General features: G+C 69.2%; 59 protein-coding genes and 1 pseudogene (1 of these 60 running past the window's edge). 38 read left to right on the top strand and 22 right to left on the bottom strand.

The genetic code is table 11. The annotated features are described in order from the left end of the window. From tuf to KXR53_RS20220, 24 genes and pseudogenes are all read left to right on the top strand, one after another. A pseudogene (tuf, locus tag KXR53_RS20335) lies at positions 1-151 on the top strand (elongation factor Tu); the annotation flags it as partial. 340 nt (positions 152-491) lie between these two features. Further along, positions 492-800, top strand: a complete 309-nt coding sequence (gene rpsJ / locus KXR53_RS20330; protein WP_026873858.1) for a 30S ribosomal protein S10 — start codon at positions 492-494, stop codon at positions 798-800. Between the two features lie 10 nt (positions 801-810). Next, entirely contained in the window at positions 811-1554 is a 744-nt protein-coding gene (gene rplC / locus KXR53_RS20325) for a 50S ribosomal protein L3 (protein ID WP_437377083.1), read from the top strand. 3 nt (positions 1555-1557) lie between these two features. Further along, on the top strand, positions 1558-2178 hold the full coding sequence (gene rplD / locus KXR53_RS20320; RefSeq protein WP_437377082.1) for a 50S ribosomal protein L4: 621 nt from the start codon (positions 1558-1560) through the stop codon (positions 2176-2178). Then, entirely contained in the window at positions 2175-2501 is a 327-nt protein-coding gene (locus KXR53_RS20315) for a 50S ribosomal protein L23 (protein ID WP_051249479.1), read from the top strand. Before rplD ends, KXR53_RS20315 begins: the two co-directional genes overlap by 4 nt. A gap of 4 nt (positions 2502-2505) precedes the next feature. Further along, a complete protein-coding gene (rplB, locus tag KXR53_RS20310; protein ID WP_437377080.1) occupies positions 2506-3330 on the top strand; it encodes a 50S ribosomal protein L2 in 825 nt (274 codons plus the stop codon). A 12-nt stretch (positions 3331-3342) separates the two neighbouring features. Further along, positions 3343-3621 (top strand): 30S ribosomal protein S19, encoded by a 279-nt coding sequence (gene rpsS / locus KXR53_RS20305; protein ID WP_026873853.1) that lies wholly within the window; start codon positions 3343-3345, stop codon positions 3619-3621. A gap of 3 nt (positions 3622-3624) precedes the next feature. After that, the gene (gene rplV / locus KXR53_RS20300) at positions 3625-4002 is read left to right on the top strand and encodes a 50S ribosomal protein L22 (protein ID WP_437377079.1); all 378 of its coding nucleotides are present in this window, start codon (positions 3625-3627) and stop codon (positions 4000-4002) included. Beyond that, the gene (gene rpsC / locus KXR53_RS20295; RefSeq protein ID WP_026873851.1) at positions 4002-4760 is read left to right on the top strand and encodes a 30S ribosomal protein S3; all 759 of its coding nucleotides are present in this window, start codon (positions 4002-4004) and stop codon (positions 4758-4760) included. The genes rplV and rpsC overlap by 1 nt, the downstream gene beginning before the upstream one ends. Positions 4761-4765: 5 nt before the next feature. Then, complete coding sequence (rplP, locus tag KXR53_RS20290; RefSeq protein WP_026873850.1) at positions 4766-5185, top strand: 50S ribosomal protein L16; 420 nt, start codon at positions 4766-4768, stop codon at positions 5183-5185. A 2-nt stretch (positions 5186-5187) separates the two neighbouring features. After that, positions 5188-5394 (top strand): 50S ribosomal protein L29, encoded by a 207-nt coding sequence (gene rpmC, locus KXR53_RS20285; protein ID WP_026873849.1) that lies wholly within the window; start codon positions 5188-5190, stop codon positions 5392-5394. A gap of 14 nt (positions 5395-5408) precedes the next feature. After that, positions 5409-5690: a 30S ribosomal protein S17 gene (rpsQ, locus tag KXR53_RS20280; protein WP_026873848.1), complete on the top strand. Its 282-nt coding sequence runs from the start codon at positions 5409-5411 to the stop codon at positions 5688-5690. Positions 5691-5693: 3 nt separating this feature from the next. After that, positions 5694-6062 (top strand): 50S ribosomal protein L14, encoded by a 369-nt coding sequence (gene rplN / locus KXR53_RS20275; protein WP_026873847.1) that lies wholly within the window; start codon positions 5694-5696, stop codon positions 6060-6062. Next, positions 6059-6379 carry a 50S ribosomal protein L24 gene (gene rplX, locus KXR53_RS20270; RefSeq protein ID WP_211230614.1) on the top strand — a complete coding sequence of 107 codons (321 nt, stop codon included), beginning with the start codon at positions 6059-6061 and terminating at the stop codon, positions 6377-6379. Before rplN ends, rplX begins: the two co-directional genes overlap by 4 nt. A gap of 8 nt (positions 6380-6387) precedes the next feature. Further along, the gene (rplE, locus tag KXR53_RS20265) at positions 6388-6927 is read left to right on the top strand and encodes a 50S ribosomal protein L5 (protein ID WP_437377078.1); all 540 of its coding nucleotides are present in this window, start codon (positions 6388-6390) and stop codon (positions 6925-6927) included. A gap of 18 nt (positions 6928-6945) precedes the next feature. Continuing rightward, positions 6946-7251 (top strand): 30S ribosomal protein S14, encoded by a 306-nt coding sequence (rpsN, locus tag KXR53_RS20260; RefSeq protein WP_437377077.1) that lies wholly within the window; start codon positions 6946-6948, stop codon positions 7249-7251. Positions 7252-7263: 12 nt separating this feature from the next. After that, positions 7264-7662: a 30S ribosomal protein S8 gene (gene rpsH / locus KXR53_RS20255; RefSeq protein ID WP_437377076.1), complete on the top strand. Its 399-nt coding sequence runs from the start codon at positions 7264-7266 to the stop codon at positions 7660-7662. An 11-nt stretch (positions 7663-7673) separates the two neighbouring features. Beyond that, complete coding sequence (rplF, locus tag KXR53_RS20250) at positions 7674-8207, top strand: 50S ribosomal protein L6 (protein WP_437377075.1); 534 nt, start codon at positions 7674-7676, stop codon at positions 8205-8207. A gap of 11 nt (positions 8208-8218) precedes the next feature. Next, positions 8219-8584, top strand: a complete 366-nt coding sequence (rplR, locus tag KXR53_RS20245) for a 50S ribosomal protein L18 (RefSeq protein WP_026873841.1) — start codon at positions 8219-8221, stop codon at positions 8582-8584. A gap of 11 nt (positions 8585-8595) precedes the next feature. Then, positions 8596-9201 (top strand): 30S ribosomal protein S5, encoded by a 606-nt coding sequence (gene rpsE / locus KXR53_RS20240; RefSeq protein WP_437377074.1) that lies wholly within the window; start codon positions 8596-8598, stop codon positions 9199-9201. Next, positions 9194-9385 carry a 50S ribosomal protein L30 gene (rpmD, locus tag KXR53_RS20235; protein ID WP_437377073.1) on the top strand — a complete coding sequence of 64 codons (192 nt, stop codon included), beginning with the start codon at positions 9194-9196 and terminating at the stop codon, positions 9383-9385. The genes rpsE and rpmD overlap by 8 nt, the downstream gene beginning before the upstream one ends. 77 nt (positions 9386-9462) lie before the next feature. Further along, complete coding sequence (gene rplO / locus KXR53_RS20230; protein ID WP_437377072.1) at positions 9463-9978, top strand: 50S ribosomal protein L15; 516 nt, start codon at positions 9463-9465, stop codon at positions 9976-9978. Between the two features lie 82 nt (positions 9979-10060). Then, complete coding sequence (secY, locus tag KXR53_RS20225; protein WP_437377071.1) at positions 10061-11413, top strand: preprotein translocase subunit SecY; 1353 nt, start codon at positions 10061-10063, stop codon at positions 11411-11413. Next, complete coding sequence (locus KXR53_RS20220; RefSeq protein WP_437377070.1) at positions 11410-12003, top strand: adenylate kinase; 594 nt, start codon at positions 11410-11412, stop codon at positions 12001-12003. The genes secY and KXR53_RS20220 overlap by 4 nt, the downstream gene beginning before the upstream one ends. A gap of 49 nt (positions 12004-12052) precedes the next feature. On the opposite strand, the gene KXR53_RS20215 is transcribed toward KXR53_RS20220, so the two are convergent. Further along, complete coding sequence (locus KXR53_RS20215; protein WP_437377069.1) at positions 12053-12946, bottom strand: LysR substrate-binding domain-containing protein; 894 nt, start codon at positions 12944-12946, stop codon at positions 12053-12055. Positions 12947-13049: 103 nt separating this feature from the next. Between KXR53_RS20215 and KXR53_RS20210 the strand changes: the two genes are divergently transcribed. Beyond that, positions 13050-13457: a RidA family protein gene (locus KXR53_RS20210; protein ID WP_437377068.1), complete on the top strand. Its 408-nt coding sequence runs from the start codon at positions 13050-13052 to the stop codon at positions 13455-13457. Between the two features lie 214 nt (positions 13458-13671). Here KXR53_RS20210 and KXR53_RS20205 read toward each other — a convergent pair whose 3' ends face one another. Beyond that, the gene (locus KXR53_RS20205) at positions 13672-14688 is read right to left on the bottom strand and encodes a zinc-dependent alcohol dehydrogenase family protein (protein WP_437377067.1); all 1017 of its coding nucleotides are present in this window, start codon (positions 14686-14688) and stop codon (positions 13672-13674) included. Positions 14689-14823: 135 nt separating this feature from the next. Between KXR53_RS20205 and KXR53_RS20200 the strand changes: the two genes are divergently transcribed. After that, positions 14824-15177 carry a winged helix-turn-helix transcriptional regulator gene (locus KXR53_RS20200; protein WP_437377066.1) on the top strand — a complete coding sequence of 118 codons (354 nt, stop codon included), beginning with the start codon at positions 14824-14826 and terminating at the stop codon, positions 15175-15177. 7 nt (positions 15178-15184) lie between these two features. Here the strand turns inward: KXR53_RS20200 and KXR53_RS20195 are convergent, their stop codons facing one another. From KXR53_RS20195 to KXR53_RS20185, 3 genes are all read right to left on the bottom strand, one after another. Further along, complete coding sequence (locus KXR53_RS20195; protein WP_437377064.1) at positions 15185-16201, bottom strand: FkbM family methyltransferase; 1017 nt, start codon at positions 16199-16201, stop codon at positions 15185-15187. 124 nt (positions 16202-16325) lie between these two features. Continuing rightward, entirely contained in the window at positions 16326-17048 is a 723-nt protein-coding gene (gene phbB / locus KXR53_RS20190; protein ID WP_437377063.1) for an acetoacetyl-CoA reductase, read from the bottom strand. A gap of 81 nt (positions 17049-17129) precedes the next feature. Further along, entirely contained in the window at positions 17130-18302 is a 1173-nt protein-coding gene (locus KXR53_RS20185; RefSeq protein ID WP_437377062.1) for an acetyl-CoA C-acetyltransferase, read from the bottom strand. Positions 18303-18428: 126 nt separating this feature from the next. On the opposite strand from KXR53_RS20185, the gene KXR53_RS20180 reads away from it, so the two are divergent. After that, a complete protein-coding gene (locus tag KXR53_RS20180; RefSeq protein ID WP_437377061.1) occupies positions 18429-19286 on the top strand; it encodes a 2-keto-4-pentenoate hydratase in 858 nt (285 codons plus the stop codon). Here the strand turns inward: KXR53_RS20180 and KXR53_RS20175 are convergent. Further along, positions 19174-20484: an alpha/beta fold hydrolase gene (locus tag KXR53_RS20175; RefSeq protein WP_437377060.1), complete on the bottom strand. Its 1311-nt coding sequence runs from the start codon at positions 20482-20484 to the stop codon at positions 19174-19176. The two genes, KXR53_RS20180 and KXR53_RS20175, sit on opposite strands and share 113 nt — an antisense overlap. A 372-nt stretch (positions 20485-20856) precedes the next feature. On the opposite strand from KXR53_RS20175, the gene phaR reads away from it, so the two are divergent. Further along, positions 20857-21498, top strand: coding sequence for a polyhydroxyalkanoate synthesis repressor PhaR (phaR, locus tag KXR53_RS20170; protein ID WP_437377059.1), 642 nt, complete (start codon positions 20857-20859; stop codon positions 21496-21498). 5 nt (positions 21499-21503) lie between these two features. On the opposite strand, the gene KXR53_RS20165 is transcribed toward phaR, so the two are convergent. The 4 genes from KXR53_RS20165 to KXR53_RS20150 form a co-directional block, all read right to left on the bottom strand. Next, complete coding sequence (locus tag KXR53_RS20165) at positions 21504-22007, bottom strand: DUF6644 family protein (RefSeq protein WP_437377058.1); 504 nt, start codon at positions 22005-22007, stop codon at positions 21504-21506. 4 nt (positions 22008-22011) lie between these two features. After that, complete coding sequence (locus tag KXR53_RS20160; RefSeq protein WP_437377057.1) at positions 22012-22362, bottom strand: DUF6152 family protein; 351 nt, start codon at positions 22360-22362, stop codon at positions 22012-22014. Positions 22363-22515: 153 nt separating this feature from the next. Next, a complete protein-coding gene (locus KXR53_RS20155) occupies positions 22516-23076 on the bottom strand; it encodes a hypothetical protein (RefSeq protein WP_437377056.1) in 561 nt (186 codons plus the stop codon). A gap of 148 nt (positions 23077-23224) precedes the next feature. Further along, on the bottom strand, positions 23225-24115 hold the full coding sequence (locus KXR53_RS20150; protein ID WP_437377055.1) for a YihY/virulence factor BrkB family protein: 891 nt from the start codon (positions 24113-24115) through the stop codon (positions 23225-23227). A 165-nt stretch (positions 24116-24280) separates the two neighbouring features. Between KXR53_RS20150 and KXR53_RS20145 the strand changes: the two genes are divergently transcribed. Both KXR53_RS20145 and KXR53_RS20140 read left to right on the top strand, forming a co-directional pair. Continuing rightward, on the top strand, positions 24281-26608 hold the full coding sequence (locus KXR53_RS20145; RefSeq protein ID WP_437377054.1) for a molybdopterin guanine dinucleotide-containing S/N-oxide reductase: 2328 nt from the start codon (positions 24281-24283) through the stop codon (positions 26606-26608). Continuing rightward, the gene (locus KXR53_RS20140; RefSeq protein WP_437377053.1) at positions 26605-27999 is read left to right on the top strand and encodes a M20 family metallopeptidase; all 1395 of its coding nucleotides are present in this window, start codon (positions 26605-26607) and stop codon (positions 27997-27999) included. Before KXR53_RS20145 ends, KXR53_RS20140 begins: the two co-directional genes overlap by 4 nt. A gap of 150 nt (positions 28000-28149) precedes the next feature. Here KXR53_RS20140 and KXR53_RS20135 read toward each other — a convergent pair whose 3' ends face one another. Genes KXR53_RS20135 through gnd form a run of 3 tightly spaced genes read right to left on the bottom strand, consistent with a single transcriptional unit; the run spans position 28150 to position 31574 of the window. After that, positions 28150-29019, bottom strand: a complete 870-nt coding sequence (locus KXR53_RS20135; protein WP_437377052.1) for a Cof-type HAD-IIB family hydrolase — start codon at positions 29017-29019, stop codon at positions 28150-28152. Beyond that, the gene (gene zwf, locus KXR53_RS20130) at positions 29001-30536 is read right to left on the bottom strand and encodes a glucose-6-phosphate dehydrogenase (RefSeq protein ID WP_437377051.1); all 1536 of its coding nucleotides are present in this window, start codon (positions 30534-30536) and stop codon (positions 29001-29003) included. The genes KXR53_RS20135 and zwf overlap by 19 nt, the downstream gene beginning before the upstream one ends. Before the next feature lie 3 nt (positions 30537-30539). Next, positions 30540-31574, bottom strand: coding sequence for a phosphogluconate dehydrogenase (NAD(+)-dependent, decarboxylating) (gene gnd / locus KXR53_RS20125; RefSeq protein ID WP_437377050.1), 1035 nt, complete (start codon positions 31572-31574; stop codon positions 30540-30542). 92 nt (positions 31575-31666) lie between these two features. Between gnd and KXR53_RS20120 the strand changes: the two genes are divergently transcribed. Further along, positions 31667-34126, top strand: coding sequence for a glucan 1,4-alpha-glucosidase (locus KXR53_RS20120; protein ID WP_437377049.1), 2460 nt, complete (start codon positions 31667-31669; stop codon positions 34124-34126). 53 nt (positions 34127-34179) lie between these two features. After that, positions 34180-34908, top strand: a complete 729-nt coding sequence (locus KXR53_RS20115) for an ROK family protein (protein ID WP_437377048.1) — start codon at positions 34180-34182, stop codon at positions 34906-34908. 206 nt (positions 34909-35114) lie between these two features. On the opposite strand, the gene KXR53_RS20110 is transcribed toward KXR53_RS20115, so the two are convergent. From KXR53_RS20110 to KXR53_RS20095, 4 genes are all read right to left on the bottom strand, one after another. Continuing rightward, complete coding sequence (locus KXR53_RS20110) at positions 35115-36197, bottom strand: ABC transporter ATP-binding protein (protein WP_437377047.1); 1083 nt, start codon at positions 36195-36197, stop codon at positions 35115-35117. A 53-nt stretch (positions 36198-36250) separates the two neighbouring features. Next, positions 36251-37138 carry a carbohydrate ABC transporter permease gene (locus KXR53_RS20105; RefSeq protein WP_437377046.1) on the bottom strand — a complete coding sequence of 296 codons (888 nt, stop codon included), beginning with the start codon at positions 37136-37138 and terminating at the stop codon, positions 36251-36253. A gap of 1 nt (position 37139) precedes the next feature. Then, the gene (locus tag KXR53_RS20100; protein ID WP_437377045.1) at positions 37140-38018 is read right to left on the bottom strand and encodes a carbohydrate ABC transporter permease; all 879 of its coding nucleotides are present in this window, start codon (positions 38016-38018) and stop codon (positions 37140-37142) included. Between the two features lie 65 nt (positions 38019-38083). Then, the gene (locus tag KXR53_RS20095) at positions 38084-39364 is read right to left on the bottom strand and encodes an ABC transporter substrate-binding protein (RefSeq protein ID WP_437377044.1); all 1281 of its coding nucleotides are present in this window, start codon (positions 39362-39364) and stop codon (positions 38084-38086) included. A 288-nt stretch (positions 39365-39652) separates the two neighbouring features. On the opposite strand from KXR53_RS20095, the gene KXR53_RS20090 reads away from it, so the two are divergent. From KXR53_RS20090 to KXR53_RS20080, 3 genes are all read left to right on the top strand, one after another. Continuing rightward, positions 39653-40372, top strand: a complete 720-nt coding sequence (locus tag KXR53_RS20090) for a hypothetical protein (RefSeq protein WP_437377043.1) — start codon at positions 39653-39655, stop codon at positions 40370-40372. A 284-nt stretch (positions 40373-40656) separates the two neighbouring features. Further along, complete coding sequence (locus KXR53_RS20085) at positions 40657-41505, top strand: hypothetical protein (protein ID WP_437377042.1); 849 nt, start codon at positions 40657-40659, stop codon at positions 41503-41505. A 31-nt stretch (positions 41506-41536) separates the two neighbouring features. Next, positions 41537-43093 carry an ABC transporter substrate-binding protein gene (locus KXR53_RS20080; RefSeq protein WP_437377040.1) on the top strand — a complete coding sequence of 519 codons (1557 nt, stop codon included), beginning with the start codon at positions 41537-41539 and terminating at the stop codon, positions 43091-43093. Positions 43094-43250: 157 nt separating this feature from the next. Here KXR53_RS20080 and arfB read toward each other — a convergent pair whose 3' ends face one another. Further along, on the bottom strand, positions 43251-43667 hold the full coding sequence (gene arfB / locus KXR53_RS20075; RefSeq protein WP_437377039.1) for an alternative ribosome rescue aminoacyl-tRNA hydrolase ArfB: 417 nt from the start codon (positions 43665-43667) through the stop codon (positions 43251-43253). Positions 43668-43747: 80 nt separating this feature from the next. On the opposite strand from arfB, the gene KXR53_RS20070 reads away from it, so the two are divergent. The 3 genes from KXR53_RS20070 to KXR53_RS20060 all read left to right on the top strand — a co-directional run bounded on the left by KXR53_RS20070 (position 43748) and on the right by KXR53_RS20060 (position 46376). Continuing rightward, positions 43748-44656 (top strand): LysR family transcriptional regulator, encoded by a 909-nt coding sequence (locus KXR53_RS20070; protein ID WP_437377038.1) that lies wholly within the window; start codon positions 43748-43750, stop codon positions 44654-44656. A gap of 95 nt (positions 44657-44751) precedes the next feature. Then, the gene (locus tag KXR53_RS20065) at positions 44752-45486 is read left to right on the top strand and encodes a gamma-glutamyl-gamma-aminobutyrate hydrolase family protein (RefSeq protein WP_437377037.1); all 735 of its coding nucleotides are present in this window, start codon (positions 44752-44754) and stop codon (positions 45484-45486) included. Beyond that, a complete protein-coding gene (locus KXR53_RS20060) occupies positions 45486-46376 on the top strand; it encodes a serine hydrolase (RefSeq protein WP_437377036.1) in 891 nt (296 codons plus the stop codon). Before KXR53_RS20065 ends, KXR53_RS20060 begins: the two co-directional genes overlap by 1 nt. Before the next feature lie 285 nt (positions 46377-46661). Here the strand turns inward: KXR53_RS20060 and KXR53_RS20055 are convergent, their stop codons facing one another. The 4 genes in view from KXR53_RS20055 to KXR53_RS20040 are tightly spaced (at most 15 nt apart) and all read right to left on the bottom strand, a layout consistent with a single transcriptional unit that may run on beyond the window. Then, on the bottom strand, positions 46662-48314 hold the full coding sequence (locus KXR53_RS20055; protein ID WP_437377035.1) for a dipeptide ABC transporter ATP-binding protein: 1653 nt from the start codon (positions 48312-48314) through the stop codon (positions 46662-46664). 1 nt (position 48315) lies between these two features. Next, a complete protein-coding gene (locus tag KXR53_RS20050; RefSeq protein WP_437377034.1) occupies positions 48316-49191 on the bottom strand; it encodes an ABC transporter permease in 876 nt (291 codons plus the stop codon). Continuing rightward, entirely contained in the window at positions 49191-50132 is a 942-nt protein-coding gene (locus tag KXR53_RS20045) for an ABC transporter permease (protein ID WP_437377033.1), read from the bottom strand. Before KXR53_RS20045 ends, KXR53_RS20050 begins: the two co-directional genes overlap by 1 nt. 15 nt (positions 50133-50147) lie before the next feature. Beyond that, positions 50148-50385 carry the 3' end of an ABC transporter substrate-binding protein gene (locus KXR53_RS20040; protein ID WP_437377032.1) on the bottom strand. 1352 nt of this gene lie beyond the right edge of the window, so the window shows 238 of its 1590 coding nt (coding positions 1353-1590); its start codon lies off the right edge, out of view — the gene reads right to left on this strand; its stop codon occupies positions 50148-50150.

Below are 50385 nucleotides of genomic sequence, written 5' to 3'. Positions count from 1 at the left end.
GGAGGGCACCGAGATGGTGATGCCGGGCGACAACATCTCGATGACGGTCGAGCTGATCGCCCCGATCGCCATGGATGAGGGCCTGCGCTTCGCCATCCGCGAAGGCGGCCGCACCGTCGGCGCCGGCGTCGTCGCCTCCATCATCGAGTGAGGATGGCGGCTTGAGATCACGGGTTCGGGGGCTTCGGCTCCCGGGCCGGTGAAGAGCTAGGACCGTACCTCCGCCCCCCGCCGCAAGGCGGAGCGGAAAGGGCGGCCCGGGATGAGAAGGGCGAGAGGTGCTGAGCCTTGAACCCTGCGCATGGCGGGCCCGATCACGAAAGCGTCACAACCCGGATTCCGGGCGTGACATTCGGGGCGGGCTCGGCTATGAAACGCGCCTCACCCGAGCCGCCTCGCGGCTTGGGTGAGTTTTTTTTGGACTGTTCGCGATGTGGGGGCCGGAATGAGCCGGTGTCCACCTCTCGGCAAGAACACTCGGATACAGAACGATGGACAGTCAGAACATCCGTATCCGCCTCAAGGCGTTCGATCATCGCGTGCTCGACCAGTCGACCAGCGAGATCGTCAACACCGCGAAGCGGACCGGTGCTCGGGTGCGCGGGCCGATCCCGCTGCCGACGAACATCGAGCGCTACACCGTCAACCGCTCGCCGCATGTCGACAAGAAGTCGCGCGAGCAGTTCGAGATCCGCACGCACAAGCGTCTGCTCGACATCGTCGATCCGACGCCGCAGACCGTCGACGCGCTGATGAAGCTCGACCTCGCGGCCGGTGTCGACGTCGAGATCAAGCTCTGAGGCGGTGACGATGCGCTCCGGATTGATCGCCCAGAAGCTGGGCATGACACGAATTTTCGACGCCGAGGGCCAGCACGTCCCGGTCACGGTCCTGAAGCTCGACGGCGTCCAGGTCGTCGCGGTGAAGACCGAGGAGACCGACGGCTACACCGCGGTGCAGCTTGGTGCCGGCAAGGCCAAGGTCAAGAACGTCTCCAAGGCGGTCCGCGGCCATTTCGCCAAGGCCCAGGTCGAGCCGAAGAAGAAGCTGGTCGAGTTCCGCGTCAGCACCGATGCGCTGCTGTCGGTCGGCGACGAGCTGACCGCCGACCATTTCGTGGCCGGCCAGGTCGTCGACGTCACCGGCACCTCGATCGGCAAGGGCTATGCCGGCGTCATGAAGCGCTGGAACTTCGGCGGCCTGCGCGCCTCGCACGGCGTCTCGGTCGTGCACCGGTCGCATGGTTCGACCGGCCAGCGGCAGGACCCGGGCAAGGTGTTCAAGAACAAGAAGATGGCCGGCCATCTCGGTGCCGAGCGGGTGACGGTGCAGAACCTCACCGTCGTCACCACCGATGTCGAGCGCGGCCTGATCATGGTCAAGGGTGCGGTCCCGGGCGCCGAGGGCGGCTGGGTGCTGATCCGCGACGCGGCCAAGCGGCCGGTGCCGAAGGACGCCCCGTTCCCGGGCGCGGTCCGCAAGGCCGGCGCTGCGGCGGTTGAGGCGCCTGCTGCCGAAGCCCCTGCGGCTGAAGCAGCCGGTCAGGAGGGCTAAGCGATGAAGGTCGCCGTCAAGACGTTCGACAACACGACCGCCGGTGAGATCGAGCTCGACGATTCCGTCTTCGGTCTCGAGGTTCGCACCGACCTGCTGCACCGCATGGTCAACTGGCAGCTGGCCAAGCGCCGCTCCGGCAACCACAAGACCAAGGGCATCAGCGAGATCAGCGGCACGACCAAGAAGCCCTACAAGCAGAAGGGCACCGGTCACGCCCGCCAGGGCTCGATGCGGTCGCCGCAGTTCCGCGGCGGCGCCCGGATCTTCGGGCCGGTCGTCCGCAGCCATGCGCACGACCTGCCGAAGAAGGTCCGCAAGCTGGCCCTGCGCCATGCGCTGTCCGCCAAGGCCGCGGAAGGCAAGCTGGTGGTGGTCGATGCGGTCGTGGCCGACAGCCACAAGACCAAGGGTCTCGCCGCCAAGCTGTCGGCGCTGGGTCTCGACTCCGCGCTGATCCTGGCCGGCGAGCAGATCGACACCAACTTCGCTCTCGCCGCGCGGAACCTGCCGTTCATCGACGTGCTGCCCAGCCAGGGCGCCAACGTCTACGACATCCTGCGCCGTGACACCCTCGTGTTGTCGCGCCAGGCGGTCGAGCAGCTCGAGGCCCGCCTGAAATGATCCGCTCTCGCAAGAAGAAGGCCGACGCCAACGTCACGCCGCGGATGTATGACATCATCCGCGCGCCGGTGATCACCGAGAAGGCGACGCTCGCCGCCGGCCACAACCAGGTCGTGTTCAAGGTGCCGCTCGACGCCACCAAGCCCGAGATCCGCAGCGCGGTCGAGGGCGTGTTCGGCGTCAAGGTCACCGCGGTGAACACGCTGATCGCCAAGGGCAAGACCAAGCGCTTCCGGGGTCTCCCGGGCAAGCGCTCGGACGTGAAGAAGGCCGTCGTGACGCTCGCCGAAGGGCAGCAGATCGACGTGACCACGGGGGTTTGATCCGATGGCCTTGAAGACTTTCAATCCCATCACCCCGGGCCTGCGCCAGCTGGTCCAGGTGGATCGCTCCGACCTGTGGAAGGGCAAGCCGGTCAAGACCCTGACCGAAGGCCTGACCAAGAAGGGCGGTCGCAACAACACCGGCCGGATCACCGCCTACCACCAGGGCGGCGGGCACAAGCGCACTTACCGGATCATCGACTTCAAGCGCCGCAAGCTCGACATCGTCGGCACGGTGGAGCGCCTGGAGTACGATCCGAACCGGACGGCCTTCATCGCCCTCGTCACCTACGAGGACGGCGAGCAGGCCTACATCCTGGCGCCGCAGCGACTGGCCGCGGGCGACAAGATCGTCGCCGGCGAGAAGGTGGACATCAAGCCGGGCAACGCCATGCCGCTGCGCAGCATGCCGGTCGGCACGATTGTCCACAATGTGGAGCTGAAGGCCGGCAAGGGCGGCCAGCTGGCGCGCTCCGCCGGCACCTACGCCCAGCTGGTCGGCCGCGACATGGGCTATGCCCAGCTGAAGCTGGCCTCGGGTGAGCTGCGCGTCGTGCGCGGCGAGTGCTTCGCCACGGTCGGCGCGGTCTCGAACCCGGACCAGTCGAACGTCTCGATCGGCAAGGCCGGCCGCAACCGCTGGCTTGGCAAGAAGCCGGTCACCCGTGGCGTCGCGATGAACCCGGTCGACCACCCGCATGGTGGTGGTGAAGGCCGCACCTCGGGCGGCCGGCACCCGGTCACGCCGTGGGGCAAGCCGACCAAGGGCCGCAAGACCCGCAGCAACAAGGCGACGGATAAGCTCATTATCCGCCGTCGCAAGAAGTAAGGGAGAGCGACGGTGGCACGCTCCGTTTGGAAGGGCCCGTTCGTCGACGGCTATCTGCTGAAGAAGGCGGACAAGTCGCGCGCGTCGGGCCGGAACGAGATCATCAAGATCTGGTCGCGTCGCTCGACCATCCTGCCGCAGTTCGTCGGCCTGACCTTCGGTGTCTACAACGGGCAGAAGTTCCTGCCGGTCGTGGTCAACGAGAACATGGTCGGCCACAAGTTCGGCGAGTTCTCGCCGACGCGGACCTACTACGGCCACGCGGCGGACAAGAAGGCGAAGAGGAAGTAAGCGATGGGACAGGAAAAGAACCCCCCTCGCCTTGCGGAGAATGAGGCGCGCGCGTTCGCCAAGACGCTGCGCACCAGCCCCCGCAAGCTGAACCTCGTCGCCCAGACCATCCGCGGCAAGGATGCGGCCAAGGCGCTGGCCGAGCTCACCTTCTCCCGCCGCCGCATCGCCGGCGACGTGAAGAAGGTGCTGCAGTCGGCGATCGCCAATGCCGAGAACAATCACCAGCTGGACGTCGACAAGCTCTACGTGGCCGAGGCCTATGTCGGGCGGCAGATCGTCATGAAGCGGTTCCACGCCCGCGCCCGCGGCCGTGCGTCCCGCATCGAGAAGCTCTGGTCGAACCTGACGGTCATCGTCCGGGAGCGGGAGACGGCATAATGGGTCAGAAAGTCAATCCGATCGGCCTGCGGGTCGGCATCAACCGGACCTGGGATTCGCGCTGGTTCGCGACCAAGGACTATGCCGGCCTGCTGCACGCCGACCTGAAGATCCGCGAGTTCCTCGAGAAGCGTCTGGCCCAGGCGGGCATCAGCCGCATCGTCATCGAGCGGCCGGCGAAGAAGGCGCGCGTCACGGTCTACACCGCCCGTCCGGGCGTGGTGATCGGCAAGAAGGGCGCCGACATCGAGAAGCTGCGCCAGGAACTGGCGAAGATGGCCGGCAGCGAGGTCAGCCTGAACATCGTCGAGATCCGCAAGCCGGAGATCGACGCCAAGCTGGTCGCCGAGAACATCGCCAGCCAGCTGGAGCGCCGCGTGGCGTTCCGCCGCGCCATGAAGCGCGCGGTGCAGAACGCGATGCGCCTGGGCGCCCAGGGTATCCGCATCAACTGCGGCGGCCGCCTCGGCGGCGCCGAGATCGCCCGCACCGAATGGTACCGCGAGGGCCGCGTGCCCCTGCACACGCTGCGCGCCGATGTCGATTACGGCACGGCGACGGCGAAGACCACCTACGGCACCTGCGGCGTCAAGGTCTGGGTGTTCAAGGGCGAGATCCTCGCCCATGACCCGATGGCCCAGGACAAGCGGGCGGCCGAGGCGGCCACCGGCCCGTCCTCGGCCCGGCCGGAGCGTGGCGAGCGTCGTGACGACCGTCGTGGCCGCGATCGCGATCGCGACGCGCGGCGGGAGGGCTGAGGATCATGCTGAGTCCCAAGCGCACCAAGTACCGCAAGCAGCACAAGGGCCGGATCCATGGCGTCGCCAAGGGCGGCACCACGCTGAACTTCGGCGCCTACGGCCTGAAGGCCCAGGAGCCGGCCCGCCTGACGGCGCGGCAGATCGAGGCGGCCCGCCGCGCGATCACCCGCCACATCAAGCGTCAGGGCCGCGTCTGGATCCGCATCTTCCCGGACGTGCCGGTCTCGACCAAGCCGGCCGAAGTCCGCATGGGTTCGGGCAAGGGGTCGCCGGAGTTCTGGGCCGCCAAGGTCAAGCCCGGCCGCGTCATGTTCGAGCTCGACGGCGTGCCCGGCGACCTGGCGAAGGAAGCCTTCGCCCTGGCCGCCGCCAAGCTGCCGATCGCCTGCAAGTTCATCGCCCGCCTTGGAGAGGAGGTCTGACCATGGATATCGAAGACATCCGCGCCAAGACGCCGGATCAGCTGAAGGACGATCTGCTGGCACTGAAGAAGGAGCAGTTCAATCTGCGCTTCCAGGCCGCCTCGGGGCAGCTCGAGAACACGGCGCGGGTCCGCGTCGTGCGCCGCGACATCGCGCGCATCAAGACCGTTTTGAGCGAACGCGGCCAGGCGGCCGCGTCCGCCAAGTAAGAGGATTGTGAGCCATGCCGCGGCGCGTGCTCATCGGGACGGTTGTGTCCGACAAGACCGACAAGACCGTGACGGTCCTGGTCGAACGCAACCTGATGCACCCGGTCTACAAGAAGTTCATCAAGCGGACCAAGCGGTACCTCGCGCATGACGAGGCCAACGCTTGCAAAGTCGGCGACCGTGTCTCGATCATCGAGACCCGCCCGATCAGCAAGCGGAAGTGCTGGCTCGTCCTGTCCGAGGCCGAGGCCAGCGCCATGGGCGTGTCGGCCGACCCCGCTGTTTCGGGAGCGTAAACCATGATTCAGATGCAGACGAACCTGGACGTCGCCGACAATTCCGGCGCCCGTCGGGTGATGTGCATCAAGGTGCTGGGCGGTTCCCACCGCCGGACCGCCACCGTCGGCGACGTCATCGTCGTGTCGATCAAAGAGGCGATTCCGCGGGGCCGCGTGAAGAAGGGTGACGTGCACCGCGCCGTCATCGTTCGGACCGCCAAGGAACTGCGCCGCCCGGATGGCTCGACGATCAAGTTCGACCGCAACGCGGCCGTGCTGATCAACAAGCAGGGCGAGCCGGTCGGCACCCGCATCTTCGGCCCCGTGACTCGCGAGCTGCGGGCCAAGAAGTTCATGAAGATCATCTCGCTCGCTCCCGAGGTGCTGTGATGGCTGCGAAGATCAAGAAGGGCGACCAGGTCGTCGTCCTCGCCGGCCGTGACAAAGGCAAGAAGGGCGAGGTCATCGAGGTGCGTCCGGCCGACGACCGTGTCGTCGTCCGCGGCGTGAACATCGTGAAGCGCCACACCCGCCAGTCCGCGAAGTCGCAGGGCGGGATCGTGGAGCAGGAGGCTGCGCTGCACGTCTCGAACGTGGCGCATGTCGACCCGAAGAGCGGCAAGCCGACCCGCGTCGGCTTCAAGACGCTCGAGGACGGCCGCAAGGTCCGGGTTGCCAAGGCCTCCGGCGAAGTGATTGATCGGTGAGGATGGCCATGGCACGTCTCAAGGACCACTACGACAAGGTCGTCCGACCGAAGCTGAAGCAGGAGTTCGCCTACAAGAACGACCTGCAGGTGCCGCGGATCGAGAAGATTGTCATCAATATGGGCGTCGGCGACGCCGTGTCCGACAGCAAGAAGATCCAGGCGGCGGTGGCCGAGCTGGCGGCGATCTCCGGCCAGAAGCCGGTGACGACCAAAGCCCGGAAGTCGATCGCCACCTTCAAGCTGCGCGAAGGCATGTCGATCGGCACCAAGGTGACGCTGCGCCGCGACCGGATGTACGAGTTCCTCGACCGTCTGGTGAACATCGCCCTGCCGCGCGTCCGCGACTTCCGCGGGCTGTCGCCCAAGGCGTTCGACGGCCGGGGCAACTATGCCCTCGGCATCAAGGAGCAGATCGTGTTTCCCGAGATCGACTACGACAAGATCGAGACGGTCCGGGGAATGGACATCGTTATCGTGACGACCGCGAAGACCGATGATGAGGCGCGAGCGCTCCTCAAGGGCTTCGATTTCCCGTTCGTCAGCTGAACGAGCAAGGATTAGATCATGGCCAAGAAGAGCTCGGTCGAGAAGAACAAGCGTCGCGAGAAGCTGGCGAAGGCGTTCGCCGGCCGCCGCGAGCGCTTGAAGGCGATCGCCAACGACCAAAGCCTGCCGATGGAGGACCGGTTCGCCGCCCGCCTGAAGCTGGCGGAACTGCCGCGCAACTCCTCACCGGTGCGCATCCACAACCGCTGCGAGCTGACCGGTCGCCCGAAGGCGTTCTACCGCCGCTTCAAGCTGAGCCGTATCGCGCTGCGCGAGCTGGCCTCGCGCGGCCAGATCCCCGGCATGGTCAAGTCGAGCTGGTAAGGAGTACGGACCATGTCGCTGAGTGATCCGTTGGGCGATCTGCTCACCCGCATCCGCAATGGCCAGCGGTCCGGCAAGTCCGTGATCGAGACGCCGGCGTCGAAGCTGCGGGCCAACGTCCTCGACGTGCTGAAGCGCGAAGGCTACATCCGCGGCTACGAGACCCATGAGGTCAAGCCGGGCATCGCGCAGATCAAGATCGAGCTGAAGTATGCCGAAGGCCAGCCGGCCATCAAGCGCATCGACCGCGTGTCGAAGCCGGGCCGCCGCGTCTATTCGGGCATCAAGGACCTGCCGAAGGTGTACAACGGGCTGGGCATCTCCATCCTGTCGACGCCGCGCGGGGTGATGTCGGACGGTGAGGCCCGCGCCGCCAATGTCGGCGGCGAGATCCTCGCCCGCGTGTTCTGAGGAGACCCGCGATGTCACGTATCGGCAAGCACGCGGTCAAGGTCCCGGCGGGGGTTCAGGCCTCCGTCCAGGGCCAGGACGTCTCGGTCAAGGGCAAGCTCGGCCAGCTCAAGCTCGTCGTCAATGACGAGATCAAGGTCTCGATGGAAGACGGCGCGATCAAGGTCGAGCCGAAGAGCCAGTCGCGCCTGGCGCAGACCATGTGGGCCACCAGCCGCACCCTGATCAACAACATGGTCGTGGGTGTCAGCGAGGGTTTCACCACCAACCTCGAGATCAACGGCGTCGGCTATCGCGCCGCGGTCCAGGGCAAGGAGCTGGTGCTGACCCTCGGCTACAGCCACGAGGTGCGCTATCCGATCCCCGAGGGGATCTCGATCAAGTGCGAGAAGCCGACCTCGATCTCGATCACCGGCTTCGACAAGCAGCGCGTCGGCCAGGTCGCCGCGGAGATCCGCGGGTACCGGAAGCCCGAGCCGTTCAAGGGCAAGGGCATCAAGTACGAGACCGAGACCATCCTGCGCAAAGAAGGCAAGAAGAAGTAAGGACGGCCGGGATGACCACCAAGACCAACGAGCTGCGCGAACGCCGCAAGGGGCGTCTCCGCTACAAGCTGAGCCAGGCCCGTCACGGCCGGGTCCGCCTGTCCGTGTTCCGGTCCTCGAAGCAGATCTACGCCCAGGTGATCGACGACCAGGCGGGGCGCACCATCGCCGCCGCCTCGTCGATCGAGAAGGACCTGCGCGGGTCGCTGAAGACCGGCGCCACCATCGAGGCCGCCGCCGCGGTCGGCAAGCTCCTGGCGGAGCGCGCCAAGGCCGCCGGCGTCGAGAAGGTGGTGTTCGATCGCGGGCACTATCTGTATCACGGCCGGGTCAAGGCCCTGGCCGATGCCGCCCGTGAGGGCGGCCTGGACTTCTGAGGAGGACGCGCATGGCACGCGAAAGCAGAGACACGCGCGGTCCGCGGGATCGTGGCGACAAGCGCCCGAGCGAGCGGGAGGCGGGTGAGGAGCTGATCGAGAAGCTCGTCTCCATCAACCGCGTCGCGAAGGTGGTGAAGGGCGGCCGGCGCTTCGGCTTTGCCGCCCTGGTCGTGACCGGCGACGGCCGCGGCCGGGTCGGCTACGGCTCGGGCAAGGCCCGTGAAGTGCCGGAGGCGATCCGCAAGGCGACCGAGCAGGCGAAGCGCAGCATGATCCGCGTTCCGCTGCGCGAGGGCCGGACGCTGCACCACGACATCCTGGGTCACTTCGGCGCCGGCAAGGTCCAGCTCCGCAGCGCCGCCCAGGGTACCGGCATCATCGCCGGTGGTCCGATGCGCGCGATCTTCGAGGCGCTGGGCGTCCAGGACGTCGTCGCCAAGTCGATCGGCACGTCGAACCCGCACAACATGATCAAGGCGACCTTCGAGGCGCTGCGGGCGATCGAAGGCCCGCGCGCCGTCGCCGCCCGGCGCGGCAAGCGCGTCGCCGACATCATCGGCGCCCCGGGCAAGCGCGAGGGTGGCGTCGAGGTGGTGGAGGCCCCGAATGGCTGAGAAGGCGACCGTGATCGTCACCCAGATCGGCAGCCCGATCGGCCGCCGGGACGACCAGCGCCAGACGCTGATCGGCCTCGGCCTGAACAAGCTGCATCGCACCCGCGAGCTGGAGGACACTCCGGCGGTGCGGGGGATGATCGAGAAGGTCAAGCACCTGGTGCGGGTCGAGCGCGCGGGCTGAGGCCCGCCGCTCACGGCGTGTGAATTGACGAGCGGGTCACCCGGTCCGTCGGAACGGGGCCGGCCCGAGGAGCGAAGATGGCGAAACTCAACGATCTCCGCGACAATGCGGGCGCGCGCAAGGCGCGCATCCGCGTCGGCCGCGGCATCGGCTCCGGCAAGGGCAAGACCGGCGGCCGGGGCGTGAAGGGACAGAAGAGCCGCACCGGCGTCGCCCTGAAGGGCTTCGAGGGCGGTCAGATGCCGCTCTACATGCGGCTTCCGAAGCGGGGCTTCAACAACAGGAAGTTCCGGACGAACTATGCCGTGGTCAATCTCGGCCGCCTGCAGAAGGCGATCGAGGCCGGCCGGATCGATGCGGCCAAGCCGGTCGACACCGAGGCGCTGATCGCCGGCGGCCTGATCAGCAAGGCGCTGGACGGCGTCCGGCTGCTGGCCAAGGGCGAGATCTCGGCCAAGGTCACGCTGCATGTCCACAGCGCTTCGGCGGCTGCGGTCGCGGCGGTGGAGAAGGCCGGCGGATCGGTGGTCCAGTCCAACCCGGCCCCGGCCGAGGCTGTCGACAGTGACGCAGGGGCGTCGTCCCAGGCTTAACGCCGCCGTCCAACGCGGGTAAAACGGAGGGCGGGGACCGCGCATGTTCGCAGTCCCCGCCTTTTTTCATTCGAGGCCGTCCATGGCATCTGCTGCAGAACAGCTCGCTGCGAACCTGAATTTCGGCGCCTTCGCCAAGGCGACGGAGCTCCGCAAGCGCATCTGGTTCACTCTTGGCGCGCTGATCATCTACCGGATCGGCACCTATGTGCCGATCCCCGGGATCGATCCCCGCGTGTTGTCGGAGATCTTCACCCAGCAGGGCGGCGGCCTCCTCGGCATCCTGAACATGTTCGCCGGCGGCGCGCTGGGTCGCATGACGATCTTTGCGCTGAACATCATGCCGTACATCTCGGCCTCCATCATCATTCAGCTCCTGACGGCGGTGTCGCCGACGCTAGAGGCGCTGAAGAAGGAGGGCGAGGCCGGGCGCAAGAAGCTCAACCAGTACACCCGCTACTTCACCGTGGTGCTGGCCACGGCCCAGGCCTATGCGCTGGCGGTCGGCCTCGAGAGCGTGAGCGGCTCGATCGGCCCGGCGGTGGTGGATCCCGGCTGGTACTTCCGCTTCACCACGGTCGTCACCATCGTCGGCGGCACCATGTTCCTGATGTGGCTGGGCGAGCAGATCACCTCGCGCGGCGTCGGCAACGGCATCTCGCTGATCATCTTCACCGGCATCGTCGCCTCGCTGCCGCATGCGCTGGTGCAGATGCTGGAGCTGGGCCGCACCGGCGCGCTGTCGCCCTTCGTCATCCTGGTGCTGCTGGTGCTGTGCGTCGGGGTGATCTTCTTCATCGTCTACATGGAGCGGGCGCAGCGCCGCCTCCTGGTGCAGTACCCGAAGCGCCAGGTCGGCAACCGCATGTTCGGCGGCGAGAGCTCGCACCTGCCGCTCAAGCTCAACACCTCGGGCGTGATCCCGCCGATCTTCGCCTCGTCGCTGCTGCTGCTGCCGGCGACCCTGATCGGCTTCGCCGGCACCAATGTCGACGGCGCCGGCGGCTGGCTGTCCTGGATCGCGGCGCAGCTGGCGCATGGCCAGCCGCTGTTCATGGCGCTTTATGCCGCGCTGATCATCTTCTTCTGCTTCTTCTACACTGCGATCGTCTTCAATCCGGAGGAGACGGCCGACAACCTGAAGAAGTACGGCGGCTTCATCCCCGGCATCCGGCCGGGCAGGTCGACCGCCGACTATATCGACTATGTGCTGACCCGGATCACGGTGGTCGGCGCCGCCTATCTGACGGTGGTCTGCCTGCTGCCGGAGTTCCTGACCTCGGAATACGCGGTGCCGTTCTACTTCGGCGGCACCAGCCTCTTGATCGTCGTCACGGTCACCATGGACACGGTGGCCCAGGTCCATTCCCATCTCCTGGCCCATCAGTATGAAGGGCTGATCAAGAAATCGAAGCTGCGGGGGAGCCGTCGATGAATCTGATCCTGTTGGGCCCTCCCGGGGCAGGGAAGGGGACGCAGGCGAAGCGGCTGGAGGAGCGCTACGGGCTGAAGCAGCTCTCGACCGGCGACATGCTGCGGGCGGCGATCGCCGAGGGCACGCCGCTCGGCCGCCAGGTGAAGGAGATCCTCGACCGCGGCGATCTGGTGACCGACGAGATCATGCTCGACATGATCGCGGAGCGGATCGCGCAGCCGGATTGCGACCGCGGCTTCATCCTCGACGGCTTCCCGCGCACCGTGCGTCAGGCCGAGGGGCTGGACGAGACGCTGGCCCGGCACGGCAAGTCGCTGGCCGTGGTGATCGAGATGAAAGTCGACGAGGCGGCGCTGTTCGCCCGCATCGCCAATCGCGCCGCGCAGTCGGCCGAGAAGCGCGCCGACGACACCGAGGAGACGCTGCGCAAGCGCCTCGCCGTCTATCGCGAGCAGACCGCGCCGATCATCCCCTATTACCGCGACAAGGGGCTGCTGAAGGCGGTCGACGGCATGGCCGACATGGACACGGTGACCCGGCAGATCGAGGCCGTCCTCGGCCTTCAGCCGGCGGACGCCTCGGCGTCCTGACCGGCACGCCGGAACGGAAGATCAGGGGCGGCTTTCGGGCCGCCCTTTTTCATGGCGGCGGCCTGGCTGCGGCCGCCGCCACGATCCAGTCACGGAAAGCGCGGATCTTGGGCCGGTGGCGCTGATCCGCGGCGTAAACCAGCCAGTAGGCCTTGGCCCTGTCGACCGCGAGCGGGAAAGGGACCGCCAGCCGGCCGGCGGCGATGTCCTCGGCGAAGAACTCGGGCGTCACAAGCGCTGCTCCCAGCCCGGCCGCTGCGGCCTGGGCCGAGGCGGCCTGGTTGTCGAAGCGCGGCGCTGGCTTTCGAAGTGCCGCGGGGGCATCGACGTCGACGGCCTTGAACCAAGCATCCCAACTCATCGTCATGCCGATCAGCGGCAGCGCCAGCACATCCGCCGGAGTGCGCAGCCCGACCGCCAGCCGTGGCGCTACGACGCAGGCCAGGCGGACCTCCAGCAGCTTGTGGGCGACGACGCGCGGCGGAAAGCCGCTCGGCCCGGCCCGGATCTCGATATCGGCGGCGAGCTCGCCCTCGATGCTGTCGCCGAGCTCGGTGCTGGTGGCGAGCCTGACCGTCAGCTCCGGATGCGCGGCCTGGAAGGCGCCGAGCCGCGGCGCCAGCCAATGGGTGGTGAAGGTGGGCACCGACACGACCGTCAGATCGCGGCCCACAGCATCCACCTCGCTGCCGACCGCAGCGCGCAGCCGGCCGAAGGCGTCGACCACCTCGGCCGCCAGCCGCTCACCGGCCTCGGTCAGGGCCAGGCTGCGGCCCCGGCGGGCGAACAGCGGCGCGCCCAACCGCTCCTCCAGCCGCTTGACGTGATAGCTGATCGCGGCCTGGGTCAGGCCCAACTCCTCCGCCGCCCGGGTGAAGCTGCCGTGCCGCGCCGCCGCCTCGAAGGCGTGCAGGGCGGGCAGGGGCAGGCTGTCGGTCGGCATGACTCAGTATAAGCCAGGCTTATGATCGGCGGCGAGGCCCTGCGTGGTTCCACGGCTCCGGCCGGCGCATCGTCCGGGCGAAATCCACAGGAGGACGCCCAAGATGCCCGCAGACTCACTCACCTTCCTCAACCCCGACACCATGCCGGCGCCGAACGGCTATTCCCAGGTGGTGCTGATCCCGCCCGGCGCCCGGCTGGTCCAGCTCGCCGGCCAGGTCGGGGTCCGGCCGGACGGGTCGATCGCCGCGCCGGACTTCGCCGGCCAGGCGGTGCAGGCCTTCGAGAATGTGAAGGCCGGCCTGGCCGCCGTCGGCAGCGGCTTCGAGCATGTGATCAAGCTCAACATGTTCGTCACCGACTTCGCCGCCCAGGGCCCGACCCTGCGCGAGGTGCGCGACCGCTACGTCAACCGCGCGGCCCCGCCGGCCAGCACCACGCTGCAGATCGCCCGCTTCTTCCGCGAGGGGCTGCTGTTCGAGCTCGACGTGCTGGCGGTGGTGCCGGGGTGAGCGCCGTGCCGGCCGTCCTTTCGGCTCGGCTGCCGGCGGCACTGCGCCGCCTTGCCGGAAAGGTACTGTCGTTCGCGTCGCTGCTGCGGCGCCGTCGCCCGGTGCTGCGGCCGGGCGACCTCTCCGAGCATCTCCGGGCCGATCTGGGGCTCGAGAGGTGGCGAGGCTGGCAAAGGCCCTCAGACTCAGACCTCCCCCCAGGCCCCATCTGACGTCACCCGATCCTGATCACGATCTTGCCGACATGGCCGGCCGCCTCGAGGTGGCGGTAGGCCTGCTTCGCCTCCTCGAACGCGAAGGTCCGGTCGATCACCGGCCGGATGCCGGCCAGCGCGATGTGCCGGTTCATCGCCTCGAACATCCGGCGCGAGCCGACATAGAGGCCGCGCAGCGTCACCGACCGGCCGATCAGGGGCGTCGGCTCGAACGGGCTGCCGGCGGTCAGCACACCGATCAGATGGACGAAGCCGCCGACCCGGGTGGCGGCGATCGACCGCGGCACCGTGCCGGCGCCGCCGACCTCGATCACATGGTCGACGCCGCGCCCGCCGGTCAGCCGCAGCACCTCCTTCTCCCATTCCGGATGGCTGCGGTAGTTGATCAGCTCGGCGGCCCCCAGGGCCTTGGCCTGCTCCAGCTTGGCGTCGCTGGAGGAGGTGGCGATCACCCGGGCGCCGGCGGCGCGGGCGAATTGCAGCGCCAGGATCGAGACGCCGCCGGTGCCCAGCACCAGCACGGTCTCGCCCGGCTGCAGCGGATGCTGGCCGCCATAGAGGGCGTTCCAGGCGGTCACCCCGGCGCAGGGCAGGGCCGCGCCCTCCTCGAAGGACAGGCCGTCGGGCAGATGCACCAGCCCGTCCTGGTCGAAGACGCGGTACTCGGCCAGCACGCCATGGGCGGCACCGCCCATCGCGCTGGCATGGTCGGCGGCGTCGATCTCGCCGCCGATCCAGCTCTGCATGAAGATGCCGGCGACGCGGTCGCCGACCTTGACCCGGGTCACGTCCGGGCCGACCGCCACCACCTCGCCGGCGCCGTCGGACAGCGGCACCAGCTCCGGCAGCGGCGCGCCGCGCTGGTAGCGGCCGGTAGCGACCATCAGGTCGCGATAGTTCAGCGACGCCGCGCGCAGCCGGACCAGGGCCTGGCCGCGGCCGGGAACCGGCGTCTCGGTCTCGGCGAGGGTGAGGTCGTCGATGCTGCCGATGCGGGGAAAACGATACTGGCGCATGGCTCGAACTCTCCGATTGGGGTCGGGATCACCGCCGGGTGGCGGTACGGGCGCCATGTTGCGGCTTGCAGGCCTTCACGCAAGAAGGCAACATTTCTTACCATAGGATACTCTTTTGCACCTATGGAGACGAGAATGCCGCCACGAGATCAGGCCCGGCGGTCCTATGGCTGCGCTGTCGAGGTCACGCTCGCCGTCATGGGCGGCAAGTGGAAGCCGGTGATCCTGTATCAGCTGCTGGATGGGCCGAAGCGCTTCGGTGAGCTGCGCAAGCATTTCGGCGGCGTGTCGCAGCGCTCGCTGACGCTGCAGCTGCGCGAGCTCGAGGCGGACGGCATCGTGCACCGGCAGGTCTTCGCGGAGGTGCCGCCGCGGGTGGAATATTCGCTGACCGAATACGGCCGCACCCTGGCTCCGGTGCTCGACGCCATGAAGGCCTGGGGCCAGAGCTTCAGGGAGCGGGTGGAGAGGACGGCCGAGGCGGCGTGACGCCGTTTCAGCCGGCGTCGACCAGCCCGGCCACGGCGAGGAAGGCGGGGGACCCGGGCGTCACCATGACCAGGTCGACGAAGGCCTGGGTGGACGGCGCGAGATCGTCCCGGCTGCGCCGGCGCAATTCGTCCCAGGCGATCGGCCGTAGCCGATGGGCAGCTTGGTCGATCAGGAAGGGCTGCTGAGGATAGGCCGACAACAGGGCGATGAAGGCGTCGACATCCTCGCCGGCATTCGACATGCCGTAGGGCCAGAACTCGACCAGGAAGGCCGAGAGCCGCTCTGTCGGGCTCAGCGCCGTCGTCCCGCCCCGGAAGATGCGGGGCTCGCTGCCCTGCGTGTCCATCTTCACCAGGCAGGGCGGCAGGACGCGGCTGCCGAAATAGGCGTCCAGGGTCGTCACCGGAACGACGATCGACGGCCTGTCCTCATCGGACGCATAGAGACGGTGGTCTCCCCGATTCCCGGCGGAGTGGTGGAGGCTGGCCGAGCCGATCGTGTCCGACACGGCTGCGGCGATTTGATGGATCTGCACCGTCCCGTTGCCTCGGGCGTTTTCCACCAGCAGGTCGAAGTTCCGCGGGTCCGGCTCGAAGGCGTGGATCGTCGATCCGGGCAGCATCACCTGCCGGGCCAGGGCGCTGTACCAGCCGATATTCGCGCCGAGATCGATGAACAAGCTGAAGTTCGGAAGCAGACGACGCGCGATCTCGGTCTCGAGCGGCTCCCAGTTCCCGTTGTCGATGATCGAGCGTGAGACGAACTGATCATCGGCGTAGGGATGGGTTCTGATCGGGAAGGGCGGGACGTTCGGGAGTTTGATCAGCCGGACGCCACTGTCGGCAGATGGTTCCTTATGGGTCTGCGGCAAAAGGGACCGACCCGTCGGGAGGCTCCCCAGAGCCTCCTCGATACGGTCCAGCTTGGCGGCGATGCCGCGGAGATATCCTTTGTCGGTGATATGCTGGATCGCGCCGATGGCCATGGCCCGGCCGAGATATTTGAATGCTCCGCGAAACATCGACGCCCCTTCATCGCCGCAGACTCAAGCGGCCAGCACTGCAACGACGCCGATTAGGCGGTGTTCAGGGCTGCGTCAACCGACCGGTCAGGGGGCGGGCCAAGCCGGCCCGCCCCGGAGCGGCTCAATACATATGCTGGCCGCCGTTGATCGACAGGGTCGATCCGGTGATGAAGCCGGCCTCGTCGTCGACCAGGAACAGCACACCGCGGGCGATCTCCGACGCCTTGCCCAGGCGGCCGACCGGCACCTTGGCGACGATCTTCTCCAGCACGTTCGGCGGCACGGCGCGGACCATGTCGGTGTCGACATAGCCCGGCGCGATGGCGTTGACGGTGATGCCCTTGGCCGCCCCCTCCTGCGCCAGCGCCTTGGTGAAGCCGTGGATGCCGGACTTCGCCGCGGCGTAGTTCACCTGGCCGTACTGCCCGGCCTGGCCGTTGATCGAGCCGATATTGACGATCCGGCCGAAATTGCGGGCGCGCATGCCGTCGATGACGCAGCGGCACATGTTGAAGCAGGAGCCGAGATTGGTGTCGATCACCGCGTCCCAGGCGGTGCGGTCCATCTTGTGGATGGTGCCGTCGCGGGTGATGCCGGCGTTGTTGACCAGCACCTCGATCGGCCCGAGCTCGGTCTCGATCCGGGCGACCGCGGCCTGGCACTGCTCGAAATCGGCGACGTCGAACTTGTAGACGCTGATGCCGTGCCGCTCGCTGAAGGCCTGCGCCGCCTCATCGTTGCCGGCATAGGTCGCGGCGACCTTGTACCCCTTGTCCTTCAACGCGACCGATATCGCCTCGCCGATACCCCTCGTCCCGCCGGTCACAACCGCTACACGTGCCATAGCGTCCTCCCAGAGTTGAGCTTTATGGGCCGCCGGCCGTGTCGAGGAGGCGGCAGGCGGCCCGGGAAATCGGCGTTGGCCTCAGCGTTCGACGCAGAGGGCGATGCCCATGCCGCCGCCGATGCACAGGGTGGCGAGGCCCTTCTTGGCGTCGCGCCGCCCCATCTCGTAGAGCAGGGTGGTCAGGATCCGGGCGCCCGACGCCCCGATCGGATGGCCGATGGCGATGGCGCCGCCATTGACGTTCACCTTGGCCGGGTCCCAGCCCATCTCCTTGTTCACCGCGCAGGCCTGGGCGGCGAAGGCCTCGTTGGCCTCGATCAGGTCCAGCTGCTCGGCCGACCAGCCGGCCTTCTTCAGCGCCGCGCGGCTGGCCGGGATCGGGCCCGAGCCCATCACCGCCGGGTCGACGCCGGCCGTGGCCCAGGAGGCGATGCGAGCCAGCGGGGTGATGCCGCGGCGGGCGGCCTCCTCCTCGGTCATCAGCACCAGCGCGGCGGCGCCGTCATTGATGCCCGAGGCGTTGCCTGCGGTGACCGTGCCCTCCTTGTCGAAGGCCGGGCGCAGCTTGGTCAGGATCTCCAGCGTAGTGTCCGGCTTCAGGTACTCGTCGGCGTCGATCACGGTGTCGCCCTTGCGGCCCTTGACCGTGAACGGCGCGATCTCGTCCTTGAACCGGCCTTCGCGCTGCGCCGCCGCCGCCTTCTGCTGCGACGCCAGGGCAAACCGGTCCTGCTCGTCGCGGGTGATCTGCCATTGCCGGGCCACGTTCTCCGCCGTGTTGCCCATGTGATAGCCGTTGAAGGCGTCCCACAGCCCGTCGCGGATCATGGTGTCGATCATCTTGGCGTCGCCCATCTTGGTGCCGGCGCGCAGCTGCAGCGCGTGCGGCGACTGCGACATGCTCTCCTGCCCGCCGGCGACGACGATGCGGGCGTCACCCAAGGCGATCGCCTGGCTGCCCAGCGCCACGGTGCGCAGGCCGGAGCCGCAGACCTGGTTGATGCCATAGGCCGTGGCCTCCTTCGGGACACCGGCGGCGATCGCGGCCTGGCGCGCCGGGTTCTGGCCGGCCGCGGCGGTCAGCACCTGGCCCAGCACCACCTCGTCGACCTCGGCGGCCTCGACCTTGGCGCGGCCCAGCGCCGCGGTGATCGCGGCGGTACCGAGCTCATGCGCGGGCACGGCGGCGAAGGCGCCGTTGAAGGCCCCGACCGGCGTGCGTGCGGCTGCGGCGATGACGACATTGGCCATAAGGCGTTTCCCTATGCTGTTCGGCGCGGCCGGGCCGCACCGGTCGAATTGCGCTAGACTGACGATAGCCATTGCCCTTCCGCCTGCGCAACCGCGACGGGAGGGGCTGGCCGAACGGGGGAGGGGATGATGCGCAAGACGGTGCTGCGGGCCTTGGCGCTGGCCGTGCTTCTGGGAACGATGCCAGCGGCGGCGGCCGAGGATTGCGTCGCCATTGCCGGTCGCCTGGCCGGAGCTTGGCGGGCGAAGGGGTTGATGACTGGCCTCGCCGGGATCGATGCCGCGACCGCCGCCTGCGTCCAGAAGACGCTGGTACAGGATCTCGCCGCCGACGCTGGTCCGCCGGTCGGCTACAAAGTCGGCCTGACCGGCAAGGCGATGCAGGAGCGGCTGGGCGTCAGCCATCCGGTCTCGGGCGTGTTGCTGCAGCGGATGCTGCTGGCCCCGGGCACGCCGGTCCCGGCCGGCTTCGCCGCCAGGCCGCTGATCGAAGCCGATCTGATCGCCGTGATCGGCGATGCCGGCGTCAACCAGGCCAAGACCCCGGCCGAGGTGCTGGCGCATCTCTCGGCCCTCCGGCCCTTCATCGAGCTGGCGGACCTCGCCCTGGCGCCGGACGAGAAGCCGACCGCGGAATCGATCGCCGCGATCAATGTCGGCGCCCGCCTCGGCGTGCTGGGAGAGCCGATCGCGATCCAGCCCGGTTTCGCCGAGACCCTGGCGACGATGAAGGTCTCGCTGACAGACGGCTCCGGCAAGGTGCTGGCCGAGGCGCCGGGCGCCGCCATCCTCGGCCATCCGCTGAACGCGGTGATCTGGCTGGCGCAGGACCTCGCGGCGCGGGGCGAGGCGCTGCGGCCGGGCCAGCTGGTCAGCCTCGGCTCCTTCGGCCCGCCGACGCAACCGGCGCCCGGCGGGACCGTGACGGTGCGCTATGACGGGCTTTCGGCCGCGCCGGTGACGTTGTCCGTCCGCTTCGAATAGCGGCCGCCAGCCATTCCGCCAGCGGCCCCCACACCTGCGCCTCGGCGCCGCCCGCGACCACCATGCCGATATGGCCGAGCGTCGGCTCGATCCGCTCGGCGCCGGGCATCCGCTCGGCCAGGGCGCGGGCGCTGGCCGGCGGCACGATCCGGTCGCGGGCCGGGATCAGGTGCAGGCTGGGCCGGCGGATCGCCTCCGGCCGCACCGGCGCGCCGTCGATCCGCCATGAGCCCCGGCCGGGCGTGTTCTCGCCGTACCAGCCGGCCAGGCATTCCAGCGCCACCGGGCCGGGCAGCGGGATGCCGTCGTTCAGCCAATCCTCCAGGGCCACGAAGCGCGCCGCCTCCGCGGACTCCGGGTCGAGCCGGCCGAAGGCGCTGAACTTCCGCAGCGCGGTCAGCGGGTCGAGCGTGGCGAACAGCGCCTGGATGCCGTCGACCGGCAGCACGCCGAGCGCGGAGACGATCGGCAGGCTGGCGGCGGCTGCCATACGGCCGATCTCGGCCTGGTGCGGCGCATCTGCGTGGAAGTCCCAGGGTGCGGCCATGAAGGCGATGCCGGCGATATCGGCCGGCTGCCGCACCGCCAGCGCCGCCGCCAGGGTGCCGCCCATGCAATAGCCCAGCAGCCCGACCGGCCCCTGCGCGGTGGCCAGGGCGGCGTCCAGCGCCGGCTCTAGCCGCCGGAGGATCACGTCCGACAGGGTGAAGTCGCGCTCCCCGCCCTCCGGCACGTTCCACTCCAGCAGCAGCGGCCGCAGCCGTTGGGCCGACAGGAAGCGTAGCAGGCTGCGCTCCGCCGTCAGGTCCAGCACATAGGCGCGGTTCACCATCGACGGCACCACCAGCAGCGGCAGGCCGTCGGCGGGACCGTAGTCGAGCAGCCGGGCGGAGCCGTCCCGCCACAGCACCGGGACCGCCGGCAGCGCGCGGCGATAGGGGTGGCGGGCATAGCGCTCGAGCCCGGTCAGGAAGGCGGCGGCGCGCCGGATCGTCTCCCGGCTCAGCGCCGCGACGGCGGCGTCAGGAGGCAGGCTTGCGAGGCGTTCGGCGGCGCGGCGCAGCGGCTCCGGCCACAGCGGCTTCGAGCCGGGCGACGCGCTCTTCCAGAGCGGCAATGCGGCGATCCCGCTCGTCCAGCTCGCCGCCGCGGCGGCCAGATGCAGCGGCAGTGGCCGGGGGCCGAGGCGCATCGTCATCACCGGCCCCCCCGCCGAACCCCGCCAGGACGCGCGCGGCATGGCCGGGGTCGAACAGCGCGGCCCAGCCGCGCAGCGTCTCGGGGTCGGTTAGGGTTGCGGTCCAATGCTCTTGCCAGAGATCGAGGAAGCGGCGGGCCAGGTCGTCCGGGCTGTCGCCGTCGCCGGACGGCGGGTTGTGGGGCGGTTTCGGCGCAGTCATCGCCGGCGATCATAGTCGGCACCACCCGGCCTGCCTATCCCGGCGTGTGTTGCATTGCGAGTATTGCGATGCGAAAGGATCGTGACATGCCGGCCCGGTCGGACCAGTATAGGCACAAATCCGTCAAAGCGGCCGTGTACCCGCGGCCCGAAGAAGCGATAGGGACCATCATGCCGACCAGTCAGGCCGCCTCCGGAAACGCCCCGTCGGCCGAGGAGCCGAAGGCCCCTCCCATCACGATCAAGAAATACGCCAACCGACGGCTCTACAACACGGCGACCTCGAGCTATGTGACGCTCGAGAACTTGGCCCAGATGGTCAAGGACGGCACCGAATTCGTGGTCTATGACGCCAAGACGGGCGAAGATATCACCCGCGCGGTGCTGACCCAGATCATCGTCGAGGAGGAGGGCAAGGGCCAGAACATGCTGCCGATCGGCTTCCTGCGGCAGCTGATCAGCCTGTACGGCGACAACCTGCAGTTCATGGTCCCGCGCTATCTCGAATCCTCGATGGAGGCCTTCGCCCGCAACCAGGATCAGATGCGCCAGTACTTCAAGGATGTCAGCGGGGTGTTCCCGTTCGGCGCCTTCGAGGAGATGGGCAAGCAGAACATGGCGCTGTTCGAGCGGGCGATGCAGATGTTCACCCCCTTCGCCGGCAAGGGGCCGGGGGGGAAGGCGCCTGCCTCCCCGCCGGCCGAAGCGGCGCCCGAGCCGGCGCCGTCGGACCAGGGGTCGATCGACACGCTGCGCCAGAAGCTGGACGACCTGCAGCGCCAGATCGAGGAGATCACCAAGGCGAAGCGCTGACGCCCTTACCCATAGGCAATGAGCCGGCCGAGCGTCCCGGCCATGAGCCACAGCAGGATCGATCCCGCCGCCTGGATTCGCCCGAGCAGCGGCGGGGCGCGGTTCCAGTCGGCCAGCGACCGCTGCCACAGCCACCGGAAGGCGACTGCATTCACCAGCGCCGCCGCGATCACCAGGATTTTGAGCTGGAACACGTCGGCCGCGGCCAACGGGCCGGCATCGGCGGCGAACAGCATCGCGCCGGTCACGACCATCAGCGCCAGCCCGGCCAGGGCGACCCGGGTCAAGAGGCGCGACACCGTCTCGACCGGCAGCGACCGCCCGAAGCCGACGAGGCGGAGGTCGAGCAGCCCGATGCCGCCGACCAGCAGCACCAGCCCCAGCAGGTGCAGCAGGTTGGCGGTCGGATAGAGCCACAGCGAATCGCGCATCAGCGCGCCGAGCGGGGAGGCCTCGAGCAGCGCCGCGCCCTGGGCCAGGAGGCCGCCGCCCCGCGGGTGATGCTCCATCGGCTCAGCGCAGCTCGACGGTCCGGCCGGCGACGGTGATCCGCTCGGCCCGCATCTCGTCCGCCACCACCCGGCTCGGATAGCCGATGACGGTCACGGGCATGCCGACGGCCAGGTCCTCGCGCGGCAGGCCGCGCCGGTTCATGCGCGACGGCGGCGCCAGCACGACATTCCAGGTCTTGCCGTCCTGGGTCAGGGTGATCAGCCCGTGCGGGTTCTGATAGCTCGCCGTCTCGATCGGTCCCGAGAGGGTGACCGTCGTGTTGGCGTCGTAGGAGCTCCAGCCGTGATGGGCCAGGGCGGCGGCGGGTGCGAGCGCCGCCGCCAGCAGGGCGATCGGTGCGATGCGCGGCATCGGTCTACTCCCGGCGGTGGTTGACCTCCGTATCAGGTTGGTTGCCGGCGCCGCCATGCAATGTGGTCGGACGAAAAAAGCCCCACCGGAACGGGCCGGGGGGCTCGTGGCACGGTCGGGCTCGCGGGGCGCGAGCCCGACCCGCGTGGACGCCTATGACGCGTCCGGGATCAGCTTGGCGCGCAGCGACCGGCGGGCCTCGTGGTCAAGGCGCTGCAGCGCCTCGCGGATCTGCTGGGTGATGGCGCTGGAATCGGCGTCCGGGTTGCGGAAATAGGCCTGCGCCTCGGCGATCAGGGCCGGCAGCGTGGCGGCGGCGGCCTTGGCCGCGGCGGCCTGCGACGATGCCCGCGCCGCCATGCCGCGGATGCTGCTGGCCAGCTCGGCGGCCGAATTCTTCCAGCCGGCGGGGCCGGTGTCGGACAGGTCGGTCGCCGCTTCCTCGACGATCTGGTCGATCAGCACGCCCGAATCCCGGGCCCCCGACCAGGAGGCGGCGAGGCGCCCGTCGCGGTCGCGCACCTCGGTCCAGCGGAAGGTCTGGCGCTCCTCGTCGGTCAGGATGCGTTCCACCCGCGCGAACATGCCGCTGACCGACCGGGACCAGCCTGCGGGCAGCGCCGCCAGCTGCTCCCGCACCCTGGCATCGACGCGTGCGCCGCAACTCTTCAGCATCTGCTTCAGCCGCTGGGGGGCCCGCTGCTTGTCGGCCATCCTCTTCGCTCTCCCTTTGTGTACGCCCCGGCGCATTGCTCCCGTCCTCCAGGGGCGCCACGACCTTCGGTTTTAATCAAATGAACTTCACGCGGAAGAATCAAGGCACAGCCGGTCGCGGATGGCGAGTCATTCCTTGGGGTAAAGTTCAGGCGCAGCGCCGGGGCCTGCGGTCCCGCTCGCGCTCGATCTCGGAGTTCAGTTCGGCGCCGATCAGGAAGATCACCGTCGACAGCCAGATCCAGGTCAGGAAGCCGATGACGGCGCCGAGCGAGCCATAGGTGGCGCCGTAATTGGCGAAGCGGGCGACGTACCAGGAGAACAGCATCGAGCCGCCGAGCCAGACCGTCGCGGCGATGACGCCGCCCCAGTTCAGCCAGTGCTCGCGCCGGCCGCCGGGGCCGTAGCGATAGACCAGCGTCAGGGCGGCGATCGTCGCCAGATACAGCGCCGGCCAGCGCAGCAGCCGGATCAGCGTGCCGGCCTCCGAGCCGAAGCCGATGAATTTGAGCGCGATCGGCGCGGCCACCACCACGGCCAGGGCCAGCGCGGCGAAGCCGATGGCGCAGAGGGTGAACAGCAGCGACACCAGGTTCAGCCGGATGAAGCCGCGCCGCTCCTCCTCGTCATAGGCGACGTTCAGCGCGTCGAACATCGCCTTGACTCCGGCATTGGCGCTCCACAGCGAGATGGCGAGGCCGGCGAAGAAGGTCAGGCCCAGGCTCTTCGGCGGCTGGCTGGCGATGCGCTGCATCTGCCCGGCGATGATCTCGAGCCCGCCGCTGGGCAGGATGAAGGCCAGGTCCTCGATGTTGCGCTGCACGGTCGAGACGTCGGCGACCAGGCCGTACAGCGAGACGAAGACGCCGATCGCGGGGAACAGCGCCAGCAGGGTGTAATAGGCGACGCCGGCGGCCAGAGCGAAGACCCGGTCCTCGCTGATCTCGCCCCACACCCGCCACAGCACGACGCCGCAGCGGCGCGCCCGGCGCCGCCATCGCCGTTCCGTCCCCGGCACTGTTCCGCTTCCCGCTGCCATTCCCGATCCCTGCTGCATACTCTCGAATCCGAGCGGCGATTCGGCGCCCCCGTTCCCCTCCGACGACCATAAGTTGGGGCGGCCATGCCGGAAATCGGGTTGACGCCGGAACCTCGGCTGCGACCATCTGGGGCCTGCTGCCCCGACCGACCAGGGAGAAGTGCCGTGCGCCGTCTGAGCCCGTCCTCCAGCCATTACGGCGCCGTCATGGCCGTCGTCGAAGGCGACAAGATGGTCGGCATCCAGCCCTATGCCAGCGACATCGACCCGTCGCCGATCATCAACTCGCTGCCCGGCATGGTGCACGGGCCCCTGCGCATCCCGCAGCCGATGGTCCGGGCCGGCTGGCTGACCGAGCGGCACAGGAGCGACGGCAGCCGCCGCGGCGCCGACGCCTTCGTGCCGGTGTCGTGGGAGACGGCGCTGGCCCTGGTGGCGGAGGAGCTGGAGCGGGTGCGGACCCAGCACGGCCCCGAGGCCATCTATGGCGGCAGCTACGGCTGGGGCAGCGCCGGCCGGCTGCACAACGCACCGACGCTCTTGCGCCGCATGCTCGGCTCCACTGGCGGCTACACCGCCTCGGTCAACAACTACAGCTTCGGCACCGCCCTGCCGCTGATGCCGCACATCATCGGCGACTTCAACCGGATCCTGGTCGAGACGACGGACTGGCGCAGCATCGCCAGCGACGGCCGCCTGGTCGTGGCCTTTGGCGGCATGCCGCCGCGCAACAGCCAGATCGCCTCGGGCGGCACCGGCAAGCACACCCAGCGCGACTGGAACCGCCGCGCCCGCGAGGCCGGGGTGCGGTTCGTCTATATCGGCCCGGTGCGCGACGACATGGCGGAGGAGGCGGGGGCCGAATGGCTGGCGCCGCGGCCAAACACCGACGCCGCGATCATGCTGGGCCTGGCGCACACGCTGGTGGCCGAGGGGCTGTACGACCGCGCCTTCATCGACCGCTACACCACCGGCTTCGACCGCTTCCTGCCCTATCTCATGGGCCAGGCCGACGGCGTGGCCAAGGACGCCGACTGGGCGGCCGCGATCTCCGGCCTCTCCGCCGACACCATCCGCGGCCTGGCGCGGCGCATGGCCTCGCAGCGCACGCTGATCAGCCTCAGCTGGTCGCTGCAGCGATCCGACCATGGCGAGCAGCCCTACTGGATGGGCACGGTGCTGGCGGCGATGCTGGGCCAGATCGGCCTGCCGGGCGGCGGCATCGGCTACGGCTACGGCGCCGAGGCCAATGTCGGCTCCGCCAGCGACGGCCGCAGCCGGCCCCGGATCCTGCCAGGCCCGAACCCGACCGGCCGCTACATCCCGGTCGCCCGCATCTCCGACCTGCTGCTGCGGCCGGGGGAGGAGGACGACTACAACGGCCACAGGATCACCTATCCCGACATCCGGCTGGTCTACTGGGCCGGCGGCAACCCGTTCCACCACCATCAGGACCTCAACCGCCTGCTGCGCGCCTGGGCGAAGCCGGAGACGGTGATCGTGCAGGAGCCGTGGTGGACCCCGGTGGCCCGCCGCGCCGACATCGTGCTGCCGGCCACCACCAGTTTCGAGCGCAACGACATCGGCGGCGCCGCGCGCGACCCGTACATCCTGGCCATGCCGCAGGCGATCCCGCCGGTCGGCCAGGCGCGCAGCGACTTCGAAATCCTGACCGAGTTGTCGGACCGGGGCGGCGCCCGCGAGGCCTTCACCGAGGGCCGCGACGAGATGGGCTGGGTGCGGCACTTCTACGAGAGCGACCGCCGCACCGCGGCCGAGGCGGGCATCGAGCTGCCCGGCTTCCAGGAGTTCTGGGAGCGCGGCCATGTCGAGCTGCCGCTGTCGCCGAAGCCGAAGATCCTGCTGGAGGCGTTCCGCGCCGACCCGGTGGCGAACAAGTTGCCGACGCCGAGCGGCCGGATCGAGATCTTCTCCGAGCGCATCGCCGGCTTCGGCTATGACGACTGCCCGGGCCATCCGGTGTGGTTCGAGCCGGCGGAATGGCTCGGCTCGCCGGACACCGAACGCTTTCCGCTGCACCTGATCTCGAACCAGCCGAAGACCCGGCTGCACAGCCAGCTCGACGCGGGCGTGACCAGCCGCGGTGAGAAGGTGGCCGACCGCGAGCCGATGTGGATCCACCCGGCCGACGCCGCCGCCCGCGGCATCAAGGAAGGCGATGTCGTCAAGCTGTTCAACGACCGCGGCGCCTGCCTCGCCGGCGCGGTGGTCACCGACCGGGTGATGCAGGGCGTGGTCCAGCTCGCCACCGGCGCCTGGTACGACCCGGAGGTGCCGGGCCAGATCGGGGCGATGTGCAAGCACGGCAACCCGAACGTGCTGACCCGCGACAAGGGCACCTCGCGCCTCGGGCAGGGGCCCAGTGCCCACACCTGCCTGGTCGAGGTGGCGAAGCTCGAAGGCCCGGCGCCGCGCGTCACCGCCTTCGACCCGCCGGAGATCCTCGATCCCAGGGCCGAGGCGGCGGAGTGACCCGGTCGCAGGCGATCGCCGGGGCCAGGCGCTATTTCGACGAGGGCGGCTTCCGGGCCGATCTCGATCGCCGCATCGGCTTCCGCACCGAAAGCCAGGCGGCGGACCGGGCGCCGCTCGCGGCGTATCTGCAGCAGGAGATCGGGCCGAGCCTGGCCCGGCTCGGCTTCACTCTGCACCTCGTGCCCAACCCGGCCGCACCCGACGCCCCGGCGCTGATCGCCCGGCGGCAGGAGGGCGACGGCCTGCCCGGCGTTCTCTGCTACGGCCATGGCGACGTGGTGCTGGGCGCGCCCGAGCGGTGGCGGGCCGGGCTCGACCCCTGGCGGATCACGGTCGAGGGCGACCGCTGGTACGGCCGCGGCACCGCCGACAACAAGGGCCAGCACTCGATCAACATCGCCGCGGTCGAGCAGGTGCTGCAGGCGCGCGGCGGCCGGCTGGGCTTCAACATGGCCTTCCTGGTCGAGACCAGCGAGGAGATCGGCTCGCCCGGCCTCGACGCGCTCTGCGCCGCGAACCGCGACCTGCTGGCCGCGGACGTGCTGATCGCCTCGGACGGGCCGCGGCTCGACCCGGCCCGGCCGATAATCGCGCTGGGCACCCGCGGCGTGATCAATTTCGACCTGCGCCTGGCGCTGCGCGAGGGCAGCCACCATTCCGGCAACTGGGGCGGCCTCCTGCCCAACCCCGCCACGATCCTGGCCAATGCCGTCGCGGCGCTGGTCGACGCCCGCGGCGCCATCCGCGTGCCGGAGCTGCGGCCGCCGCCGATCCCGGACTCGGTGCGCCGGGCCCTGGCCGATGTCGCCATCGCCCGCGATGCCGAAGGCGTGCCGCTGGCGGAAGGCTGGGGCGAGCCGGGGCTGAGCCCGGCCGAGCGCGTGTTCGGCTGGAACGCGCTGGAGGTGTTGGCCTTCACCGCCGGCACGCCGGATGCGCCGCAGAACGCGATCCCGCCGTCGGCCCGGGTGCATTGCCAGCTGCGCTTCGTCGTCGGCACCGACGTGTCGGACCTGCCCGGCACCGTCGGCGCCTATCTCGAGGCACAAGGGTTCCGCGGCATCGAGGTCGGCGTCTCCGGCACGCCGATGATGGCGACGCGGCTCGACCCCGACGCCCCCTGGGCACGCTGGGCTGCCGGCTCGATCGCCGCGACCACGGGGACCGCGCCGATGGTGCTGCCCAATGTCGGCGGGTCGCTGCCGAACGAGGTCTTCGCCGGCACGCTGGGCCTGGCCACGGTCTGGGTGCCGCACTCCTATGGCGGCTGCCGCCAGCATGGCCCGGATGAGCACCTGCTGGCCCCGCTCGCCCGCGAAGGGCTGCAGATCATGACCGGCCTGTTCTGGGACTTGGGCGAGACCGGCGGCACCCTGGTGGGCCGATAGGCCGGCGCCCCCTCACCCGAAATCCCTAACGCGATTTCGACCTCTCCCTCGGGGAGAGGTGTAAAGGTCACGGCTCACATTCCCCTCTCCTCGGGGAGAGGGAGGGGCCCGTTCGCGCAGCGAATGGGAGGGTGAGGGGGCGGGCTGTGCCTATGTCCTCTGCACCGCCCGCGGCAGCACATGCTCCTCCACCGCCCTGGCGAAGCCGTCCTCGGCGTTGCTGGTCGTGGCGAAATCGGCCAGCGCCTTGACCTCGTCGATGGCGTTGCCCATGGCGATCGACAGCCCGGCCCGGCGGAACATCGGCACGTCATTGGCCATGTCGCCGATCACCGCCACCTCGGCCAGGTCCACCCCGGCCGCGGCGGCGATCTGCGCCACCGCATGGCCCTTGTCGGCCTCGGGATGGGTGATGTCGAGATAGTAGCGCTGCGACCGGCGGGCGGTGGCGGTGCCGTCCAGCAGGCCCTGCAGCTCCGCCTCGCAGCGGGCCAGCATGTCGAAATCCGTGGAGGAGCCGACGATCTTGCCGGCCCGCGCCAGATAGGGCTCGACATCGGGAACGATGGTCGGGTCGAACTGCACCGTATGCCGCTCGCGCCCGACATAGGGGCCGTCCGGATTCACCGTCAGCCACCGGTTGTCGGCGAACACCCAGATGTCGGCGCCGAAGCGGCGCAGCGTTTCCACCGTGGTCCGCGCCGCCGCCTCCGGCACCGCCAGGGCCGAGAGCACGCTCATGTCCGGCCGGAAGATGGTGCCGCCGTTGAAGGCGCCGAGCGGCAGGGCGAGGCCGAGCGGCTCGATCAGCATCGCCATGCCGCGCGGCGGCCGGCTGGACACGGCGGCGAAGCCGATGCCGGCCTCGCGCAGCCGGCGCACCGCTTCGACGGTGGCCGGGGCCAGCGCCTTGTCCGGGTCGACCAGAGTGCCGTCGACATCGGAGACCATCAGGGCGATGCGCCCGGCCGGCGCCGGCTTCGCGGTCTCCGGGGCGGGGGTCAGGTCAGGGGCAGCCATTTGTATCCATCCCGTGCGAGCAGTTCGTCGGCGCAGGCCGGCCCGTCGCTGCCGGCGGTATAGAGCTGCGGCGCCTCCGGATGCGCCACCCAGCGGTCCAGGATCGGCTGCACCTCGGCCCAGCCGGTCTCGATGTTGTCGGCGCGCTGGAACAGCGTCGGGTCGCCGGTCAGGCAGTCATAGATCAGCGTCTCGTATCCCGTCTGCGGCTCCGCCTGGAAATACTCGGCGTAGCGGAAATCCATCTCGACATGGCCGAGGCGCATCTCCCGCCCCGGCACCTTGGCGGCGAAGCGCAGCGAGATGCCCTCGTCGGGCTGGATGCGGATCACCAGCAGGTTCGGCGTCGGCCCGTCGACCGCCTCGCGGAACAGCACCGCAGGCGCCTGCTTGAACTGGATCGCGATCTCGGTCCGCCGCACCGCCAGCGACTTGCCGGTGCGCAGATAGAAGGGCACGCCGGACCAGCGCCAATTGTCGATCGTCGCCTTCAGCGCGACATAGGTCTCGGTGATGCTGCCCGGCGCCACGTCCGGCTCCTGCCGGTAGGCGGCGCGGGGCTTGCCCAGCACGGTGCCGGCATCGTACTGGCCGCGCACCACCATCCGCGGCACCTCCTCGGGCGACAGGTTGCGCAGCGCCTCGATCACCTTGGTCTTCTCAGTGCGCACCGCGTCGGCGGCGAAGGAGTTCGGCGCCTCCATCGCGGTCATGGCCAGCAGCTGAAACAGATGGTTCGGCACCATGTCGCGCAGCGCCCCGGTGGCGTCGTAGAAGCGGCCGCGCCGCTCCACCCCCACCGTCTCGGCCGCGGTGATCTGCACATGCTCGATGTGGTCGCGGTTCCAGAGCGGCTCGAAGATGCCGTTGCCGAAGCGGAAGGCCAGGATGTTCTGGACCGTCTCCTTCCCGAGATAATGGTCGATCCGGTAGATCTGCGTCTCCGACGCCGCCGCCAGCAGCTTGGCGTTCAGCTCGCGGGCGGAGGCCAGGTCGGTGCCGAAGGGCTTCTCCACCACCAGGCGGCGGAAGCATCTGTCGCTCTCGGTCAGGAGGCCGGCCGACGACAGAGCGGCCGCGATCGGCGCGAAGAAGCGCGGCGCCACCGCCAGGTAGAACACGGCGTTGGCCCGGCCGGTGGCCTCGGCGCGCTGCGCCAGATGCTCGGCCAGGCGCCGATAGGTCTCGGGGTCGGCGAAGTCGCCTTGCAGATAGCGGATGCCGGCGGCCAGGCGGTCCCAGGCGGCCTCGTCGATGCCGTTCCGGGCGTCGGCCCCCAGCGTGTGCAGGGCCTCGCCCAGGGTGCGGCGGAACCCGGCATCGTCGTGCTCGATCCGGTCGATGCCGAGGATCTCGAAGCCGGGATCCAGCAGCCCCTCGCGCATCAGATGGTACAGGGCGGGGGTCAGCAGTCGGCCGGTCAGGTCGCCCGAGGCGCCGAAGATCACGAAGCTGCAGGGCGGTGCCGGCGGGGTGCCGGCCGGCGCCGCCGGGGAGGGCGAGATCAGCGCCGCCATGGGTCAGCCGCCCGCCGGCCGTTCGACATGGCCCCCGAACTTATGGCGCATCGCCGACAGCAGCTTCTCGCCGAAGGTGTGCTCCTGGCGCGAGCGGAAGCGGACATAGAGCGCGGTCGACAGCACGTCGGCCGGCACCGCCTCCTCCAGCGCCGCCATCACGGTCCAGCGGCCCTCGCCGGAATCGGCGACCGCGCCGGTGTACTCCGACAGGCTCTCGTTCTCGGCCAGCGCCATGGCGCTGAGGTCGAGCAGCCAGGAGGAGACGACGCTGCCGCGCCGCCACACCTCGGCGATGTCGGCCAGGTCCAGCTCGTAGCGCTCCGCCTCGGGCAGGTCGGGCGAGGCCTTGTTCTTCAGGATGTCGAAGCCCTCGGCATAGGCCTGCATCAGCCCGTATTCGATGCCGTTGTGCACCATCTTGACGAAATGCCCGGCCCCGGCCGGCCCGGCATGGATGTAGCCGCGCTCGGCCCGCGGGTCGCGGCCCTCGCGGCCCGGCGTGCGCTCCACCGTGCCCAGGCCGGGCGCCAGCGCGGCGAAGATCGGGTCGAGATGCTCGACCGCCGCCTTGGTGCCGCCGATCATCATGCAGTAGCCGCGCTCCAGCCCCCAGACGCCGCCGGAGGTGCCGACATCGACATAATGCAGGTCCTTCGGCTCCAGCGCCGCGGCGCGGCGGATGTCGTCCTTGTAGAAGCTGTTGCCACCGTCGATGACGATGTCGCCGGGGCTCAGGATGCCGGCCAGCGCCGTCACCGTCTCCTCGGTCGGCGCCCCGGCCGGCAGCATGACCCAGACCGCGCGCGGCGGGGTCAGCGCCGCCACCAGCGCCGGCAGGTCCGCCGCCGGGGTCGCCCCGTCCTCGGCCAGGGCCTTGATGGCCTCGGCGCTGCGGTCGTAGACGACGCATTCATGGCCGGCGCGCATCAGCCGCCGCGCGATGTTGCCGCCCATGCGGCCGAGTCCGATCACCCCGAGCTGCATTCGTCGATCCTCTCGTTTCGGTCCGGTGCGCCGATGGTACCCTATCACCATATCGCGACCCCGATGGTGCGCCCGCATCGCGCCGGTGGGGAGTCCGAAAGACCAGACCTGCGTCGATCGGATGTCGAAGGGAGGGCACGTCAGTGGAACAAGGCGAGCAGCCACCGGGCGCGCCCGGCGGGCCGGCGCGGTGGACCTCCAGCGCCAAATCCGGCGTCGGCACCGCCCTGTCCGGCACCAGCCGCGTGTGGTTCACCCTCAGCCACGGCATACTGAACGAGATCTATTTCCCGCGAATCGACACCGCCTGCGTCCGCGACCTCGGGCTGATCGTCACCGGCCCCGGCGGATACTTCGCGGAGGAGAAGCGCGACGCGCGGTCGGAGACGCGGATGCTCGAGGCCGGCGTGCCGGCCTTCCGGGTGGTCAACACCGCCCTGGACGGCCGCTGGCGGATCGAGAAGACGGTGTTGGCCGACCCGCGCGGCCCGGTGCTGCTGCAGGAGATCGTCTTCACGTCGCATGAGGGCGAGCCCGCCGACCACCGGCTGTTCGCCCTTCTGGCCCCGCATCTGGTCAATGCCGGCGCCAACAACACCGGCTGGGTCGACGACTACAAGGGCACGCCGATGCTGTTCGCCACCGGCAGCAACGGCATCTCGCTGGCCCTCGCCGCCTCGGTGCCCTGGCGCGCCCGCTCGGTCGGTTATGTCGGCACCTCGGACGGCTGGCAGGAACTGTCACGATACGGAGAGCTGAACCCGGCCTGGCGCCGGGCCGAGAACGGCAATGTCGCTCTGGCGGGGGAGGTGGAGCTGGCGGCCGCGCCAGACGGCCGGTTCCTCCTGGCGCTCGGCTTCGGCGAACGGCCGGAGGAGGCGGCGCACCACGCTGTGGCCGGCCTGCAGTGCGGATTCGCCGATGCGCGCGACACCTATGTCGCAGGCTGGCGGCGCTGGCAGGCCGGGCTGCTGCCGCTCGACGGCACGGCCGACTCCGGTCCTGCCGCCTACCGCACCAGCGCGGCGGTGCTGGCCAGCCACCAGACCATCGAGTTCCCCGGCGCCGTCATCGCCAGCCTGTCGATCCCCTGGGGCTTCGCCAAGGGCGACGAGGATCTCGGCGGTTATCACCTGGTCTGGCCGCGCGACCTGGTCGAGACCGCGGGCGGCTTCCTCGCCGCAGGGGCGGTCGCCGAGGCCAAGGCGATCCTCGGCTACCTGCAGGCGATCCAGGAGGCCGACGGCCACTGGTCGCAGAATGTCTGGCTCGACGGCACCCCCTACTGGAACGGGGTGCAGATGGACGAATGCGCCTTTCCGATCCTCCTGGCCGACATGCTGCGGCGGGAGGGAGACCTGGCCGGGGACGAGTTGGCCCGCTTCGTGCCGATGGTGCGGCGCGCCGCCGGCTTTATCCTGCGCAATGGCCCGGTCACCGGCCAGGACCGGTGGGAGGAGGATGCCGGCTATTCGCCCTTCACCCTGGCGGTGGAGATCGCGGCCCTGCTGGCTGCGGCCGACATCCTCGACCTCTCCGGCCGGGCGGCGGAGGCGCGCTGGCTCCGCGAGACTGCCGACATGTGGAACGACGAGGTCGAACGCTGGACCTTCGCCGAAGGCACCGCGATCTGCAGCCGGCTCGGCCTCAGAGGCTACTACGTCCGCATCGCCCCGGCCGATGCGGCGGACGCGGCCTCGCCGCTCGACGGCTATGTGCCGGTGAAGAACCGGCCGCCGGGCGACGATGCGCGCAAGGCCGCGCTCCTGATCAGCCCCGACGCCCTGGCCCTGGTGCGCTTCGGCCTGCGGGCGCCGGACGATCCGTGCATCGTCGACACGGTGCGCGCCATCGATGCGCTGCTGAAGGTGGAGCTGCCGCAGGGCCCGGTCTGGTACCGCTACAACGACGACGGCTATGGCGAGCACGCCGACGGCGCGCCCTTCGATGGCACCGGCATCGGCCGCGCCTGGCCGCTCCTGAGCGGCGAGCGGGCGCATTACGAGCTGGCGGCGGGACGTGTTGACGCGGCCACGGCGCTGCTGGCGACGCTGGAGCGCTCGGCCGGGGAGGGCGGGCTGCTGCCGGAGCAGGTATGGGACGCCGACGATGTCGCGGCGCGCGAGCTGTTCCGCGGCCGCCCCTCGGGCAGCGCCATGCCGCTGGTCTGGGCCCATGCCGAGCACATCAAGCTGCTGCGGTCGCTGCGCGACGGCCGGGTGTTCGACCTGCCGCCGCAGCCGGTGCAGCGCTATCAGATCGACAAGGTCGCCTCGCAGGTCCGGGCCTGGCGCTTCAACCAGAAGCGGCGCGCCTTGCCGGCGGGCAAGACGCTGCGCATCGAGCTGCCAGCCGCGGCGACGATCCACTGGACCCTGGACGATTGGGCGACGGTGCGGGACGACGCCACGGCCGAGACTCCCTTCGGTCTGCACATCCTCGACCTGCCGACCGCGGACGCCCCGCCCGGGACGCGGATCCGCTTTACCTTCCTGTGGCGCGACGCTGACCGGTGGGAGGGTGCCGACTTCGCCGTGCTGGTCGATGGCGGGGCGAGCGTCCCCGCCGGCCACGCGGCCGCGGGGGCTGGCGGCGCTGCTTGACGCTGTCGGAGCCTGGCCACCATGCTGATCGGAACCATCGAGGAGGAGCGCCCGTGAAGCCCGGCATCCTGGCCATCGACGTGGGGGGCACGGGGCTCAAGGCCGCCGTGCTCGACGACCGCGGACAGATGCGGTCGGATCGGCAGCGGGTGCCGACGCCGCATCCCTGCCCGCCGAAGCTGTTCCTCGACACGATCGCGGCGCTGGTGCAGCCGCTGCCGAAATTCGACCGCATCGCCGTCGGCTTCCCCGGCGTGGTCCGCAACGGCCGGGTGATCACCGCCCCCAATCTCGGCACCGGGGACTGGGCCGGCTTCGCCCTGGCCCCGGCCCTGTCGAAGCGGCTGGGCGGAGCGCCGGTGCGAATGATCAACGATGCCGAGATGCAGGGGCTGGCCCTGGTGACCGGCCGCGGGATCGAGCTGGTGGTGACCCTCGGCACCGGGGTCGGCACCGCGTTGTTCCGCGACGGCGAGCTGGCGCCGCATCTGGAACTGGCGCATCACCCGCTCGCCAAGGGCAAGACCTATGACGAGTATCTCGGCAACGCCGCCTTCGAGAAGATCGGCAAGAGGCGCTGGAACAAGCGCGTGAAGCGGATGCTCGAGGTGCTGGAGATTCTGCTGCACCCGGACCGGGTGCATATCGGCGGCGGCAACGCCAAGCACATCGACTTTGCGTTGCCCAAGGGCGTGACGATCGCCTCGAACGAGGCCGGGCTGGAAGGTGGCGCGGGGCTGTGGCGCAAGCCGCCGGTCCGGCGTGCGGCGGCCCGGGCGTGACATCTTCGGGCCGCGTCTGCGTCAACTGCTGTGAGCCTGCGGCAAGCGCTGCGCCTCGACTGCAGTCGACCCACCGCGCAAGCTCGGCTTCGTGCGGCCGAACGGGCGCCTCGTCACCTTTGCGGACCTTCGGTCGGGCTCTCGGGTTCTCTTGAGCGGACGTGGTCTCCGTCGAGACCGCTCATCGCCGTCTGTCCGATCCTCGTCTAGAGCCTGCAGCTGCGCCCCTGACTGTCGAAAACATGAGCGTCGGCCGGGTCGAAGCGGAAGCGGACAGAGGAGCCGATCGTTATCGCTGGTTTGCCTTGCAGTTCCACCGTCACGAACCGGGGCAGGCCCTCGACCTTGAGATGGACCAAGCTCGTCCCCCCGAGCCGCTCTACGAGGACAGTTTCGGCCGCGATGCCCTCATTGTCGGAGAGCGAAATGGCGTTGGGGCGCACACCGATCTCAGCGGCCTCGCCCGACGGGAGCCGCAAGCCTTCGCGAATGGAGAAGAGCGGCTGGCCGTTCGCCGCAAGGCGAAAGCTGACGGCATCGCCCGCGCGTTGCACGAGGGCCGGCAGGAAGTTCATCTTCGGCTGGCCGAGGAAGCCTGCGACGAAGCGGTTGGCCGGCCGGTCGTGGAGATCCAGCGGCGCGCCTTCCTGCACGACCCGGCCCTTGTTCAGGATGACGATGCGCTCAGCCAGCGTCATCGCCTCGACCTGGTCGTGCGTCACGTAGATCATGGTCGTCTCCAGCTGCCTGTGGAGCCGCGCTATCTCGACACGCATCTGCGCACGCAGATCGGCATCGAGATTGGACAGCGGCTCGTCGAAGAGAAACACCTCGGGTTTGCGCACGATCGCGCGCCCGATGGCCACCCGCTGGCGCTGGCCTCCGGAGAGCTCGCGCGGCCGGCGCGTCAGGAGGTCCTCGATCTGCAATATGGCCGCCGTCTCCGCGACTTTCCGGTCGATCTCGGCCTTGTCCGTGCCGAGCATCTTCAGGGCAAATCCCATGTTCTCGGCCACGCTCATATGCGGGTAGAGCGCATAGGACTGGAACACCATGGCGATGCCGCGGTCGGCCGCCGCCACCTCGTTCATCGGCTTGCCGCCAATGCTGAGCTCGCCGGAACTCACCGATTCCAAGCCGGCGATCATCCTGAGCAAAGTCGACTTGCCGCAGCCCGATGGGCCAAGAAACACGACGAACTCGCGGTCCGAAATTGTCAATGAGACGTCGCGCACGGCCTCGACCTTGCCGAAGCTCTTTGAAACATTCTTCAGCTCGACTGACGCCAAATCACGATCCCTTCGCGGCGACGCCTTTGTCGTCGATCTCGTGATCCATGACGCTACCCCTTGACCGCGCCCCCGAGTAGCCCTTCGACCACAACGCGCCACACGAGCACGACCAGCACGAGGGTCGGGACGATCGCGAGGAAGATCGCCGTGTTGAGCAGGCTCCAGGAAACATCCGTGTTGCGCGCCAGAGCCGCCATGACGACCGACACCGGCCGAGTGCCGGCGTCGCCCGACAGAACCATCGCGAACATGTATTCGGAGTAGGAGAGCATGAAGGCGAAGAGGCCGGTTGCGCCGATCGACGGCAGGGCGAGCGGCAGCGCAATACGCAGGAAGGTCTGGAAGCGGCTGCAGTGGTCGAGGAGCGCGGCTTCGAAGAGCTCGTGCGGGATCTTTCGGAAGAATACGGACAGGATCAGCACCGTGAAGGGCAGCGCCCTGGCCGTGTGCACGAGGATGATTCCGACCCGGGTTCCAGTCAGTCCCAGACCCTCGAGCATCATGTAGACCGGCGTGATCAGCGCCACCGCCGGAACCAGCGGCGCAAGGATCAGGAACATGAAGCTGAGCTTTTTGCCTGGAAATGAATGGCGCGCGTAGATGAACGCGGCAGGCGCGCCGAGAAGAATGTTCAGCAGCATCGCGCTGAGCGCGATGATCGACGAGTTGACAAGGCTGCGCGGCACTTGGCGCGCGGCGTCCGAAATCATTGCACGGTTGGCGCTCTCCTGCCGGTAGGAGGCCGGCAGCTCGCCGGTGAAGACATAACGGTAGCTCTCCAGGCTTGGCCCGTCCGAGAGCACGCTTCGGTTGGGATCGAGCAGGATGCGATCGGGGACAAGGCTTCCGTAGAGCGAAAGCGCTACCGGTCCGCCGGTGAAGAGCAGGATCAGCGCGGCGAACAGGAAAGTAAGTGCCGGATTGCGGCGGCCGGGCATCTCAGCCACTCTCGAACAGGTCTGAAGGCAGGCTGCGTGTGATTGCAAGGATCATCGCGGCCGAGATTGCCACGACGATGAAGGCGACCGCCGAGCCCGTGCCGAAGTCATACATCGAGAAGCTCTCCTTCCAGATCTGGAAGGAGAGGAGCGTGGTGGCCGTACCGGGACCGCCGCCGGTCATGGCGTAGACAAGGTCGTAGGTCGTGAAAGCCGTCAGAGCATTGTAGATCAAGAGCACGACGATCATCGGCTTGATCTCGGGAAAGATCACGTAGCGGAAACGCTTGACCGGACTGCGGCAATCGATCGCCGCGGCTTCAAGAGTCTCGGGGTTGATGGCCGAGAGCGCCGCCATGACGAGCACCACGGCAAACGGTATCTGCGTCCACACATGTGCCAGCACGACCGAGATCAGCGCGAGCTTCGGCGAGATGAGCCAAGGGATGGAGCCGCTGATCAGGCCTATCGCGCGGAGCGCGCCGTTGAGCACGCCGAAGCTCGGGTGGAATACCCAGATCCACAGCACGGCGCTGATCGCTCCCGGCAGGACCCACGGCAGGAGCACGACTGAGCGGACGATCTGCGAGCCGAAGAACCTGCGCTGAAGGAACAAGGCGGTCAGGGTGCCAAGCACCACCACCAACGGAGCCGCGATGACGCTGAAGATCAGGGAGTTATAAAGTGCGTCGAGGAAATATCCGCTCGTCACGACGCGGACATAGTTGTCGACCCCCACGAACGGCGTGTCCGGAAAGAGCAGGAGCACCGAATGCAGGCTAGTCCAAACGGCATAGGCTATCGGGTAGATGGTCATCAATGCCACCGGCACCAGCGCCGGCAGGAGCCAGGAGGCCGGGAAGCGTCGCGTGGTCCACATTGGGAGATCCGCCAGATCGATAACTGCCAACGCGGCTTTTGTGGCGAGACGAGCTCGTCGCTAACCTAACGACGGGCGAACTGTTCCCGCAGCTGGTTCCAGCGCTCGGCACCGTCCTTCATCACCTGTTCGACAGGTGCTTCGCCCACCATCGCCTTGGCGAGGAGCGGACGGAAATAGGCCGACCATTGCGAGTGCCACTCGGTCCAGGTTCCGGCTCGCGCGGTCGCGACCTGCTGCTTCAACGTTGGCACATCGATCCATTTACCCCATGAGGCGATGACGGCCTGGTCCTCGAACAGTGGAAGCTGCCCGAAACCAAGCCCCTTCTCGGCAGCCCATCGCCTGGCGATCTTGTAGGGCTTGCCGGCCATGAAGTTGATGAACTTCCAAGCGGCTTCGGCGCGTGCCGGATCGGCCGCCGTCTTCGCCGTCACCGCATAGAATTTCGCAAAGCCGAGCGTGGTGTGCGTCTCGCCCGGCATAGGCGCCAGGGCGAACTGGCCTGCAAGCGGCTGGTCGGCCGCGTTGTTCATCGCCGCCAGCACATAGTTGAAGACGACGGTGAAGGCGTGGCGGCCAGTGTTCATCGCCGGGATGATCTTCGACTCATGCGTTTCCGGCTGCACCAGCCCCTTGGAGAATGCGTCGGCGAGCCACTGCAATTGCTTGTAGGCGCCGTTCTCCGGATTGTCGAAAACCGCCCTTTGATCGGCATCGAAGAGTTCCGCGCCACGGCCATAGGCCTGCGCCACGAAGGCGTCGAAGAAGTTCGGGAGCTCCTGGCTGTACTCATAGGAGATCGGATGTTCCATGCCGCCGGCCTTGAGCTTTTCTGCCGCCGCGGTTACTTCCTCCCAGGTCTTGGGCACGGCGATGCCCTTATCCGCAAGGATCTTCTTGTTGTAGATGAAGGAGATCGTGTCGGCGTAATAGGGCAGGCCGTAGAGCTTGCCCTTATAGGTCATGTCACTCAAGGCAAAGCCGGCGATGTCCTTCTTCAGCTCGTCCACCGCACCTGGCGGCGCGATATCGTCCAGGGGCGCTACGAATCCGCCCGCGGCCCAGCCTGGCAACCAATCCTGACCGCAGTAGATGACGTCGGTCGGCGTGCCACCGCGAAAGCGCAGGACGAGGCTGTCGTGATAGTCCGGCCAGGTGTAGTCGGTGATCTTTACCTTGACGCCCGGAGTGGCTGCCTCGAACTGCTTGACATTGTCCTGAATGGTTTCGAGCGAGTAGTTCCAGACCACGAACTCCAGCGTGATGTCCTCGGCCAGGGTCGGCTTCGTCAAGAGCGCGCCCGAAACCAGCGCTGCGGCGGCCAACAGCTTGTGAACTTTCATAGAGACCTCCCTTGCTCACGAGGCGGTCCCTTCGCTTCCCGAAATCGCCGAAGCTCGGCTGCTGTTCGAGCCCACGATGATGCACCTCGTCGTGACGCGTGTCGACGACGACGAGATCTCCGAGATGTGGCAGTCGAATGCCGGCTTTCCGCCTTTTGTGGTCGGCCCGGACGCCTGCCAAAGCACCCGCCCGGGTATAGGCGGATGCCGGCCTCGCGGGTTCGGCGTGGGCGGGGAAAACACGATGTGCAGTTGCGTTAATTCGCGGCCTTGTTCATGATATGTTCCATGGAGATGGCGCAGACCGATGCTGGTTCGGGCGAGGCCCGGCGGTCCGATCCCGACCTGAACTGGACGGGATGGGCGCTGGACAAGCTGCGCGAGGTGGTCGAGGTCGACATCCGCTGCAAGCGGCTGACCGAGCGGCAGCAGCAGGCGGCTCTGGCCGGGCCAGAGGAGCCACCCGACTTCGCGCTGATGCAGTCGCGCCTGTCCCGCTCGATCCGGCTGTCGATCGCGATGGCCGAGCGGATCCGCGGCGACTACCTGCACCGCCGGGCCGAGGGCGAGGAATCGGGGGCGCTGGAGCGCCGCCGCCGGCGGCGGGAGCAGGCGGTGCGGGCGGTGGTCGAGGCGGTCGCGGCCGCCGAGGCTGCGGACCTCGCCATGGCCGGCGAGATCGTCGACCCCGAGGAGACCGAACGCCTGCGGTCCGAGGTGTGGGAGAGGCTGACCGAGGACGAGGGGCTGGACGTGCAGCTCGACACCCTGTCGGCCGGTGAGTTCGTGCGGGAGGTCTGCCGCTGGCTCGGCCGCCGGCTGGATCCGAGCCGGCTGCCGCAGGGCTGGGACGATATCACCAACGCCAATGACAATGCCGGCTCGTCCGGTGCGAGAAGGGACGCCGTCGCCGCAGACGCCGACACCGGAGATGGCTGGCCTTCACAGCCGGACGCGCTCGAAGACGGCCGCCCGCCGTCCATGCCCGCGAAGCTGGACAGCAGCTGAGCGCCGGCGCGGCGCGACCGCGTAGGTTGGGTTCGCCTTGGCGAACCCAACATCTCGCCGCTGCACCCTTGCCTGTTGGGTTCGCTTGCCGCGAACCCTACGAAACCAACCGCTTTCCATTCTTCCCTGCTCTTGCAGGAGAGGAGGGTCTGCGCGTCCGTGTGGGAGGATCTGCGTTTCCACCCCATGAAAGAACCAGAGTCCCGGATGAATCGCATTGATTGTGCTTTTCATGTACTCAAAAACATGTCTCACTTTCGGCGATCAGGAGCGGGGAGGACATGATGGCGCGGCCGCACGGGCATGGCAGGGTGCTGACGTCCAGCGATTTCGGGGCGACCACGGTCTATGCCTGCGGCCTCGACCAGCGCTTCTGCTACTGCGCCTATGTGCCGGAGGACTACGACGAGGACGGCAGCGACCGCTGGCCGCTGGCGGTGATCGTGCACGGCACCGAGCGCGGCATGCAGACCTACCGCGACAGCTTCGCCGACTTCGCCGAGCGCCACGGCGTGATCGTGCTGGCGCCCCTGTTCCCGGTCGGCATCACCGAGCCGGGCGACCTGTCCAGCTACAAGCTGCTGCGCGCCGGCGACCTGCATTACGACGCGATGCTGCTGGCTATGATCGCCGAGACGCAGGCCCGGTACCGGATCGAGGGCGACCGGGTGCTGATGTACGGCTTCTCCGGCGGTGGCCATTTCACCCACCGTTTCCTCTATCTGCATCCGGAACGGCTGCTCGGCGCCTCGATCGGTGCGCCCGGCGTCGTCACCCTGCTCGATTTCGAGCACGACTTCTGGGTCGGGGTACGGAACTTCGAGGCCGTGTTCGGCAAGAAGCTCGACCTCGATGCCATCCGCCGGGTGCCGGTGCACATGGTGATCGGCGGCGACGACACCGAGACCTGGGAAATCACCATCAAGCCGGGCGACGCCTGGTGGATGCCGGGCGCCGACCTTGCCGGGCGCAACCGCCAGGACCGGATGCGGTCGCTGCGCCGCAGCCTGGAGGCGCAGGGGATCGCCGTGCAGCAGGACACGATCCCGGGCATCGGCCATGACGACCGCGAGCTGCTGGGCGCGGTGAAGAACTTCTTCGGGGAGGTGCTGGCGCGGCGAAAAGCGGTCTGAGAGTCACCGACAACGACAAACAGGGGCAGTGATGAAGGCGATGTTCGGCGGGCTTGCGCTCGCCCTGATCCTGGCTGCTGGCGCGGCGGCGCAGGACGCGCCGCGCGACGGCGGCACCATCACCGTGGCGCTGACCGCGGATATCCGCAGCACCGATCCCGGCATCAACCGGGACGGCAACACGGACACCGTGATGCAGCATGTGGTCGAATCCCTGGTCGGCTATCGCGAGGACCTGACCGTCGGCCCGGCCCTGGCGGAATCCTGGACCGTCGCGGATGGTGGGCGGACCTACGACTTCAAGATCAGGCAGGGGGCACTGTTCCACAACGGCAAGCCGGTCACCTCGGCCGAGGCGAAATGGAGCTGGGACCGCCGCTGGGCGACGGAGAGCTGGACCTGCCGGCCGCTCTTCGACGGTTCCGGCGGGCTGAAGGTCGAGGCGGTGGAGACGCCGGACCCGCAGACAATCCGCTTCCGCCTGGCCGCGCCGAACGCCCTGTTCCTGGCGCAGCTCGCCAATTTCCAGTGCTTCGCCAGCGGCACGATCAGCCCCGACAGCCTGAACCCGGACGGCAGCTGGAACACGCCGATCGGCACCGGGCCCTACAAGCTGTCCTCCTGGAAACGGGGCGAGGCGGTGGTGCTGCAGCGCTTCGCCGACTACAGGCCGCTCTCGGAACCGGGCAGCGGCTATGCCGGCGCCCGCATCGCCCATGCCGACACCATCCGCTTCCAGATCGTGCCCGACCCGTCGACGGCGGAGGCGGCGCTGGCCACCGGCGGGATCGACCTGCTGCCCAGCCTGGCGCCGGGGCAGATCGATCAGGTCAAGGCCAATGGCAGCACGGTCGAGACGGCCCAGGGCCTCGGCTGGTCGGTGATCCTGGTCCAGACCGCCGATCCCCTGCTGTCCGACCCGCGCATCCGCCGGGCGATCGCCCACGCAATCGACCTGAAGCAGATCGCCCAGGCCCGCACCTATGGCCTGACGGAAGCCAACCCCTCGGCCGTGGCCCGCAGCAGCACCTTCTTCGACGACGGCTTCCTCGATTGGCCGGCCTACGACCCCGCCAAGGCGCAGGCGCTGCTGCAGGAGGCCGGCTACAAGGGCCAGCCGATCACCATCCAGACCAACAAGCGCTATGACGGCATGTACGACAACGCCGTGCTGGTCCAGGCGATGCTGGCCGCGGCCGGGATCGACGCCCGGCTGGAGGTGCTGGACTGGGCGACGCAGCTCGACAACTACATCGCCGGCAAGTTCCAGCTGCAATCCTTCGCCTTCTCGGCCCGGCTCGATCCGTCGCTGCTCTACGGCATCCTGATCGGCAGCAAGGCTGAGGATCCCGGCAACCAGTGGGACGACCCGAAGGCGACGGAACTCCTCGCCCGGTCGGTCCAGACCGAGGATGCCGCGGCGCGCAAGGAGGCGCTGAAGCGGCTGCACGCGCTGGCGGCGGAGCAGGTGCCGATCATCGGCCTCTACTACGATCCGGCGGTCGACGCGGTCGGTCCGAAGCTGAAGGGATATCGCCCCTGGGCGGCCGACAAGCCGCGGCTCTGGGGCGCCTGGAAGGCGGAGTAGGGGGCCTGACGCTGCCCGTCTCCACCGTCATTGCGAGGAGGCGAAGCCGACGAAGCAATCCAGGGGCCACGCCAAACAGCCCTGGATTGCTTCGCTGCGCTCGCAATGACGAAGGATGGGCAACACAGGCCATGCCACTCGGGACCCGGACAGGACGTCAATCTTCGCCCGGGCTGCCCCGCATCCGCTTGACCGCCGACCGCTTGCTCTTGGCGTCGAGCCGCCGGATCTTGCTGCCCAGCGTCGCCCGCGTCGGCCGACGCTTCTTCGGCGCCACCGCGGCGCGCCGGAACAGATCGACCAGCCGGTCCAGCGCCTCGGCCCGGTTGCGCTCCTGGCTGCGGTGCTCGCGGGCGGTGATCACCAGCACGCCGTCCTTGGTCAGGCGCTGCCCGGCCAGGGCCTCCAGCCGCGCCCGCATCTCTTCCGGCAGCCCGGCCCGGTCGACCGGGTAGCGCAGCTGCACCGCGGTCGCGACCTTGTTGACGTTCTGCCCGCCTGGGCCGGAGGCGAGGATGAAGCTCTCCTCGATGTCGCGCTCGTCGAGCACGATGCGGGCGGTGATGCGGATCATGGCCGGACCCTCGCACGGCCGGGCCGGCTTGTCATGCCCCCGCCGCTGTGCCATGCCGGTTCGGGGAGGATCTAAGCGCGATGACCATCAGGCTGAGGCATATCGAGGCGCTGCAGGCGGTGCAGAAGGCCGGGTCGATCACCGGCGCGGCCGAGCTGCTGAACGTCTCCCAGCCCGCGGTCAGCAAGCTGCTGCGCCATGCCGAGGACCAGCTGGGCCTGCGCCTGTTCGAGCGGGTCAAGGGCAAGCTGGTGCCGACCCGCGAGGCCAAGTTGCTCGAAGTCGAGATCGACCGCACCTTCGCCGGGCTGGAGCGGATCTCCAGCATCGCCGCCAACCTCCGGCGCGGGCGCGAGGGCCATGTCCGCATCGCCTGCCTGCCCAGCCTCGGCTTCGGCTTCATGACCGAGCAGATGGCCCAGTTCCATCGCCGCCACCCCGGCGTCAGCTTCGACCTGCGCACCCACCACACCCGCGAGATCCTGGAGCTGATCGCCACCAACAGCCTCGACCTCGCCATCGCCTATGAGCCGGTGCTGCCGCCGGGCATGCGCAAGACCGCCATCGGCACGTCGCGGCTGGTGCATCTGTCGACCGTGCCGCTCGGGCCCGGCGAGGCGGCCGAGATCACGCTCGACCGGATCGATGTGGAGACGCTGATCGGCGTCGACCCAGACACCTCGATCGGCGCCACCCTGTCCGACGCCTTCGCCCGCGCCGGCATCCGCTACGCCCCGAAGAACCTGATCCAGACCTACTACCTGGCGCTGCCGCTGGTGCGCTACGGCGCCGGCTCGGCCATCGTCGACGAACACACGGCCCAGGCCTGGGCCGTGCCGGACGTCACCGTCCGCGCCATCGTGCCGGAGATCACCCTGCCGATCACGGCGCTGCACCACGAGAACTACCCGCTGTCGCATGCGGCGCATCTGTTCCTCGACCACCTCACCGGCAAGCCGACGCAGCGGACCCGCAGCGCCAGGCGATAACAGGCGATGCAGGTCCTATAACCGGCCGGAATTTGACAGAGACGAGCGGCGCCGGGCATCACGGAAGAACCGCTCCGCTTCCCCGTAGGATGAACATGCCCACCGCCAAGCCCGTCATCGGAGTGACCCTGGATGCCGAGGAGGCGGGCGGCTATTCCTCCTCGCCCTGGTACGCGCTGCGGCAGAACTACTGCGGGTCGCTGGCGGAGTTCGGCGCCGCGCCGCTGGCGCTGCCGCATCTGGTCGATGCGGTCGACCGCTATCTCGACCTCTGCGACGGCATCGTCGTCACCGGCGGCGGCTTCGACGTCGACCCCATGCTCTGGGGCGCCGGTTCGGTGCACGAGACGGTGAAGACCAAGCCGGTGCGCACCCAGTTCGAATGGGCGCTGGTGCGGGGCGCGGTGGCGCGGAACCTGCCGGTGCTCGGCATCTGCGGCGGCGAGCAGCTGCTGGCCGTGGTGCTGGGCGGCACGCTGGTGCAGCACATCCCGGCCGAGATCGACAACGCGCTCGAGCACAGCCCGGAGCGCAAGATCCACGATCCGGCCGGCTGGGTGGCGGCGCATGAAGTCGAGGTCACGCCCGGCACGCTGCTCGCCCGCATCACCGGCGCGGCGCGCTTCGGCGTCAACAGCTCGCACCACCAGGCGGTGAAGGCGGCCGGGCCGGATCTCGTCGTCTCCGGCGTCGCCCCCGACGGGGTGGTGGAGGCGGTGGAGCATCCGGGACAGCGCTTCTGCCTCGGCGTGCAGTGGCACCCGGAGTATCTGCGCAGCGAGGCCGACCGCGCCATCCTTGCGGCCTTCGTCGCCGCCTGCGCCGGCTGATGGGCGACCCCGATATCGGACCGATGCTGGTCCGGGACCTGCTGGAGGAGTTCAAGGGCGAGGTCGGGCCTGAGGATTTCGGCCTGACGGTCCGGCTCTATCCGGGCCGGCTGCGCGATCGCGCGGCAGACCGCTACTCGGACGGGCCGGTCTTCGGCCATCGCGACGAGGTCGCCGTCTATCCGGCCAGCACCTGCAAGAGCTTCTACCTGGTTGCCTTCCAGCACTGGGTCGAAGCCGGCCTGCTGCAGCCGGACGAGGAGGACCTGCGCGCCCTGTCGGCGATGATCCGCCAGTCCAGCAACGACGCCACCACCTACCTGTTCGGCCGCATGACCGGCACCACGCCGGGTGGTCCGCTGCCGGAGCCGGAGATGGCCGTCTGGTGGGACAGGCGCCAGGCGATCCAGCGCTGGTTCGAAAGCTGGGGCTGGCCGGAGTTCGACCGGCTCAGGCTGTGGCACAGCACCTATGAGGACTCGCCCTATGGCCGGGAGAAGGCGGCGCGGGTGCATGGCGGCAACCTGATCGCGCCGCGCGCGGCGGCGGCGCTGCTGCACGGGATCGTCGCCGGGCAGCTGGTCTCGCCCGCGGCCTGCGGCCGGATGATGGATCTGCTCGACCGCGAGCCCGAGCGCGATCCGGAGCGGTTGCCGCCGGGCTATGAGGACCAGGTCCGCGGCTTCCTCGGCGAGACGCTGCCGCGCGATGTCCGGCTGTGGTCGAAGGCCGGCTGGACCAGCGAGACCCGGCACGACATGGCCTATTGGGAGGCCGCCTCCGGCCGCAGCTTGGTCGCTGCGGTCTACACCGTCGGCCGGCACATGGCCCAGAACCGCCGCTTCTTGCCGGCCGTCGGCGCCCGGCTGCAGGCGCTGCTCGATCCCTGATCCACTCCGGCCGGCCACCGTCAGGGGCCTGCGGTCACAGCGAATGCGATGGTCTCTTGCGTTAACTCGCGATTTTCGTTCATGATATGTTCCATGAACAAGGCACAGATCACCCCGGTCTCTGAGATCCTGGCACCATACCAGCGGCCCGAAATCTTGGTCCGTCATGGCGAGCCCCGAAGGGGCGTGGCCATCCAGCAGCACCGGCCTCTGGATGGCCACGTCGCTTCGCTCCTCGCCATGACGAGGAAGGGACCGAAGAGTCGATTTCAAGGGCCACCGGCATCAGGCCTCGGCCGCGGCCGCCAGGGCCACCGGACGGAAGTTGGCGAAGTCCCAGTGCCGGCCCGGCGCCGCCTCGAACAGCTGGCGGGTGTAGGCATCGCGCGGCCGGCGCAGCACCTCGGCCGCCGGCCCGATCTCCACCACCCGGCCCTGGCGCATCACCGCCACCTCGTCGCAGATCTGCGCCGCGACGCGCAGGTCGTGGGTGATGAACAGGATGGCGATGCCGAGCCGCTCCTGGATCTCCTCCAGCAGCGCCAGGACCTGGGCCTGGACGGAGACGTCGAGCGCCGAGACCGCCTCGTCGGCGACCAGCAGGTCCGGCTCCATCGCCAGCGCCCGGGCGATGGCGATGCGCTGGCGCTGGCCGCCGGAGAACTGGTGCGGGAAGCGGTCCAGCGCCGTGGCGTCGAGCCCGACCAGTGGCATCAGCCGCCGCGCCCGCTCCAGCGCCTCGGCGCGCGGCAGGCCGAAATTCATCGGCCCCTCGATCAGGGTGTCGGCGATCCTCAGCCGCGGGTTGAGCGAGCGGTAGGGATCCTGGAACACGATCTGCGCCCGGCGGCGATGCGGCCGTAGCTGTCGGCGCGACAGCCGGGCGACATCGGTGCCGCCGATCCGGATCTCGCCGGCCGAGGGCTCGATCAACCGCATCACGCAGCGCGCCACGGTCGACTTGCCCGAGCCGGACTCTCCGACGATGCCCAGGGTGCGGCCCGGCGCCAGGCGCAGCGACACCCCTTCGGCGGCCGCGACCTCGCGGGTGCGGGCGAGGCCGGAGCGGCTGCGATAGGTCTTGCTCAAGTCCACCGTCTCCAGCACCGCCGGGGCGGCCACCGGGGCGCGCGGTGCCCGCGGCACCAGGCTGGGCACCGCCGCGATCAGCTCGCGGGTATAGGCCTGGGCCGGCCGCCGCAGGATGTCCTGCACGCCGCCGGTCTCGACCAGCCGGCCGCGCCGCATCACCACCACGCGGTCGGCGATCTCCGCCACCACACCCATGTCGTGGGTGATGAACAGCACGGCCGTGCCTTGCTGCTCCTGCAACTCGCGGATCAGGCTCAGGATCTGGCGCTGGGTGGTGACGTCCAGCGCCGTGGTCGGCTCGTCGCAGATCAGGAGGCGCGGCCGCAGCACCAGCGCCATGGCGATAACGATGCGCTGGCGCTGCCCGCCCGACAGCTGGTGCGGATAGGAGGCGAAGATGCGGTCGACCTCCGGCAGATGCACCTGCCGCAGGATCTCCAGGATGCGGGCCCGCCGCTCGGCGGCGCCGAGACCGGTGTGGGTGCGCAGCACCTCCTCGATCTGGCGGCCGACGGTGGCGACCGGGTTCAGCGCCGTCATCGGCTCCTGGAACACCATCGCCATGCTCGTGGCGCGCAGGGAGCGCAGCCGGGCCGGCGAGGCCTGCAGCAGCTCCTCCCCCTCGAGCCGGATCGACCCGCCGGCCGGCTCCAGCGCCCGGCGCGGCAGCAGCCCCATGGTGGCGAGGGCGGTGACCGACTTGCCGGAGCCACTCTCGCCGACGACGCAGACGGTCTCGCCGGCATGGACCTCGAGCGACATGTCCTCGACCACGCGCGGCATGCCGGCCGGGCCGGCGATGCGGACGGCGAGGTTGCGGATCTCCAGGACCGGGGTGTCCGGCATCTCAGCCCCTCTTCGCCATGCGCGGGTCGAGCGCGTCGCGCAGCGCGTCGCCGACCAGGTTGACCGACAGCACGGTCAGCGACACCAGCAGGCCCGGCCACAGGATCAGGGTCGGCTTGACCAGGAAATAGTTGCGGCCCTCGGCGATGATGTTGCCCCAGGTCGGGATCTCCGGGCTCAGCCCCGCGCCGAGAAAGGACAGGATCGATTCCGTCAGGATCGCCGAGGCGCAGACATAGGTGCCCTGGACGATCAGCGCCGGCAGCGTGTTCGGCATCAGGTGCCGCCACAGGATGCGGGGCAGGGAGGTGCCGGCGGCGATCGCGGCCTCGACATAGGGCTCCTCCCGCGCCGACAGCACCACCGACCGCACCAGCCGGACCACGCGCGGGATCTCCGGGATGGTGATGGCGACCAGCACGGTCCACAGCGTGGCGCCGGACAGCGCGACGACGGCGATGGCCAGCAGGATGTTCGGGATCGCCATCAGCCCGTCCATCACCCGCATCACCACCGCGTCGACGGCGCGGAAGAAGCCGGAGACCAGGCCGATGGCGAGGCCGATGGCGACGCTGACCGCGGCGGCGCCGATGCCGACCACCAGCGACACACGGGCGCCGTAGACGATGCGGGAATAGAGGTCGCGGCCATAGGCGTCGGTGCCCAGCCAGTGTTCCCAGGTCGCCGGCTTCAGCCGCAGGGCAGGGGTCATCGCCGCCGGATCCTGGGTGAAGAGCAGCGGCGCGAGCACCGCCCCGAGGACGATCAGGACCAGGGCCAGGGCCGCGATCAGCGTCGGCAGGTTGGCGGTCAGCGCCGCGGCCGCGGCCTGGATCGGGCTGCGCTGCGGCAGGTCGAGGGGAGTGTCGGCGGCCATCAGTAGCGGATCCTGGGGTCGAGCGCGGTGTAGGCGAGGTCGATGACGAGATTGACCGCGACATAGACGAAGGAGGTCAGCAGGATCACCGCCTGGATCACCGGATAGTCGCGCGCCAGCACCGCCTCCACGGTCAGCCGGCCGATGCCGGGCAGGTTGAACACGCTCTCGGTCACCACCACGCCGCTGATCAGGAGGGCGATGCCGATGCCGATCACGGTGACAATCGGCACCGCGGCGTTGCGCAGGGCATGGCGGAACAGCACGGCGCGCTCGCTGATGCCCTTGGCCCGGGCGGTGCGGACATAGTCCTCGCCCAGCACCTCGATCACGCTGGTCCGGGTGATGCGGGCGATCAGCGCGATGTAGACGAGGCTGAGCGTCATCACCGGCAGGATCATGCGCTGCAGGAACGGCCACAGCCCGTCGGCCAGGCTCTTGAAGCCCTGCACCGGCAGCAGCTTCCACTCGATCGCGAACAGCAGGATCCAGAGATAGCCGACGACGAAGACCGGCACCGAGAAGCCCAGCACCGAGACCGACATGGTGATGCGGTCGACCCAGCCGCCCTGGCGCCAGGCGGCGAGGGTGCCCAGCGGCACCGCCACCGCCACGGCGACCAGGATGGTCAGGACGGCCAGGCTCAGGCTCGGCTCCAGGCGCTGGCCGACCATCTGCAGCACCGGTACCTTGGAGATCAGCGACACGCCGAGGTCGCCGTGCAGCAGCCGGCCGATCCAGCCCACGAACTGGGTGGAAAGCGGCTGGTCGAGGCCGAGCGCTGCGCGGATGGCGGCGAGCTGCTCCGGCGTCGCCTGGTCGCCGGCGATGATCGCTGCGGGGTCCCCGGGCGTCAGCCGCAGCAGCAGGAACACCACCAGCGCCACGACCAGGATCACCGGCAGGATGGCGAGGATGCGGCGGGCGAGATAGGTCAGCACGGCGCGCCCGTCCGGCTAGTCGGCCTTGTCGATGTTCCAGAAATAGGGGACGGGGCCCTCCAGCACCCCGGTCAGCGCGGTCCGCCAGGCGGTCGGGACGCTGTACTGGCCGAGCGGCAGGTACATCACCTCGTCATAGACGTGCTTCTGCAGCTCCTCGGCGATCGCCTTCTGCTCGGCCGGGTCCTGGCTGCGGGCGAAACGGGCGCGCAGTTCCTCGGCCGCTGGGTCGGCCGGCCAGCCGAACCAGCCG

Origin of the sequence: Inquilinus limosus, from assembly GCF_051487185.1 — a bacterium.
GTDB classification, from domain to species: Bacteria; Pseudomonadota; Alphaproteobacteria; order DSM-16000; family Inquilinaceae; genus Inquilinus; species Inquilinus limosus_F.
Note: the sequence above shows the minus strand (reverse complement) of the source record. Positions and strands in the feature narration are given on the sequence as shown.

Excerpts from the sequence above, each read along its gene's own strand:
- rpsJ (WP_026873858.1), top strand. The coding sequence starts at position 492 with ATGGACAGTCAGAACATCCGTATCCGCCTCAAGGCGTTCGATCATCGC.
- rplC (WP_437377083.1), top strand. The coding sequence starts at position 811 with ATGCGCTCCGGATTGATCGCCCAGAAGCTGGGCATGACACGAATTTTC.
- rplD (WP_437377082.1), top strand. The coding sequence starts at position 1,558 with ATGAAGGTCGCCGTCAAGACGTTCGACAACACGACCGCCGGTGAGATC.
- KXR53_RS20315 (WP_051249479.1), top strand. The coding sequence starts at position 2,175 with ATGATCCGCTCTCGCAAGAAGAAGGCCGACGCCAACGTCACGCCGCGG.
- rplB (WP_437377080.1), top strand. The coding sequence starts at position 2,506 with ATGGCCTTGAAGACTTTCAATCCCATCACCCCGGGCCTGCGCCAGCTG.
- rplV (WP_437377079.1), top strand. The coding sequence starts at position 3,625 with ATGGGACAGGAAAAGAACCCCCCTCGCCTTGCGGAGAATGAGGCGCGC.
- rpsC (WP_026873851.1), top strand. The coding sequence starts at position 4,002 with ATGGGTCAGAAAGTCAATCCGATCGGCCTGCGGGTCGGCATCAACCGG.
- rplP (WP_026873850.1), top strand. The coding sequence starts at position 4,766 with ATGCTGAGTCCCAAGCGCACCAAGTACCGCAAGCAGCACAAGGGCCGG.
- rpmC (WP_026873849.1), top strand. The coding sequence starts at position 5,188 with ATGGATATCGAAGACATCCGCGCCAAGACGCCGGATCAGCTGAAGGAC.
- rpsQ (WP_026873848.1), top strand. The coding sequence starts at position 5,409 with ATGCCGCGGCGCGTGCTCATCGGGACGGTTGTGTCCGACAAGACCGAC.
- rplN (WP_026873847.1), top strand. The coding sequence starts at position 5,694 with ATGATTCAGATGCAGACGAACCTGGACGTCGCCGACAATTCCGGCGCC.
- rplE (WP_437377078.1), top strand. The coding sequence starts at position 6,388 with ATGGCACGTCTCAAGGACCACTACGACAAGGTCGTCCGACCGAAGCTG.
- rpsN (WP_437377077.1), top strand. The coding sequence starts at position 6,946 with ATGGCCAAGAAGAGCTCGGTCGAGAAGAACAAGCGTCGCGAGAAGCTG.
- rpsH (WP_437377076.1), top strand. The coding sequence starts at position 7,264 with ATGTCGCTGAGTGATCCGTTGGGCGATCTGCTCACCCGCATCCGCAAT.
- rplF (WP_437377075.1), top strand. The coding sequence starts at position 7,674 with ATGTCACGTATCGGCAAGCACGCGGTCAAGGTCCCGGCGGGGGTTCAG.
- rplR (WP_026873841.1), top strand. The coding sequence starts at position 8,219 with ATGACCACCAAGACCAACGAGCTGCGCGAACGCCGCAAGGGGCGTCTC.
- rpsE (WP_437377074.1), top strand. The coding sequence starts at position 8,596 with ATGGCACGCGAAAGCAGAGACACGCGCGGTCCGCGGGATCGTGGCGAC.
- rpmD (WP_437377073.1), top strand. The coding sequence starts at position 9,194 with ATGGCTGAGAAGGCGACCGTGATCGTCACCCAGATCGGCAGCCCGATC.
- rplO (WP_437377072.1), top strand. The coding sequence starts at position 9,463 with ATGGCGAAACTCAACGATCTCCGCGACAATGCGGGCGCGCGCAAGGCG.
- secY (WP_437377071.1), top strand. The coding sequence starts at position 10,061 with ATGGCATCTGCTGCAGAACAGCTCGCTGCGAACCTGAATTTCGGCGCC.
- KXR53_RS20220 (WP_437377070.1), top strand. The coding sequence starts at position 11,410 with ATGAATCTGATCCTGTTGGGCCCTCCCGGGGCAGGGAAGGGGACGCAG.
- KXR53_RS20215 (WP_437377069.1), bottom strand. The coding sequence starts at position 12,946 with ATGCCGACCGACAGCCTGCCCCTGCCCGCCCTGCACGCCTTCGAGGCG.
- KXR53_RS20210 (WP_437377068.1), top strand. The coding sequence starts at position 13,050 with ATGCCCGCAGACTCACTCACCTTCCTCAACCCCGACACCATGCCGGCG.
- KXR53_RS20205 (WP_437377067.1), bottom strand. The coding sequence starts at position 14,688 with ATGCGCCAGTATCGTTTTCCCCGCATCGGCAGCATCGACGACCTCACC.
- KXR53_RS20200 (WP_437377066.1), top strand. The coding sequence starts at position 14,824 with ATGCCGCCACGAGATCAGGCCCGGCGGTCCTATGGCTGCGCTGTCGAG.
- KXR53_RS20195 (WP_437377064.1), bottom strand. The coding sequence starts at position 16,201 with ATGTTTCGCGGAGCATTCAAATATCTCGGCCGGGCCATGGCCATCGGC.
- phbB (WP_437377063.1), bottom strand. The coding sequence starts at position 17,048 with ATGGCACGTGTAGCGGTTGTGACCGGCGGGACGAGGGGTATCGGCGAG.
- KXR53_RS20185 (WP_437377062.1), bottom strand. The coding sequence starts at position 18,302 with ATGGCCAATGTCGTCATCGCCGCAGCCGCACGCACGCCGGTCGGGGCC.
- KXR53_RS20180 (WP_437377061.1), top strand. The coding sequence starts at position 18,429 with ATGATGCGCAAGACGGTGCTGCGGGCCTTGGCGCTGGCCGTGCTTCTG.
- KXR53_RS20175 (WP_437377060.1), bottom strand. The coding sequence starts at position 20,484 with ATGACGATGCGCCTCGGCCCCCGGCCACTGCCGCTGCATCTGGCCGCC.
- phaR (WP_437377059.1), top strand. The coding sequence starts at position 20,857 with ATGCCGACCAGTCAGGCCGCCTCCGGAAACGCCCCGTCGGCCGAGGAG.
- KXR53_RS20165 (WP_437377058.1), bottom strand. The coding sequence starts at position 22,007 with ATGGAGCATCACCCGCGGGGCGGCGGCCTCCTGGCCCAGGGCGCGGCG.
- KXR53_RS20160 (WP_437377057.1), bottom strand. The coding sequence starts at position 22,362 with ATGCCGCGCATCGCACCGATCGCCCTGCTGGCGGCGGCGCTCGCACCC.
- KXR53_RS20155 (WP_437377056.1), bottom strand. The coding sequence starts at position 23,076 with ATGGCCGACAAGCAGCGGGCCCCCCAGCGGCTGAAGCAGATGCTGAAG.
- KXR53_RS20150 (WP_437377055.1), bottom strand. The coding sequence starts at position 24,115 with ATGGCAGCGGGAAGCGGAACAGTGCCGGGGACGGAACGGCGATGGCGG.
- KXR53_RS20135 (WP_437377052.1), bottom strand. The coding sequence starts at position 29,019 with ATGGCTGCCCCTGACCTGACCCCCGCCCCGGAGACCGCGAAGCCGGCG.
- zwf (WP_437377051.1), bottom strand. The coding sequence starts at position 30,536 with ATGGCGGCGCTGATCTCGCCCTCCCCGGCGGCGCCGGCCGGCACCCCG.
- gnd (WP_437377050.1), bottom strand. The coding sequence starts at position 31,574 with ATGGTGATAGGGTACCATCGGCGCACCGGACCGAAACGAGAGGATCGA.
- KXR53_RS20105 (WP_437377046.1), bottom strand. The coding sequence starts at position 37,138 with ATGCCCGGCCGCCGCAATCCGGCACTTACTTTCCTGTTCGCCGCGCTG.
- KXR53_RS20100 (WP_437377045.1), bottom strand. The coding sequence starts at position 38,018 with ATGTGGACCACGCGACGCTTCCCGGCCTCCTGGCTCCTGCCGGCGCTG.
- KXR53_RS20095 (WP_437377044.1), bottom strand. The coding sequence starts at position 39,364 with ATGAAAGTTCACAAGCTGTTGGCCGCCGCAGCGCTGGTTTCGGGCGCG.
- KXR53_RS20090 (WP_437377043.1), top strand. The coding sequence starts at position 39,653 with ATGGAGATGGCGCAGACCGATGCTGGTTCGGGCGAGGCCCGGCGGTCC.
- KXR53_RS20085 (WP_437377042.1), top strand. The coding sequence starts at position 40,657 with ATGGCGCGGCCGCACGGGCATGGCAGGGTGCTGACGTCCAGCGATTTC.
- KXR53_RS20080 (WP_437377040.1), top strand. The coding sequence starts at position 41,537 with ATGAAGGCGATGTTCGGCGGGCTTGCGCTCGCCCTGATCCTGGCTGCT.
- arfB (WP_437377039.1), bottom strand. The coding sequence starts at position 43,667 with ATGATCCGCATCACCGCCCGCATCGTGCTCGACGAGCGCGACATCGAG.
- KXR53_RS20070 (WP_437377038.1), top strand. The coding sequence starts at position 43,748 with ATGACCATCAGGCTGAGGCATATCGAGGCGCTGCAGGCGGTGCAGAAG.
- KXR53_RS20065 (WP_437377037.1), top strand. The coding sequence starts at position 44,752 with ATGCCCACCGCCAAGCCCGTCATCGGAGTGACCCTGGATGCCGAGGAG.
- KXR53_RS20060 (WP_437377036.1), top strand. The coding sequence starts at position 45,486 with ATGGGCGACCCCGATATCGGACCGATGCTGGTCCGGGACCTGCTGGAG.
- KXR53_RS20055 (WP_437377035.1), bottom strand. The coding sequence starts at position 48,314 with ATGCCGGACACCCCGGTCCTGGAGATCCGCAACCTCGCCGTCCGCATC.
- KXR53_RS20050 (WP_437377034.1), bottom strand. The coding sequence starts at position 49,191 with ATGGCCGCCGACACTCCCCTCGACCTGCCGCAGCGCAGCCCGATCCAG.